The organism is Thermostichus sp. OS-CIW-29 (assembly GCF_054058195.1).
This window is the reverse complement of sequence record NZ_JBSSAB010000026.1, coordinates 1-49,134: the sequence shown is the minus strand read 5'-3', so window position 1 is coordinate 49,134 and position 49,134 is coordinate 1. Positions and strand designations below refer to the sequence as shown.

At 58.9% G+C, this 49,134-nt stretch carries 49 protein-coding genes, 1 tRNA gene, 2 pseudogenes and 1 riboswitch; of the genes and pseudogenes, 27 read left to right on the top strand and 25 right to left on the bottom strand.

Features of this window, described 5'->3' with window-relative positions; translation table 11 throughout:
* Positions 1–292: 292 nt before the first annotated feature.
* The 3 genes and pseudogenes from ACVWZJ_RS10020 to ACVWZJ_RS10010 form a co-directional block, all read right to left on the bottom strand.
* Positions 293–458 (bottom strand): annotated as a pseudogene (locus ACVWZJ_RS10020) (RNA-guided endonuclease InsQ/TnpB family protein); the annotation flags it as partial.
* A gap of 94 nt (positions 459–552) precedes the next feature.
* Positions 553–1,374 carry an amino acid ABC transporter permease gene (locus ACVWZJ_RS10015; RefSeq protein ID WP_148202748.1) on the bottom strand — a complete coding sequence of 274 codons (822 nt, stop codon included), beginning with the start codon at positions 1,372–1,374 and terminating at the stop codon, positions 553–555.
* Positions 1,371–2,234 carry an ABC transporter substrate-binding protein gene (locus ACVWZJ_RS10010; RefSeq protein WP_011433705.1) on the bottom strand — a complete coding sequence of 288 codons (864 nt, stop codon included), beginning with the start codon at positions 2,232–2,234 and terminating at the stop codon, positions 1,371–1,373. The genes ACVWZJ_RS10015 and ACVWZJ_RS10010 overlap by 4 nt, the downstream gene beginning before the upstream one ends.
* A 428-nt stretch (positions 2,235–2,662) precedes the next feature.
* Between ACVWZJ_RS10010 and ACVWZJ_RS10005 the strand changes: the two genes are divergently transcribed.
* The 3 genes from ACVWZJ_RS10005 (at position 2,663) to ACVWZJ_RS09995 (ending at position 5,047) form a co-directional block, all read left to right on the top strand.
* Positions 2,663–3,610, top strand: a complete 948-nt coding sequence (locus ACVWZJ_RS10005; protein WP_011433704.1) for a nucleotidyltransferase family protein — start codon at positions 2,663–2,665, stop codon at positions 3,608–3,610.
* Between the two features lie 49 nt (positions 3,611–3,659).
* Entirely contained in the window at positions 3,660–4,370 is a 711-nt protein-coding gene (locus ACVWZJ_RS10000; RefSeq protein ID WP_041436656.1) for a class I SAM-dependent methyltransferase, read from the top strand.
* Between the two features lie 134 nt (positions 4,371–4,504).
* A complete protein-coding gene (locus tag ACVWZJ_RS09995) occupies positions 4,505–5,047 on the top strand; it encodes an NYN domain-containing protein (protein ID WP_011433702.1) in 543 nt (180 codons plus the stop codon).
* On the opposite strand, the gene ACVWZJ_RS09990 is transcribed toward ACVWZJ_RS09995, so the two are convergent.
* The 3 genes from ACVWZJ_RS09990 to ACVWZJ_RS09980 form a co-directional block, all read right to left on the bottom strand.
* The gene (locus ACVWZJ_RS09990; protein WP_238376759.1) at positions 5,044–5,271 is read right to left on the bottom strand and encodes a hypothetical protein; all 228 of its coding nucleotides are present in this window, start codon (positions 5,269–5,271) and stop codon (positions 5,044–5,046) included. The genes ACVWZJ_RS09995 and ACVWZJ_RS09990 overlap by 4 nt on opposite strands.
* Before the next feature lie 299 nt (positions 5,272–5,570).
* The gene (locus ACVWZJ_RS09985) at positions 5,571–5,972 is read right to left on the bottom strand and encodes a YraN family protein (protein ID WP_011433700.1); all 402 of its coding nucleotides are present in this window, start codon (positions 5,970–5,972) and stop codon (positions 5,571–5,573) included.
* 23 nt (positions 5,973–5,995) lie between these two features.
* On the bottom strand, positions 5,996–6,118 hold the full coding sequence (locus ACVWZJ_RS09980; protein WP_011429573.1) for a hypothetical protein: 123 nt from the start codon (positions 6,116–6,118) through the stop codon (positions 5,996–5,998).
* Between the two features lie 391 nt (positions 6,119–6,509).
* Here ACVWZJ_RS09980 and ACVWZJ_RS09975 point away from each other — a divergent pair, with 391 nt between their 5' ends.
* Positions 6,510–7,133 (top strand): TMEM165/GDT1 family protein, encoded by a 624-nt coding sequence (locus ACVWZJ_RS09975; RefSeq protein ID WP_011433699.1) that lies wholly within the window; start codon positions 6,510–6,512, stop codon positions 7,131–7,133.
* Positions 7,134–7,221: 88 nt separating this feature from the next.
* Entirely contained in the window at positions 7,222–8,415 is a 1,194-nt protein-coding gene (locus ACVWZJ_RS09970) for an RNA-guided endonuclease InsQ/TnpB family protein (RefSeq protein ID WP_011433698.1), read from the top strand.
* A gap of 18 nt (positions 8,416–8,433) precedes the next feature.
* Here ACVWZJ_RS09970 and ACVWZJ_RS09965 read toward each other — a convergent pair whose 3' ends face one another.
* From ACVWZJ_RS09965 to mgtE, 3 genes are all read right to left on the bottom strand, one after another.
* On the bottom strand, positions 8,434–9,135 hold the full coding sequence (locus ACVWZJ_RS09965; RefSeq protein WP_011433697.1) for an MgtC/SapB family protein: 702 nt from the start codon (positions 9,133–9,135) through the stop codon (positions 8,434–8,436).
* A 27-nt stretch (positions 9,136–9,162) separates the two neighbouring features.
* Entirely contained in the window at positions 9,163–9,366 is a 204-nt protein-coding gene (locus ACVWZJ_RS09960; protein ID WP_238376758.1) for a DUF7219 family protein, read from the bottom strand.
* A gap of 192 nt (positions 9,367–9,558) precedes the next feature.
* On the bottom strand, positions 9,559–10,938 hold the full coding sequence (mgtE, locus tag ACVWZJ_RS09955) for a magnesium transporter (protein ID WP_457395948.1): 1,380 nt from the start codon (positions 10,936–10,938) through the stop codon (positions 9,559–9,561).
* Between the two features lie 923 nt (positions 10,939–11,861).
* On the opposite strand from mgtE, the gene wecB reads away from it, so the two are divergent.
* The 4 genes from wecB (at position 11,862) to ACVWZJ_RS09935 (ending at position 16,709) form a co-directional block, all read left to right on the top strand.
* Entirely contained in the window at positions 11,862–12,998 is a 1,137-nt protein-coding gene (wecB, locus tag ACVWZJ_RS09950; RefSeq protein WP_011433693.1) for a non-hydrolyzing UDP-N-acetylglucosamine 2-epimerase, read from the top strand.
* Positions 12,999–13,176: 178 nt separating this feature from the next.
* Entirely contained in the window at positions 13,177–13,752 is a 576-nt protein-coding gene (locus ACVWZJ_RS09945) for an ureidoglycolate lyase (RefSeq protein WP_041437468.1), read from the top strand.
* Between the two features lie 794 nt (positions 13,753–14,546).
* Positions 14,547–15,662, top strand: a complete 1,116-nt coding sequence (gene ftsZ, locus ACVWZJ_RS09940; protein WP_011433691.1) for a cell division protein FtsZ — start codon at positions 14,547–14,549, stop codon at positions 15,660–15,662.
* Between the two features lie 69 nt (positions 15,663–15,731).
* A complete protein-coding gene (locus tag ACVWZJ_RS09935; RefSeq protein WP_011433690.1) occupies positions 15,732–16,709 on the top strand; it encodes a D-alanine--D-alanine ligase family protein in 978 nt (325 codons plus the stop codon).
* Between the two features lie 42 nt (positions 16,710–16,751).
* On the opposite strand, the gene ACVWZJ_RS09930 is transcribed toward ACVWZJ_RS09935, so the two are convergent.
* Positions 16,752–17,249 (bottom strand): hypothetical protein, encoded by a 498-nt coding sequence (locus ACVWZJ_RS09930; protein ID WP_457395947.1) that lies wholly within the window; start codon positions 17,247–17,249, stop codon positions 16,752–16,754.
* Positions 17,250–17,404: 155 nt separating this feature from the next.
* Here ACVWZJ_RS09930 and bchM point away from each other — a divergent pair, with 155 nt between their 5' ends.
* Entirely contained in the window at positions 17,405–18,070 is a 666-nt protein-coding gene (bchM, locus tag ACVWZJ_RS09925) for a magnesium protoporphyrin IX methyltransferase (protein ID WP_011433688.1), read from the top strand.
* A 140-nt stretch (positions 18,071–18,210) separates the two neighbouring features.
* Here the strand turns inward: bchM and ACVWZJ_RS09920 are convergent, their stop codons facing one another.
* The 4 genes from ACVWZJ_RS09920 to ACVWZJ_RS09905 all read right to left on the bottom strand — a co-directional run bounded on the left by ACVWZJ_RS09920 (position 18,211) and on the right by ACVWZJ_RS09905 (position 21,684).
* Positions 18,211–18,939: a HEAT repeat domain-containing protein gene (locus ACVWZJ_RS09920; protein WP_457395946.1), complete on the bottom strand. Its 729-nt coding sequence runs from the start codon at positions 18,937–18,939 to the stop codon at positions 18,211–18,213.
* Between the two features lie 106 nt (positions 18,940–19,045).
* Positions 19,046–19,816, bottom strand: coding sequence for a peptidylprolyl isomerase (locus tag ACVWZJ_RS09915; protein ID WP_011433685.1), 771 nt, complete (start codon positions 19,814–19,816; stop codon positions 19,046–19,048).
* A gap of 76 nt (positions 19,817–19,892) precedes the next feature.
* Positions 19,893–20,648 (bottom strand): hypothetical protein, encoded by a 756-nt coding sequence (locus tag ACVWZJ_RS09910; RefSeq protein WP_011433684.1) that lies wholly within the window; start codon positions 20,646–20,648, stop codon positions 19,893–19,895.
* 82 nt (positions 20,649–20,730) lie between these two features.
* The gene (locus tag ACVWZJ_RS09905; RefSeq protein ID WP_238376757.1) at positions 20,731–21,684 is read right to left on the bottom strand and encodes a DUF1517 domain-containing protein; all 954 of its coding nucleotides are present in this window, start codon (positions 21,682–21,684) and stop codon (positions 20,731–20,733) included.
* A 201-nt stretch (positions 21,685–21,885) separates the two neighbouring features.
* Here ACVWZJ_RS09905 and ACVWZJ_RS09900 point away from each other — a divergent pair, with 201 nt between their 5' ends.
* The 3 genes from ACVWZJ_RS09900 to nusB all read left to right on the top strand — a co-directional run bounded on the left by ACVWZJ_RS09900 (position 21,886) and on the right by nusB (position 25,912).
* A complete protein-coding gene (locus tag ACVWZJ_RS09900; RefSeq protein WP_011433682.1) occupies positions 21,886–22,746 on the top strand; it encodes a Cof-type HAD-IIB family hydrolase in 861 nt (286 codons plus the stop codon).
* An 11-nt stretch (positions 22,747–22,757) separates the two neighbouring features.
* Positions 22,758–24,917 (top strand): ATP-dependent helicase, encoded by a 2,160-nt coding sequence (locus ACVWZJ_RS09895; protein ID WP_011433681.1) that lies wholly within the window; start codon positions 22,758–22,760, stop codon positions 24,915–24,917.
* 119 nt (positions 24,918–25,036) lie between these two features.
* Complete coding sequence (nusB, locus tag ACVWZJ_RS09890; protein ID WP_011433680.1) at positions 25,037–25,912, top strand: transcription antitermination factor NusB; 876 nt, start codon at positions 25,037–25,039, stop codon at positions 25,910–25,912.
* Positions 25,913–25,917: 5 nt separating this feature from the next.
* On the opposite strand, the gene ACVWZJ_RS09885 is transcribed toward nusB, so the two are convergent.
* The gene (locus ACVWZJ_RS09885; protein WP_011433679.1) at positions 25,918–26,361 is read right to left on the bottom strand and encodes a DUF29 domain-containing protein; all 444 of its coding nucleotides are present in this window, start codon (positions 26,359–26,361) and stop codon (positions 25,918–25,920) included.
* A gap of 89 nt (positions 26,362–26,450) precedes the next feature.
* A tRNA-Gly gene (locus tag ACVWZJ_RS09880) sits at positions 26,451–26,522 on the bottom strand.
* A 233-nt stretch (positions 26,523–26,755) separates the two neighbouring features.
* Between ACVWZJ_RS09880 and ssuE the strand changes: the two genes are divergently transcribed.
* The 6 genes from ssuE (at position 26,756) to ACVWZJ_RS09850 (ending at position 32,038) form a co-directional block, all read left to right on the top strand.
* Positions 26,756–27,283 carry an NADPH-dependent FMN reductase gene (gene ssuE, locus ACVWZJ_RS09875; RefSeq protein WP_011433678.1) on the top strand — a complete coding sequence of 176 codons (528 nt, stop codon included), beginning with the start codon at positions 26,756–26,758 and terminating at the stop codon, positions 27,281–27,283.
* Positions 27,284–27,515: 232 nt separating this feature from the next.
* Positions 27,516–27,597, top strand: a riboswitch (Glutamine riboswitch).
* A gap of 79 nt (positions 27,598–27,676) precedes the next feature.
* Positions 27,677–27,850 carry a DUF4278 domain-containing protein gene (locus ACVWZJ_RS09870; RefSeq protein WP_083757650.1) on the top strand — a complete coding sequence of 58 codons (174 nt, stop codon included), beginning with the start codon at positions 27,677–27,679 and terminating at the stop codon, positions 27,848–27,850.
* A 799-nt stretch (positions 27,851–28,649) separates the two neighbouring features.
* Complete coding sequence (gene secG, locus ACVWZJ_RS09865; RefSeq protein ID WP_011433676.1) at positions 28,650–28,889, top strand: preprotein translocase subunit SecG; 240 nt, start codon at positions 28,650–28,652, stop codon at positions 28,887–28,889.
* Between the two features lie 12 nt (positions 28,890–28,901).
* A complete protein-coding gene (locus ACVWZJ_RS09860) occupies positions 28,902–29,555 on the top strand; it encodes a YqiA/YcfP family alpha/beta fold hydrolase (RefSeq protein WP_011433675.1) in 654 nt (217 codons plus the stop codon).
* Between the two features lie 67 nt (positions 29,556–29,622).
* Positions 29,623–30,357: an HAD family hydrolase gene (locus ACVWZJ_RS09855; protein ID WP_238376756.1), complete on the top strand. Its 735-nt coding sequence runs from the start codon at positions 29,623–29,625 to the stop codon at positions 30,355–30,357.
* Between the two features lie 37 nt (positions 30,358–30,394).
* Positions 30,395–32,038, top strand: coding sequence for a gamma-glutamyltransferase family protein (locus tag ACVWZJ_RS09850; protein WP_011433673.1), 1,644 nt, complete (start codon positions 30,395–30,397; stop codon positions 32,036–32,038).
* 5 nt (positions 32,039–32,043) lie between these two features.
* On the opposite strand, the gene fabG is transcribed toward ACVWZJ_RS09850, so the two are convergent.
* Entirely contained in the window at positions 32,044–32,805 is a 762-nt protein-coding gene (gene fabG, locus ACVWZJ_RS09845; protein ID WP_011433672.1) for a 3-oxoacyl-[acyl-carrier-protein] reductase, read from the bottom strand.
* A gap of 310 nt (positions 32,806–33,115) precedes the next feature.
* Here fabG and ACVWZJ_RS09840 point away from each other — a divergent pair.
* Both ACVWZJ_RS09840 and ACVWZJ_RS09835 read left to right on the top strand, forming a co-directional pair.
* Positions 33,116–33,299, top strand: a pseudogene (locus ACVWZJ_RS09840) (hypothetical protein); the annotation flags it as partial.
* A gap of 51 nt (positions 33,300–33,350) precedes the next feature.
* Positions 33,351–33,845 carry a DUF3531 family protein gene (locus ACVWZJ_RS09835; protein ID WP_414331319.1) on the top strand — a complete coding sequence of 165 codons (495 nt, stop codon included), beginning with the start codon at positions 33,351–33,353 and terminating at the stop codon, positions 33,843–33,845.
* Between the two features lie 12 nt (positions 33,846–33,857).
* Here ACVWZJ_RS09835 and ACVWZJ_RS09830 read toward each other — a convergent pair whose 3' ends face one another.
* Together ACVWZJ_RS09830 and lptC are read right to left on the bottom strand one after the other, a co-directional pair.
* Positions 33,858–35,633, bottom strand: coding sequence for a sulfatase (locus ACVWZJ_RS09830; RefSeq protein ID WP_457395945.1), 1,776 nt, complete (start codon positions 35,631–35,633; stop codon positions 33,858–33,860).
* A gap of 83 nt (positions 35,634–35,716) precedes the next feature.
* On the bottom strand, positions 35,717–36,682 hold the full coding sequence (gene lptC, locus ACVWZJ_RS09825) for an LPS export ABC transporter periplasmic protein LptC (RefSeq protein ID WP_457395944.1): 966 nt from the start codon (positions 36,680–36,682) through the stop codon (positions 35,717–35,719).
* A 152-nt stretch (positions 36,683–36,834) separates the two neighbouring features.
* Here lptC and ACVWZJ_RS09820 point away from each other — a divergent pair, with 152 nt between their 5' ends.
* Genes ACVWZJ_RS09820 through ACVWZJ_RS09810 form a run of 3 tightly spaced genes read left to right on the top strand, consistent with a single transcriptional unit; the run spans position 36,835 to position 40,896 of the window.
* Positions 36,835–37,704, top strand: coding sequence for a branched-chain amino acid ABC transporter permease (locus ACVWZJ_RS09820; RefSeq protein ID WP_011433668.1), 870 nt, complete (start codon positions 36,835–36,837; stop codon positions 37,702–37,704).
* Positions 37,704–38,663: a branched-chain amino acid ABC transporter permease gene (locus ACVWZJ_RS09815; RefSeq protein WP_011433667.1), complete on the top strand. Its 960-nt coding sequence runs from the start codon at positions 37,704–37,706 to the stop codon at positions 38,661–38,663. The genes ACVWZJ_RS09820 and ACVWZJ_RS09815 overlap by 1 nt, the downstream gene beginning before the upstream one ends.
* Before the next feature lie 58 nt (positions 38,664–38,721).
* On the top strand, positions 38,722–40,896 hold the full coding sequence (locus ACVWZJ_RS09810) for an RNA degradosome polyphosphate kinase (protein WP_457395950.1): 2,175 nt from the start codon (positions 38,722–38,724) through the stop codon (positions 40,894–40,896).
* Between the two features lie 311 nt (positions 40,897–41,207).
* Here the strand turns inward: ACVWZJ_RS09810 and ACVWZJ_RS09805 are convergent, their stop codons facing one another.
* Complete coding sequence (locus ACVWZJ_RS09805; protein ID WP_041437454.1) at positions 41,208–41,762, bottom strand: DoxX family protein; 555 nt, start codon at positions 41,760–41,762, stop codon at positions 41,208–41,210.
* Between the two features lie 298 nt (positions 41,763–42,060).
* Here ACVWZJ_RS09805 and ACVWZJ_RS09800 point away from each other — a divergent pair, with 298 nt between their 5' ends.
* The 3 genes from ACVWZJ_RS09800 to ACVWZJ_RS09790 all read left to right on the top strand — a co-directional run bounded on the left by ACVWZJ_RS09800 (position 42,061) and on the right by ACVWZJ_RS09790 (position 44,927).
* Positions 42,061–43,179 carry an ABC transporter ATP-binding protein gene (locus tag ACVWZJ_RS09800; protein ID WP_457395943.1) on the top strand — a complete coding sequence of 373 codons (1,119 nt, stop codon included), beginning with the start codon at positions 42,061–42,063 and terminating at the stop codon, positions 43,177–43,179.
* Between the two features lie 155 nt (positions 43,180–43,334).
* Complete coding sequence (locus ACVWZJ_RS09795; protein WP_457395949.1) at positions 43,335–44,378, top strand: GntR family transcriptional regulator; 1,044 nt, start codon at positions 43,335–43,337, stop codon at positions 44,376–44,378.
* A 114-nt stretch (positions 44,379–44,492) separates the two neighbouring features.
* Positions 44,493–44,927 (top strand): hypothetical protein, encoded by a 435-nt coding sequence (locus tag ACVWZJ_RS09790; RefSeq protein WP_457395942.1) that lies wholly within the window; start codon positions 44,493–44,495, stop codon positions 44,925–44,927.
* Here ACVWZJ_RS09790 and ribB read toward each other — a convergent pair.
* The 5 genes from ribB to ACVWZJ_RS09765 all read right to left on the bottom strand — a co-directional run bounded on the left by ribB (position 44,916) and on the right by ACVWZJ_RS09765 (position 48,926).
* Positions 44,916–46,169 (bottom strand): 3,4-dihydroxy-2-butanone-4-phosphate synthase, encoded by a 1,254-nt coding sequence (gene ribB / locus ACVWZJ_RS09785; protein WP_457384803.1) that lies wholly within the window; start codon positions 46,167–46,169, stop codon positions 44,916–44,918. The genes ACVWZJ_RS09790 and ribB overlap by 12 nt on opposite strands.
* A 110-nt stretch (positions 46,170–46,279) precedes the next feature.
* Entirely contained in the window at positions 46,280–47,449 is a 1,170-nt protein-coding gene (moeB, locus tag ACVWZJ_RS09780) for a molybdopterin-synthase adenylyltransferase MoeB (protein WP_457395941.1), read from the bottom strand.
* Between the two features lie 2 nt (positions 47,450–47,451).
* Entirely contained in the window at positions 47,452–47,733 is a 282-nt protein-coding gene (locus ACVWZJ_RS09775; protein WP_457395940.1) for a MoaD/ThiS family protein, read from the bottom strand.
* Positions 47,734–47,979: 246 nt separating this feature from the next.
* Complete coding sequence (locus ACVWZJ_RS09770; protein WP_414407330.1) at positions 47,980–48,468, bottom strand: M67 family metallopeptidase; 489 nt, start codon at positions 48,466–48,468, stop codon at positions 47,980–47,982.
* A gap of 161 nt (positions 48,469–48,629) precedes the next feature.
* Complete coding sequence (locus ACVWZJ_RS09765) at positions 48,630–48,926, bottom strand: DUF6464 family protein (protein WP_011433656.1); 297 nt, start codon at positions 48,924–48,926, stop codon at positions 48,630–48,632.
* Between the last annotated feature and the right edge of the window lie 208 nt (positions 48,927–49,134).

Sequence of the window (49,134 nt, the reverse complement as noted above, 5' to 3'; positions counted from 1 at the left end):
CAGGACTTGGGTCATGGTTCTATCATAACTTCCGCATTCCTCCCGACACTGACCCTACGGGTACAGTGCGGGGCTCCTGCGATTTCTAGCTGACGAACAGCTTTAAGTTGCATCGCTTCCTAACTTCCCTCTTCCCCTGGGAGTGGTCGCGGAAGCAGCGCGGAACGCTTGGGGAGTGTCCCAATCCAGTTTGGAATGGCTATGGCTTGCATGGCGAAGCCATACACTGTTGCCCAGGGCTGCAGCGATTGCATCCTGCTCGTTGCCAAACAGAATGGCAGTATCCCGCAAAGCTCTGATCTCTGACGCTGCGAAACTTCGGGTCTTTGCTCTCTCGAAAGGCCAACCCTGCCTCTTGAATGGCGTTCCGCTTGAGGTGGCAGGGATCCTCTCTCACCCACTGCGGCAGGTCAGTGCAGGATGATGTCCCCCAGCTTTCTGGCTGTTTTTGGAGCCCCCTGCTATCGCGAACGGCACAGCCGGTCTTTGTGGGCAACCACAAACGTATGCAAGCAGACACCAAAGTAATGGCCGGATTAGAGTCAGGCTCCTCTAGCGGGCCAGGTACCGTTCCAAGCGTCCCTGGAAAAATGACAAGATTAACGTCAGCAGCCAGTACCACAGCGCTGCCACCACCAAAGCCTCAAAAAAATGTTGGCGCGGCAAACCCGCCTGTCGAGCCCGGCCCATCAACTCCTGCAAAGCAATGGCGCTGGCCAGGGCAGTGTCTTTCTGCATGGCGATGAATTGGTTGCCAATGTCGGGTAGGACAATTCGGAAAGCTTGCGGCAAAATGATGCACCACAGGGTTTGCCAGGGCTTAAGCCCCAGGGCATAGGCAGCTTCCCGCTGCCCAATGGGAATGGCTTGGATCCCGGCCCGGAAGATCTCGCTCATGTAGGCGCCATAGTTCAGGCTCAAGGCCAGCACTGCCGAAGTGAACGAGCCGAACACCAGACCCAGTTGCGGCAAAGCCTGGTAGATGAACAAAAACTGCAGAAATAGAGGTGTGCCCCGCATCAACGAGACATACAGAGCGGAGAGGCTGCTCAGAGGGGCAATCTGGGAGAGGCCCGCCAGTGCCGACAAAAAGGCCAAGGTGGTGGCACAGAGGATGGAGACCAAGGACAGTTGAAAAGTAGTGCCCACCCCTTGCGAGATGAACCACCACCACTCGCGCACAAAGTTGCCGTTGAGACGCAAGGTACGGATGGGGATCCCGGCCAACTCCAACTGTACCCCGCTGAAGGTGAACAGCAACAACAGCAGCCACAAAACCAACCACAACCCCTGGGCCACCGGGAACGGGATCCCTTTTCGAATCCGGGGCGGTGGGTAAATGGGCTGCTCCAGTGGGATAGAGTCTTTGCTCACTCAGCTTTTTTCGTCAGATCAATGCCGTAATACCGCTTCGAGAGGGCTGTTAGCGTGCCGTCGGCGTGCATGGATTCTAAAATTTCGTTAATTTTGGCTTGCAAGCTCTCGGAAGGGGCAGGGCTGGAGCGATCCAAGGCCACAGCCAAGGCTTCATAGTAGACCGGATCCCCCAGAGTTTTCAGGGGCAGTCCTTCCCGAATGGCGTTTTCAGCCGTCGGCAAAGCTGTCAAGACTGCATCCAGGCGGGTGCCATCCCCCAGTGCCAAATCCTGCAGAGCCAGGCTATCGGTGTCGTAGATGCGAATGTCCACCCGCGGGGCCGGAACTTGGATGGTCTCTCCTTCCAGGGTGAGGTTGCCCTCCAGGTAGGCTTGATAGGTGGTGGCGGTGCCCACCCCAACTCGCTTTCCTTCCAAGGCGGCGATATCTGTCAAGGTCGAGGCTTGGTGGACCACGAAGCTGGCGGGGGTGTAGTAGTAGGGAATGGTAAACAGCAGAGCTTTCTGGCGCTCGGCAGTCACGGTCATCGACCCGACATTGACATCCCAGCGGCCATTCCAAGATCCGGCGGTGATGACATCGAAGTTGATATCCAGAAACTCAGCCTCTACCCCCAAGCGCTTGGCGATCTCGCGCGCCACATCCACGTCAAATCCTTCCCAACTGCCGTCAGGGTTGCGGTAGCTCTGAGGCCGGTAATTGGAGTCGGTGGAAATCCGGAGCACCCCCCGCTCTTGAACTTGAGCCAACAAATCGCTACCTTGGGCCAGCAGGGATCCCTGGTGTGCACTTAAAGCCCAGCATCCGGCCAGGGTCAAGCAAAGGGCTTGTAGGGATCGGCGTCGAGAAACAGACATCGGCAAAACCTCAGATGAAGGTGAAGGGCAAACCCATTGGAATCCATCCAAGCTATCCAAGGCTGTCACAATTCCCGTTGCAAGGTAGTATCACCTGACACTGCCGCTTTGGGTGGCTATTCCCGACTGGGGCGAGCGGGTCGCAATTCTCCAAACATGCTCTAAAAAAGGCAAATCAACTGTCTCAGGATTGAGCTTATGAATCCCAATTGAGATTGAAATATCTCCTCCAGAAAGGCATCCCCTGAGACTTGAGATCAAGACTCGTGCTGTATTGCCCGGGGGGGCAATCCGTATCCCTCTGTGGGCAACGGAGAATCGACGTTCTGGGTAGCAGAAAACATTTGGCTCGACCCAATGGATCCCCCTTAGCAATTGGGCGGAGAGGATGTCAATATCTTTGGAAGAGAACGGGGTTGAGGGTGGTTATGCAAGCGGTGATCTTGGCGGGTGGGAAAGGAACTCGTTTACGGCCCTTTACCTTTTTGCAGCCTAAGCCTTTGTTGCCCCTCCTGGATGTGCCCTTTTTGGAGTGGCTGATCGGGCGCTGCCGCCGAGCCGGCCTGACGGATATTTTGCTCAGCGTGGGTTATCTGGGCCAACAAATTGAGGCTGCTCTGGGAGATGGCGCTGCTTTGGGGGTGAAGCTCCGCTACATTCCCGAAGAGACGCCTTTGGATACGGCAGGAGCCTTGGTGCTGGCTCAGCCCTATTTCACCGGGGATCCCTTGGTGGTCTTCAATGCCGACATCCTCACGGATCTGGATTTGCAGGCGTTGATGCAATGTCATGTGCAGAGCAAGGCCATTGCCACCCTCACCCTCGCCCGCGTGGAAGATATCACCGCCTATGGCCTGGTGGAAGTTGGGGAAGGGGGCCAGATCCAATCTTTTCGGGAAAAACCCACCCCTGCAGAAGCCCTCACCCTCACCACCGACACGATCAACGCCGGCACCTATGTCTTGGATCCAGCCATTTTTAAAGACTACCCCAGTGGGGATCCCCTCAGCTTCGAGCGGCGTGTCTTCCCCGATTTGCTCAGGCAAGGGCACCGGCTGCAAGCTTATCTCCACACAGGCTACTGGCGGGATCTGGGCACGCCGGCCAGCTACTACCACGGCCAACTGGACATTCTCCTGGGTCGAATGACGGATTTTCCCCTGGAAGATGTGCAGCAACAGGCGCCGGGGATATGGGTGCACAAAACGGCTGAGATCCATCCCAGCGCTCAACTGCACGCCCCCTGCTACATCGGCGCCCACACCCGTTTGGGATCCCAAGCTCAGATTCCGGCAGGCACCATCCTCGGCAGCCACAGCTGGGTAAATGGATCCCTGCAGCCGGGAGCCTACGGGCCGAGAGTCCTGGTAGTGTAGGTTAAGTGCAAGTTAAGTTCACAACCATCTACGACAAAGCCATCAACAGATGGAGTTACCACAAACTGGGGAACGCTGGGATCCCTACCTTGCCTCTGTGGCTGCTCGCTTTAATCGGGAGCTGGAAATTCAACTGGGTCAGCCAGCTTGGCAACTTCCCCCAGACCTGGAGCAACTGCCTTTTTGGCAAGCCCAGCAGCGGGATCACCTGCAAGAGCGCCTCGGGATCCCCTTTTGGCAACTGCGTGCCCCCAAAAAACGGGAAGCCTGTTTGGATTTGGGCTGTGGGGTAAGCTTCCTGACCTATCCCTGGAACGATTGGCAAGCCTACTTTTACGGCCATGAGCTGAGCGGTGAGATTGTGCGCTTTATTCGCTCGCGGGCACCCCAGCTTAACTCCAAGCTGTTCAAGTCAATGCAACAGGGATCCGCCCACCATTTGGAAAACTACGAGTCGGAGCAATTTGATCTGGCCATTGCCACCGGATTTTTGTACTACTACCCGATTGAGTACTTCGACGCGGTTTGGGCAGAGTTGATGCGAGTGTTGCGACCGGCTGCACCTGTGATTATTGAAGTGGTCAATCCCGACTCGGTGTGGGCGGAACAATGGGGCCTCATCGAGCTATTCAAAGGCACCGAACCGATTTTCACCCCCCTAACGGAGTGGGAGCGGCGCATCGCAGCCTTGGGGGGCAAAATTCAGAAACAGGCCAGTGGCGAACTGTTCACCACCTATTGGATTCAGCGCAGACCGTGATCTGCTCACAACCGGGAAAGTATCGGAGCATTCGGAGTAGTGGGGTAACCTTTAAGGCTGGGTACTAAGATTAAAAATAAGATAAAGATTAAGATTAAGAAGTGTGATCCCGGACAGGGGATCCACCGTCATCCATGCAAGCTTCCTCTTCCACCTTCCTCTTGGTTGATGGCTACAACATCATCGGAGCTTGGCCCACCCTGAACCAGTTGGCGCGTCGCTCCCTGATGGAATTGGCCCGTCTGCGCTTGGTGGAATCTTTGGCCAACTATGTGGCCTTCCGGGGCTACCAGGCGACCGTGGTGTACGATGCCTACGCCCAACCCACTCCAGCCCGGCAAGAGCGCTCCCCTTCGGGTATCGAGATCCTGTATACCTCCTATGGCGAGACCGCCGACAGTTGCATTGAACGGCTGTGTGCTCAGCTGCAGAAGGATGGGTGTCGGGTAAGGGTGGCTACCTCCGATCGTGTCCAGCAATTGGTGATCGGTGGCTACAACGCCGAATGGGTCTCGGCAGAACAACTGTGGGATGAAGTGCAGCAGGCCCAGCAGCAGATCCGGCACCTCCAGCCAAAACGGCTATCGAGCAAGCGGGGCATTGATGCCTACTTGGATGCAGAAACCCTCTCACGCCTAAACCGCTGGCGGCTGTCCGGCCAAGATCCCATGCGCTAAATGCCATCGTAGGGAACGGTGGGAGCTCCATACCAAAGATGCTCTTCATCTGGCGAGGCAGTGGGCAACTGCTCCTGTGAAGGATCCGCCGGAGCCAGCTCCTGCTCATCTACCAACACCAGCACCCGCACAACTCGATTTTTGGGCAATTGTTCCTGCGCCCGCATGGGCAAAATCAGTTGACCTTGGCTGTCGGTACGGGCCCAGAACTCATGTGCTTTCATGCTGTTTCCCAAAATCATGAGCCAATGAAGGGATCCCCAGGCCGGATCTTAGTGAGGATGATGAATGACCCCAGAAAGCTCCATCTGTTCTTCGTATTCAGATGAGTCGGAGAGGCTGGCCCAGCTTTATAGTTATTTTGATTCAAACTAGGACACTCTAGGACACTGCGTCAGGGTTGTGGAGCAATAGCGTTGCGGAGCAATAATGCGCGGGGCTAGAGGGCTTGTCTCAGCAGCCCAGGCATCTCACCTAACCTGAAACGGCCATAAGCTCCCACAGCATCTCGGATAAGCTTGCCTCAACAAATCTCAAAAGCTGCTGGCAGGTAGTCAACCAAAGCGTAGCTTACCCCTTCCCTGGAGGCCCGACGTTCTATCAGCGCAACATCAAAACGGCAGGACAACTCGGAGAGGTGGGGATGCTGGCTCAAGAAGGCTTGGGCAGCCCGGATCAAGCGTCGCTGCTTGGGGATCCCAACCGCCAAAAGCCCGCCTCGATCCCAGCTACCGGGGCTACGGGTTTTCACCTCTACGAAAATCAGCACATCAGCTTTGTGGGCAACCAGATCCAGCTCGCCCCAAGGGCAGCGCCACCGCTGGGCCAGGATCTGCCAGCCCTGCTGACAGAGATATTGCCGCACCCAGCCCTCGCCGACGTTGCCTGTATTCTGGAGGGAAGCCCTTCTGGGCAAGGGATCCATAAAAAAATCACCAGCGCCCGGCTCTAATGAGCAGAGCCATTGCCGTGATACTTGTCGGTGTCGTAAAAGCCGTTGCGGGTGCCGAAGTAGAAACTTGCCAGAGAGAGGACAAGAGCAACCCCCACCAAGACTAACTTTGCATCCACGTGGTTTTCCCCTGATTTTCTCCTCAACCGTGATCATAATAGCCTGCCGCTCCTTCACAATCCTCTGGTAAGCGATGCGCGGCACTGATATCGGCCAAGGCACAGCAAGTCTTGGGGGATCCCATCGGAAATGAACTACTCCCACTGGGAGCTCAGCATGCTACCATTCAGACGGAAAGGGAGTAGTCAGGCGGCTTACCGCCCTCTGCATCGACATACTGGCTAAAAACAGCCCGGTGCAAGAGACAAAGCAAGCCCGGCAGGCTGCTTTGGTGACGAGACTTTCACTGAGTTCACGCGGAGGTGAGCTTGGTGAGTCCGTCTGACTTTCCCAGCCTTCACCTCTAGGTGTGAACCGATTCCACACACAAGAGAGGTTGGAGGCTAGAAAATGTGGGCCGGTTTTTTATCGAGTTTGCTGCTGGTGACGGTAGCGGAATTTGGGGACAAAACCTTTTTTACCCCCTTGATTTTGGCGATGCGCCACCCACGCCGCTGGGTTTTTCTGGGGACATGGCTGGCTTTAGCGATGATGAACCTGCTAGCGGTAGGAACCGGGCAAGTGCTTTTTAAGCTACTGCCACCCTTGGGCGTGCGGGTGCTATCGGCTGGGGTTTTCGCCGTTTTTGGCTTGAGAATGCTCTGGCAAGCGTGCAGAATGCCACCTCAACAGGCATTACCAGAAGAAGAGGAAGCCCTCAGACAAGTGATGCAGGCAGAAGCAAAAGGAGTTGGCCGCGGGGGGGTTAGGGCCATCGTCTGGGAAGCCTTTAGTTTGATCGCCCTAGCCGAGTTCGGGGATAAAACCCAGATTGCTACCGTTTCCCTAGCCGCCACCCATCCGGGATTCAGTGTCTGGGCGGGGGCAACCCTGGGTCATGGTCTGATGGTGGGGCTGGCGGTGGTGGGAGGTCGTTTTTTAGCAGCTCACATCTCTGAACGCGCCGTGCATTGGGTGGGGGGCGGCTTATTTCTGGTGTTTGCGTTGCTGACCGGTTGGGAGTTGGCAGGATGAGGGATCAGCTAGAAATCGCAGGAGCCCCGCACTGTACCCGTAGGGTCAGTGCCGGGAGGAATGCGCTTTGATGAAGTACAATGGACCTATGAGCCAAGTCCTGACCATATCCTGTAAGCTCAAGGTGTTCCCGTCACAAGCCGCCAAATTGGACGCGACGATGGATGTCTTTGTGCAGGCATTGAACTGGGTCAACCAGAACACGCCGGAGAAGATCGTCAACGCGGTCAAACTGCAATCCCTTTGCTACTACGAGATTCGAGCCCGGTTCGGCTTGTCCAGTAACTTGGCTCAACAGGTGTGCAGACGGGTGGCGGGCGCTCGCAAAGTGGCGAGACAGCGCAACCGTCCAGTTAAAGAGTTCAAGCGTAGGTTCGTTACCTACGATGCACGTATCTTCTCATTTCGCGAGAAAGACTGGACGGTGTCGCTGACCACGGTGAAAGGGCGAGAGCGCTTTGAACTAGCCATTGGCAACTACCAGCGTGGGATGCTGGCTGGTTCCAACCCAAAATCTGCCACCCTGGTCAAGCGGAAAGACGGCTCCTACTACATCCAGATTTGCGTAGAGAAAAACCCGCCCAAGCAACAAGATACCGACAGGGTGATCGGGGTGGACTTGGGCAGGACGGATATCGCCCATACGTCAGAGGGGGACAACTGGAATGGACAGCAGTTGAACCGAATCCGAGACCACTACTCCAAGCTGAGGGCGGCACTCCAACGCAAAGCCAGTAAGGGCACCCGCAGTTCGCGGCGCAGATGCCGTCAACTGTTGCAACGGCTGTCTGGCAAGGAGAGACGCTTTCAGGCGTGGGTCAATCATCGCATCTCCAAAGCTATTGTCTCTAGGGCAAAGGCGACAAATAGCGCTCTTGCTCTGGAAGACTTGACAGGGATTCGGGAAAGGGTCAATCAACAGCCACGCAGCAAGACAGAGCGTAGGCGGGCAAATAGTTGGGCGTTTTATCAACTCCGTCAATTTTTGGAGTACAAGGCTCTGCGTGCGGGGGTTGCTCTGATTCTTGTTCCGCCTGCCTACACGTCGCAGACCTGCCACCGGTGTTTGCACATTCATCCCGACCCTGCGCAATCCTATCGCAGTGGAAAGAAGTTTAAGTGTGGACACTGTGGATGGGAAGGGGATGCGGATTTGAATGGTGCAAACGTAATTGCGCTCTTGGGGGCTGCCGTAAACCAGCCTGGAGGTCCGGGCCTGTTTTGTTCTCTGGTAGGGCAGAGCAGGCTCAGGGCTACTGAAAGCCCGCTCCGTACCGCTTAGCGGTCGGAGTCGGGTAGTTTACCCAAATTCCTGTTCGATGATCCGCCATCGGGCAGTGATCACGCCTGGCTCTAGGCTGAGGCGGCTGACGACAAGTTCCAGGGCTTGGTCGTCGCGGGTCTGGGTGACTAGCTCTGCTTCGACTTTGACCAGATTGGGCTTGTCCTCCAGGTCTTCGCTGTAGAGGGCACGCAGTTTGAGATGGGTGGGAGCTATACCCTGCAGGAGCAAGGCGCGGATGTGGGCCTCTGCTTGGCTTTTGCAGATGAACGAACACTCATAGACCAGTTCCAGTTCTGTGCCTTTCAAAGGCTGCTGGTTGATGCGGTAGCCCAGTGGACGCAGCACAACGTTGGAGATCAACACAGCTGCGGCCCCAATGGCAGCTTGGGGAATGTACCCCGATCCGGCAAAGGCTCCCACCGCGGCTGCACACCAGATGGTGGCGGCAGTGTTCAGGCCACGGACGCTGGCTCCTTCCTTAAGAATCACGCCCCCGGCCAAAAAGCCAATCCCCGATACCACTTGGGCCGCAATACGGGTCGGGCTGCTTTCATCAGGGGTGAGAACCGAGAGCATGACAAACAAAGCTGCACCCGTGGCCACCAGGGTATTGGTGCGCAAGCCGGCCATGCGCTGCCGCCACTGTCGCTCCAGGCCAATGAGGGATCCCAGGACAAAGGCAACGGCCAAACGCAAGGTGAAGTCAATCCAGGTCATGCTCCGGTTCTCGTGAAAGGATAAAGTTTAGCCATCCTCATCTGGGATCCCAAGGGCAGTGGCTTCCTGTTGCAAGGTTTGCCAGAGGGCTTCCAGTTGAGCAAAGGCGGATTCTGGGGCCAGCTTACCACCTGTTTCTAAAGCACAGGTTATGCCCACCCGATAGGCATACTGCTGCAGCCGTGACCGAAATTGAGCAGCAGCCAAGGGAGATAGAACTTTCAAGGTCATGGCACACCTCCTAAATGTTTGCTGTAACCCTTCGTTGGTCAAAGGACACCTCGTAAAAGTGCTCTGCGCCGCCGTCGCGATGGCCTTGTGGCGAGACTCTGAAAGGCTGATTTCTCAAGAAGGGCTGGATTATTCGTTCCTGGAACGCGCTTTGCCGGTGAGGTGCCCCCTGGATCCAGCGCCGGCGCAGCCCTAGAGCTCCACTTCAACCCCGACTAGCCAAGCCACCAGGGTGAAATACACCCAGAGGCCGGTGAAGTCTTTAATGGTGGTGATAAAAGGATCCGCTCCCGGAGCGTGGTCAAAGCCCAGCTTTAACATCACCCAGGGCAAAATGGCGCCCAAGATAGCCCCCAAAGTGAGGACAATGGCCAGAGCCAAGCCCACCGCTAGACCCAATTGTGGGATCCCATTCGGTGCCCCCTGCCAGAAGTAGGCAATCACCCCAGCCGTGGCCCCCAGGATCGCACCGATAATGCCACCAATGCTGGCTTCCCGCAGCAAATAGGGGAGAAACTGCCGCACGTTGATGTGGCCCCAAGCCAAGCCACGGGCAAAGATGGTCGTAGATTGGGTGCCGACATTACCGCCCATATCCATGACCAAGGGGATGAAAATAGCCGCTGCCGTCACTGCTTGCAACACTTCCTCAAAGGTTTGGATCACTCCCCCCACCACCATGCCGCCAATCAAGGTGATGATTAAAAACGTGATGCGCAGGCGGACGGCATACCAACGGGAGCCTTTAACCAGGCGCTCGCTCCAAACCTTGTCTCGGCTGAGCAAGTTGCCCACCCCTGCTTGGGCCAGAGCAGCATCCGTAGCCTCTTCTTCCACCAAATTGATCACATCTTCAAAAGTGATGTCACCCACCAAGCGCCCTTCCGTATCCACCACCGGAATAGCCGGCAAGCCCGAATCCTTGAGCAAACGAGCTGCCTGGAGATCCCGGTCGGTAACCCGAGCAAAAGTATCCGATCCCTCAATCAGCTCCCGAATGGGCAAATTCGGATCTGCTTTCACGAGGCGCACGGTGCGAACCAAACCTTTGTAGAACCGCTGATCGTCCACCACAAAAATCACATCCAGCTCATCGTCTCCCAGTTGAGAGTCCCGCACGCTGGCCAGAGCAGCCCCGACGGTGATGGTATCTCGTACCGACAAGTAGCGCAGGTTCATCAGCCGACCGGCACTGCGCTCTGGATAACCCAGCAAGATATTCACTGCTTCCCGAGCTTCTGGGCTGAGGTTGGCAATGAGGCGCTTGGTTACTTTGGCCGGCAACTCCTCAAACAGACGTACCCGCTCATCAGGTGGCAGAGCTTCTATGAGCTGGATCACTTCTGGGCTTTCCATGCTGCGAATGAGATCGGCCTGCTCTTCGGGCCGCAGATACTCAAACACTGCAATGGCTCTGTCTTTTTCCAGCAAGCGAAAAGCCAGTACCCGCTGCCGAGGTGAAATCTCCATCAACTGCTGCACCAGCTCGGCAATGGGAGCGCGGTTGGCCTCTCGCTTGGCGGCTTCCAAGGAAGCAGGGGTTAGGAGATCGCGAAGAACGTTGTGCCGCATGATAAACCTCCGAACGTTGGGGTCAGCCGGGATGAAGAGAACCAGGAGGTCAACAGCCAACCGGTGCTCCGAGGCTCACAGGGAAGCCCTGAAACCCTTGGATGGCCGCGCAGCAAGCCGTAGGTCTAGCGCCAGGCCTCCAAGCCCAGCTTGGATCGCAAGCGCCCAAGCCGATAAGAGGGACTCCAAGGGATCCCCAGGCCTGCGGAAACCCCAAAACCCACAACGGGAAAGTCAATGGGAATCCCCTCGGAATTACTCCTGATCTCCCCTTTTCTGAACAGGGCTGCACAAACCCATTGCTCAGGTAAGGCTCTGCTCAGCTCATCTGTTCGTCGCCGACTGAGAGAGCCACCCAAGTCAAAAGCTAGCCGGGAAAACTCTCCCACCCCTTCGCGTTGGCGAAACGGGATCCTCTCAAGCGACGACAGAAGCTGTCAGCGGGGAAAAGGAGGACACCAGTAAGAGCCCAATCTTCAAGAACGTGCTCCTCGAAGACCATCCACTGGTGGCTGGCGCTACAACTACCGGAAGCGTCCATGCTGCTGAACGTTTTCCTCCAAAAAGGTTAACCGAAACAACCCGGACAGCCAGAAGAGGATCTCTTCAGCTCCCTTTAGGCTAGTTGCAGGAGTGGGATCCCGTCAACCCTTTTTCTCCAGCTCATCCGGTGAACAATTGGTGGGGCAGCTGGAGGGGTAAGATCGGGGTGAGCAGCAATAGCCCCCTTGTGGTTCCTCTCGTCTCGACATTGCCCTCAGCCTGACTCAGCAGAGTCTACATCTCGGTGGCTTGCGACCTTGAGCAACCCACGCCCTTCGCCGCCTCTGTTTTGTTAGTGGTTTTTGTTAGTGGTTTGTTGGTGGCCTTGCTTCAATGAGCTGCGCTTCCCATCTTCTACAGGTGCCGATGTCCTTGAGCTTATGGCCTCTCTTCCCCTCGTTGCCGTGATCTTGGGCACACGGCCCGAAGCCATTAAGCTGGCCCCGGTGATCCAAGCTCTGCGTGCCAGTCCCCATCTGCGCACCGAGCTGATCTTGACCGGACAACACCGGGAAATGGTGGATCAGGTGATGCGGCTATTCGGTCTGCAAGCGGATCGGGATCTGGCGATCATGCGCCCCCGCCAAAGCTTGACGGACATCACCGAAGCCACCTTGCGGGGCCTGGAACTCTACTTTCAAGAGCAACATCCTCAACTGGTTTTGGTGCAGGGAGATACCACCACCGCCTTCGCTGCCGCCTTGGCAGCTTTTTACCACCGGATCCCGGTTGGGCATGTGGAAGCCGGACTGCGCACCGATGATCTCTACAATCCTTTCCCCGAAGAGGCCAATCGCCGCCTGATCTCCCAGTTGGCCAGCCTGCACTTTGCCCCTACCCCCCAAGCCGTTGACAACCTGAAGCGAAGCCACGTGGTGGGATCCATCCATTGCACCGGCAACACTGTCATCGACGCCCTACTGCAGGTGGCCTCCCAAGGGATCCCCTGCCCCATTCCCGGGCTGGACTGGCAGCGCTACCGTGTCCTGCTGGTTACCTTGCACCGACGCGAAAATTGGGGGGATCCCCTAACCGCCATCGGCAAGGCTCTGCTGCAGATCTTGGCCGAGTTTCCCGATACCGCCCTTCTTTTGCCCCTCCATCCCAACCCCTTGGTGCGGGATCCCCTGCAAGCCCTGTTGGGATCCCATGAGCGGGCTTTTCTCACTGAGCCTCTGGACTATCCCCTCTGGGTGAGCGCCATGCAGCGCTGTACCCTCATCCTCAGCGACTCCGGCGGCATTCAAGAAGAGGCCCCTGCCCTGGGCAAACCGGTGCTGGTGCTGCGGCAGACCACCGAACGTCCTGAAGCGATTGCTGCCGGCACCGCCCGCCTGGTAGGCACACACCCCGAAAAGATCCTGAAGGCAGCCCGAGAATTGCTCACAGACCCACAAGCCTATGCCCGCATGGCCCAAGCCCAAAACCCCTTTGGCGATGGCACTGCCGCCCGGCAAATTCGCCACATCATCGAGCGGTGGTTTAACCCGCAAAGCCCTCGAGAAGAACAAAGTTAAGAATTAAAAGTTAAGAATTAAATAAGAATCAAAGATGTATAGGCCGTTACCGGGAAAACCGTTTCTTTACCTATTGCTCTCAATAAGACAATTAATCTCAATAAGACAATTAATTAAGATAGAAAGCCTGACTCCAATCCAATTGACCCCAGTCCAATCAAGAGCGAGGATGCAAACCATGAGCACGACTGCAACTGCCACCACCGTTGTCCGGGTGCCGATTGTGGATGCCACCCCAGAAAATGTGCAACCCTTCGGCCAACTTATAGGGGACGATGTGGCCAATCCTGGGCTGGGGATCCCCTTTTATCAGGGGCGTGTCCTGGAAGGACAGAACATCGACTTTCAATACACCGGCAGAGCCGTTATCCGTACGGCTAAGATCCTGCCCGGATATCCACCTGTGCTCTGGCTGGAGCGCCACATGCGTATGACCCAGTTGTTTGTCGGCCTGGGGCAAGAGCCGTTCATCATGGTGATGGCTCCTCCCAACCATCCCAAAGCAGCTCCCGATCTCGACAAAGTACAAGCCCTGCGATTCCCTGCCGGGCATGGGCTGCTGCTGCACCTCGGCACGTGGCACGATTTCCCCATTGCCTGCGAGCGCCCCGTTGTGGTGCTAACCGCCAACTCCGAAGAAGTGGTGGAAGCCCTGGCCAGCATGGAAGATGCCCACGAAATGAATCAGGGAGATGTATTCAAAATTTCCCTCCCCCAACGGCTAAAAGCGGAGATCCACCTAGAGCTGGTGTAAACTACCCGACATCAACCGCTAGGCGGTACGGAGCGGGCTTTTAGTAGCCCTGCAGTTGGCAAGCCAACCACGAGCCTCTGGGGTGGTTTACAGCACCCCCAATCGACCGTTACCAGTGCCTTAAACAACCGTTTCTGGTGTCCGCAGCATTATTATAGCATTCCTCCCGACATCGACCCTACGGGTACAGTGCGGGGCTCCTGCAATTTCTAGCTGAATGCAAGTCCGGATCCCTGAATCTCTACAGGATGCCAAAGCCTCAGTTCTACAAAGTGGCGCTCTATCAGCCTTTGGCTGGATAGGGAACTCTTCGCCTTAACTGGGCCTTAACTAGGGCCAGACTCTTGTACCGAAACCTCCCTTTGGACCCTTCTTCCCCTGCAAGGGTCTAAGTATTCGAGAACACCTATTCTTACACACAAAAGCTTCGAGACAAGTTCAGAGAGAAATGCCTCTAGGCAAGAAAGGCTACCTGAGATTCTGCCAACAGGCGTCTTTAGGAGGGCCGTATTCAGCGGGAAGATTCACAAACGTCGGCAGCGTTGGCATCTGGAGGGAGTTGCTCTATATTAAATCAGCTAGCATATTCGATATTTGCCAGAATTTAAGTTATTGTGAGAGCTGACATGCCATCCAATTGGTCAGACATCCATCCTCTCAATCCTGGGCAAGGGTTGGGTTCAGCCCAGTCTGCGCCTTCCCATTGGAATGAGCGCCACAGGGGAGAAGGCTCTCATGCCGAGTATGAGAGGAACGGATCTCAGACCAGAGCGGCGGATCGTCCAGAGGACTTCATGCCGAGCAATGCCGCAAAGATTAAGGTTGTAGGCGTGGGGGGTGGGGGTGGCAACGCGGTCAGTCGGATGGCGGCCAGTAACCTCGTGGGCGTCGAGTTTTGGAGCGTCAATACCGATGCGCAGGCCCTTGCCCAGTCCTCGACGGTGAACCGCTTGCAAATTGGGCAGAAGCTGACTCGAGGCTTGGGTGCAGGTGGTAACCCGGCCATTGGCCAGAAAGCTGCAGAGGAATCCAGCGAAGAAATATCGGCAGCCATCAAAGGGGCAGATCTGGTCTTCATTGCCGCCGGCATGGGGGGAGGCACGGGCACGGGTGGAGCACCCGTCATCGCCCAAATTGCCAAAGCCAGTGGTGCCCTGACGGTGGGAGTGGTGACACGGCCTTTTTCCTTTGAGGGCAAACGCCGCAGCAAGCAGGCCGAGGAAGGGATCCAAGCGCTGCGGGAGGCAGTTGATACCCTGATTGTAATTCCCAATGACAAGTTGCTTTCGGTGATCTCCGAGCAAACCCCTGTCCAAGAGGCTTTTCGCGTTGCTGATGATGTGCTGCGGCAGGGGGTGCAGGGCATCTCGGATATCATTCTCATTCCCGGCATGATCAACGTGGATTTTGCCGATGTGCGCAGCGTGATGGCCGATGCCGGCTCTGCCTTGATGGGGATTGGCATGGGATCCGGCAAGTCCCGCGCCCGCGAAGCCGCCATTACCGCTGTATCTTCGCCGCTTTTGGAAACCTCCATCGAAGGGGCTAAAGGTGTCCTCTTCAACATTACCGGTGGGCCGGATTTGTCCTTGCATGAGGTCACGGTGGCTGCCGAGATCATCGCCGAGGCAGTGGATCCCGAGGCCAACATCATCTTCGGCACCGTCCAAGACGAGCGCATGCAGGGGGAAGTGCGCATCACGGTCATCGCCACCGGTTTCCAAGAGAAAGCCCGTCCAGCCGCCATCCCTGCTGCAACCAAAGTTTCTGCCTCCAACAGGTCGGGGGTTCCCAAGCCCACTCCCACGGGCTCTGGGCTGCCGCCTCGACAGCCTCCGGAGCCTGAGCCGCCGATGTCTGGAGGCTTAGATATTCCCGAGTTCTTGCGCCGCCGACGGCCCCCTTCGTAGGGTAGGGTGAAGGTATGCTGGTATCTTGGTGCCGGTTGTTGAGGGTGGGGAGTGCTTTGGGGTTAGGCCATGAACATTGTTGTCTTGGCGGGGGGGCGTTCGGCAGAACGTCAAGTCTCTTGGGTAACGGGTAAAGCCTGCAAACGGGCTTTGGAGGACCTGGGCCATCGGGTCAAGGTAATCGACCCAGATGAGGATCTGCCTCTGCGCCTTTGGCAGGAACGGCAAGCCGGCTGCGACTTCGTTTGGATTGCCTTGCATGGCCCTGGTGGCGAGGATGGGGTGGTACAGGGAATGCTGGACTGGCTGGGCCTGCCCTACCAGGGATCCGGGCCGCTGGCCAGTGCTCTGGCCATGGATAAGCTGGTCTCCAAGCAGATCTTTCGCGCCGCGGGGATCCCTACCCCCGATTGGCAGGTTTGGGATGACCAAAACCCCCTCACTTGGGCCGACTGTGCGGCAGAGTTGGGATCCCCACTGGTGATTAAGCCCAGCAACAACGGCTCGACGGTGGGCATCAGCATTGTCCGGGATGAGAGGTCATTTGCTCAGGGGCTGGAGTTGGCCCGCTCGGTCTCGTCGCGGATTTTTCTGGAGCGCTATGTTCCCGGAAAGGAGATCACCCTCTCGATCTTGTCCGGCCAAGTTCTTCCGGCCATTGAGATCATCCCCGCCCAAGGCGACTTCTACGACTACGAAGCCAAGTACGCACCCGGTGGCTCGCGGCATTTGATCCCCTGTTCCCTCAGCCCGGCAGGGTTGGCCCGCTGTGAGGCGGCAGGTCTGAAGGCCTACCAGGCGTTGGGGTGCGAAGGCTTGGCGCGGGTGGATCTGCGGGTGGATCCCGAGGAAAATCCTTGGGTGTTGGAGGTGAATACACTGCCCGGCATGACCCCCACTTCCCTCTGTCCCGATGCGGCGGCAGCTCTGGGGTGGACGTTCACCGAGTTGGTGGAGCGAATGCTGCAGGATGCCTTGCAAAAAGCCCAATTGACCGGATCCCGGCATCCTCAAAGTTCATCGGCGACTCTCGGCAACGCTCCCTAAGGCTTTTCCCAAGACAAGAACAAGAACCTTTACCCAGCTCTTTCAGAGAAGGGCAACCAGCAAAAGAATCACCCCAATTCCAACAATCAGTACAGCTCCCCCCAGCCACACCCAGGAGATGCGGGATCCGCGGCCTTTGTCGGTTTTCCTGACAGGATTCTCCGGCGCAGGTTCAGGCTTTGAGTTGACCGAATCCGGGGCAACAACTGTTAGATCCTGCAACAAGAAGTCGCCTTTTTTTTCCAACAGAACTGTGGTTTCTTCTGAGGCCAGCAGCGGGTTCAACAAGGGGGCCGTTTGCTCCCACTCGTATTCAGAATGTCCCGACTCACGCCCGTACACCGTGACCTGCTCTAAGCCGGGCAAGCCCAACGCCCTGAGCTCCACCCGCACCCGCTCCGTGAGATGGGGGTAGTCCACTCGAGCCAGGGGGGGCCGATTCAGGAGAACGTGTAGATGACCTTGGCGGCGTTTGACCGCAATTCTGAGCGGGGCAGCCAACCGAGCCTGCAACGCTTGGGCAATCTCAGCTTCGGTCATGGGGCAACATCCAAGGCATGCGGGTTAATTCTAATACAATCCTAGGGCAACGATGCAGAGGGTTACGGGGCCTCGGGGTAGAATGGGATGCGCGTTGGCGAAGAAAAGCAGAGCGTTCATCTTTTTCTCTCGCCGGATCCCTAGCCGGAAGTTCTATGCAAGAGAAAACCATTGTCCGCGATTACTTCAACTCCGTTGGCTTCGAGCGCTGGCGGCGCATTTATGGTGAAGAAGAAGTCAATTTCGTCCAAAAAGACATCCGCCTTGGCCATGCTCGCACAGTAGAGACGGTGTTGCAGTGGTTGGGGGATCCCTCGGGTTTACGCATTTGTGATGCCGGATGCGGGGTGGGCAGCCTCAGCTTGCCCTTGGCCACCAGAGGGGCGCAGGTGTTCGCCAGCGACATCTCGGAACAAATGGTGAACGAAGCACGCCGCCGCCAGCAAATGGAGTTGGGATCCACAGACAACCCACACTTTTGGGTCTCGGATCTGGAGGAATTGACGGGGGAATACGATGTCGTCATCTGCCTCGATGTGATGATCCACTACCCTGAAGCCGAGGCCCTGCGCATGCTAAAACACCTGACCTGCCTGGCCCAGTCCCGCCTGATCTTCAGTTTCGCTCCCAAAACCCCCTGGCTGACGCTGCTGAAGAAAGTGGGAGAGTTCTTCCCCGGCCCCAGCAAAACCACCCGCGCCTATCAACACCGAGAGGCGACCTTGGTGAGCCAATTAACCGAATGGGGCTGGAAAGTGCAGCAGCGACAAACCATTCGCAGCCGCTTCTACTTTGCTTGGCTCCTCGATCTGGTTCGGTGACACTCGATCTGGTTCGTTAAACGGGAATGAAACATTTTCGTCTAGCTCCCCTCTCCCTCTGGCAGCGAGGCTGGGAGTAGGGGCAGCAGCGTGGAATGCTTGGGGAGTGTCTCAATCTAGTTTAAAAATGACTATAACGATCAGCTGAGGTTATCCAGTTGCTCCAGCAAATCGGGATCTGCCAGCTTTTGTAGGGCAAGCCGCGCGTCATCCCGAACCCCCCAATCGGGATCGTGGCGGGCGCTGGTCAGCAACTGCCTTGTTAGCATTGCGTAAACGGCGGGATCCTCGAGAGCCAGTTTCACCTGTTGCCCCAGGATCCCTAAGCTCCAGGCACAGTTGCCGCGTACCGCCGCGATTGGATCTTGAGCCAAGCCCCGGCAGAGAGCTGCGACCACCTCATCCAATGCCGGGCCGGGCAACGCCTGCGCCTGAGCCAATTGTCCGAGGGCACTGGCAGCCCACAATCGCACTGCCGCGATATCCCCGGCCAACACTTCCAGCAACACCGGGTAGGCGCGCGGATCCTTGGCATTGCCCAACGCCCACACCAAGCCTTTGCGCACATAGCCGTTCCAATCCCAGCGCAAGCCCTCGATCAGCACCTCCACCTCAGTGGGATCCGGATTCCGACCTAGGGCATAGGCCGCTCCCACCCGCACCAACGGGCAGGGATCCCGGACTAGGGCCAGCAGGGGTTTAACGGCGCGGGGTTCTTCGATCTCACAGAAGGCGCGGGCCGCCTGCATCCGCAAATAGGGATCCGGATCCTGCAACTGCTGCAGCATCAGCTCCACATCCACCTCCGGCGGTGAGTGAGGTGGCAGCTCGTCTAGGGGCTCAAGGGGGGAAAAAGCGTCTTCTTGCATGAAAGGGTGCCCAGGTGTTGGCGGAGGGGACGGGGGCAAAACTTGCCCTTCCCCAAGGCAAAAGCCAGAGCCACAACAACCAAACCAGCAGCAGAGTTGCTGCCCATCATAAACTGCCGGGATCCTCCATCTGATCTGCTCTTTCCGGTTGGGATCCCGGCACCCTAAGCAAGTCCGCTCCTTCCAACACCCGCGCCGAGCGGATCACATCTCCCACCTGGATGCGCTCCACCCACTCCATCCCCTCGGTGACGTAGCCGAACACGGCATAGCGCCCGTCCAAAATCGGCAGAGCAGAGAGGGTGATGTAAAACTGGGAAGAGGCTGAGTCAAGTGGGCTAGAACGGGCCATGGCCACCGCCCCCAAACGATGGGGCAAGAGCAACTTACTCAGAGCAGCGGGATCCTGGATCAAGGTGTTGTAGCGGGGGTAGGGTTCCCCACGCAGCTGAATTTCCAGGGGGATGGTGCGCAGGCGGTTGCTCCCCGGCTCTGTTGCACCCCCTGTACCGTCACCACGGGGATCCCCACCCTGCACCACAAAAGGCTGCGGATCCTTTTCCACCCGATGGAAGGTGAGGCCATTGTAAAAGCCCCGCTGAACCAAATCCACGAACTGGCCGCCGGTCAGGGGTGCCGCTTCCCCGTGGATCGCCAAGATCACCTTGCCTACCCCCTCAGCAGTTTGCACCTCCATCTCCACCACTGCCTTCCCTTGCAGTTGCGGGCGGCTAGCATAGGCCGCCGGGATCCCAGAGGGGGATTCTGAGAGGGGGGGTGTACTGCGACAAGCCAACAGCCCGAGACAGAGGTATCCCAGAACTAAGCCCACTCCCACTCTGCAGCGGCTCATTCGCCCCAGCTTGGCGAATTTCATCTGCCCCTTCTCCTTCAATCGAATCTCCCACCCTCCAGGCGCTGCTCAACCCAGCAGGGATCCCTATCCAGGTGATTCAGATCCGCTGCGACAGCCCCAACTGCAAGGTAACGCTTTGAGCGCCATTGCTCACCCTCACGCCGTAGGGGCTGATTGCGGTAACCCGCCACTCTGCTTTTACCGCATGGCCAACAGCCACCTGCCGCACCACGTTGTCGATCAAAATCAGAGCCTTGGGGGCACCTGGATCGTGGATCAATCCCACCAGCTTCATCTGCGGCAGAGGCTGGGGTGGGATCCGCGCTGGCACCGGAGGCGCAGGTACCCTGGGGGGAGAGGGAAGACCAGCCCCTCTTGAAGCAAGAGGAGCGGCAACAGTCGGCGGTTTTGCCGGTTCGACCAAGACAGCCTTTGCAGAATCCTCAGGTGGAGCTTTGGGGTTTTCATCCACATCAGCAGCAGTGGGAAGCAAGGGCTCCTGGTGAGCATCGGAATGGGAAGAATTGGGTGCCTCAGCCAAGGGATCCCGAGTGGCCTGCGAAAAAACCACCGCCCGCGGGCGCAGGGTCATCCAAAAAGCCAGCCCTGCCACCAAGGTAGCGGCCAAAGCCATACCCAGCAGTAATCCTCCGGCAGCAGAGAAGCGCCGGGAAGGCAGTGGGGGCCGTGTGCCGAGGTAAGGATATTCGCCGGCTTCTGACAGCCCCTCTTCCAAGCTGTTCTCCAAATCCTCGAACAGCTCATCCAACAGAGAATCTGCCTGCTTGACTTGGCCAGACCATGCCCAAGGGGAACGACGGCCTCTGCCCGCTGAAGCATCTAACCCGGACATACAACCTCCCTAGCCTGAGCGGCGGGGATCCCGAGGAGTTGAGACACTCAGCCAACAGTTGCCGTCTATCGCCCAAAGGCTCTCAAAGGAGCCGCATTTCCGGGTACTCGGTCAACAGCGCCTCTGCCGACAGGGTGTCTCCCTCCAACTGCGGCGTCCACAGCACTTCGATGGCCACAATCCGATCTGCCGGAATCGAAGCCAGCTGCAACAGGCACTGCCGCAGATCCGCCATGGAGTTAACTACAGGTAGTGTACCCAAGTTACCACGATACGCAACCAGTAGAGTTACCAGCAGGTACTCGCCAACATCTGGGATCCCAGCAGCAGATCGCTGCAGCGCCGCTTGGGAGACTTGTTGGATCTGGTTGTTGCGGTTGCTGAGGCTTTCGACGCTGAACTTGCTCCGTTCTTGTAAAGAGGCTTGATAGAACAGGGATTCGGCGCGGGAGAGGGGCAGCTTCTCCGCTTGGGCATGGCCATAGGCCCAGTAGTCGCTGTAGCGCATCAAGCCAAGGGTGACCTCTTGCAACAGTTGGCTCAGCCCTTCTGGCGACTGAGTATCCGCCTCCAGAGCCAGGGCGTTCATGTCTTTTTGCAGTTGCCGGGCGCTGGCCAGCAGTCCCACTTTTACCTGCGCAACAGTTACCTGGGGATCGCGAACCCCAATGCTATCGTCCCCTTCTTCGGATCTGATCCCCGAGCGCAGCGTCTGCACCAAAAAGCTACCTGCCCCAACCAAGAGCAGCAGCGTCAGCAGGCCGCCACCCCCCCCTCCCCAGAAAAAGGGCACCAGCAGCGGAAAACCAAAGCCGCCTCCATAGCTGGGGTAGACAGGAGCTGAGTAGTGCGGGCCAATCGAGCGGGGGGCAGAGAACGTCGGAGACCGGAAAGATCCGCCGCCAATGCGACCGCCACTGCGTGCCCAAACAGCGCCTATGGGAGCCAGGGCCAAGGTCAAGGCCAGGGCAATGGCCAGCAGAGGCCGGCAGACGCGACCGATTCGTTTCAGCATGATCACAATGTTTTCGTCCATCACGGGGCTAGTCTTTCTTAATTCTACGCTTTCTCGTTGGCAGGAATAGGGGCGGAAACCGATCCCCCACCCGGCCATCTCACTTGTTCAATTCTTCTGTGTTGATTCTTTGTGTACTGAGCCGGCCAATGACCGTCAACCAATCGAGGCAGAGCCATGCTACGGTCTGGAAGGTTGCCAGGAGGAGGGCAAACAACAGCAATGCAAACTCAGGCTAACGTCCAAGCCGAGGAAAGAGAGCGGGCATCTTCTCCACCCCGTGCCCAGATTCGGCTGTTGGTGGTGGATATCGATGGCACGATTGCCGGGCCTTCCAACCAGGTTTCAGAGCCGGTTCGGGAGGCCATTCAGAAGGCCAAAGCAGCAGGGGTGCGAGTAGCCATCGCTACGGGTCGCATGCATCGTTCTGCCGAGCGGTTCCACTACGCGATTGGGGCCGATATGCCCCTATGCAGCTACCAGGGGGCTTTAATTCGGGATCCCGATAGCCAAAAGACCCTAAAGCACTGGAGCCTGGACTGGCCGCTGGCCGAGGAGTTGTTGCAAGCGTTGCAGGATCAGCCGGTGGGGGTTCACCTCTACATCGATGACCAGCTCTACTTACGGGAGCTGAGCCCTCTCAGTCAGGCCTATGCTGAGCGCTCTCAGGTGCCGTTCCAGATGTTCTCTTCCGCCCAATACGGACGAAGCCCCACCAAGATCCTGGCTGTTTCTGAGGATACCGAGTTCCTGCAGGAATTGCAGGGATCCCTGCGGCGGCGGTATTCCCCTGAGCAGCTCTATCTCACCCGTTCGGAGCCGATTTTTCTCGAGGCTACCCATCCGGCGGTGAACAAGGGCAATGCCGTTCGTTTTTTGGCGGAGGAAATGCTGGGGTTGTCGGCGGAGCAGGTGATGGCCATTGGCGATGGCGACAACGACATTGAGATGATTCAATACGCCGGGATCGGGGTGGCGATGGGAAATGCCTCGCCAGCTCTCTTGCCCCATGCCGATTGGATTGCCCCTCCTGTGGCAGAAGACGGGGTGGCGGCAGCCATCGAGACCTTCATCCTCAGCTAGGCAGGGATCCCATGCTGGGTCTGGCTTCTTCTCCCTTTCCTGAGGTCACCCTGCGTCCGGCGCAGCAACAGGCGTTGGCCTACCAATCGGGGCCGCTGGGGATCGCCGCCGTTCCGGGGAGCGGCAAGACCTTTATTCTGGAGCTGTTGATCGCCGATTTAATTCTCAATCGAGGGATCCCACCGGAGCGCATCGGGGTGTTCACCTACATGCGTTCGGCGCGGGGCAACTTGATCAGCCGCATCAATCAACGTTTGCAACGGGCGGGGTATCCGGATCGCTTTACCCAGGCCTTTACCCTGCATTCTTTGTCGTTGCGGGTGTTGCGGGAGGCCCCCAGCCGTTGGGAGGAGCTGTCTATTTTGGAGGGATACGAACAGGAGCGGTTGCTCAGCCGCCTGTGCCGCGCTTGGCTCGTCCGCCATACTCAGCTCTGGGAGCCGCTGATCCCCGGCGACAACAACCCGCAAAAGATCGCCCAAAACCGAGCCCAGTTCCGGCGCAGTTTCCAGCAGATGGTGCAGGTGGTCATCAGCAGGGCCAAGAATCTGCGCCTGGGGCCAGAAGTGATCCCCAGCGAGGGCTATCTGGGCTGGGCTGCTCCCATCTACGCCGGTTATCAAGCGGAATTGCGTCGCCTGGGCAAGTTAGACTACGACGACCTGGGCTGGCAAGCAGTGGATTTGATCGAGGGCAGTCCAGAGCTGCGGGAGCAGGTGCAGAACTGGTACGACTACCTGTTCGAGGATGAGGCCCAAGACAGTTCCCCCCTGCAGGAAGAGCTGCTGCGGCTGCTCAGCCAACGCACCGGCAACCTGGTGCGGGTGGGGGATCCCAACCAGAGCATCATGGGCACCTTTACCAGCGCCGAGCCGCGGCTGTTTCGCGCCTTTTGCCAGGCCAGTCCTCAGGTGGTGCTTTTGGATGAATCCAGCCGCAGTGCCCCCCAGATCATCGCTTTGGCCAACCGCCTGGTGGAGTGGGTGAATCAGCAGCACCCCATCCCGGCTTTGCGCACCGCTCTGGCCCCCCAGCCCATTCAACTGGCCACCTCCGGTGGCCAAAACCCCCCGGCCAGCGAGGGTGGTGTGGACTTTCTGCGGGTCGTCGGATCCCCGGAAGAGGAGCTGCAACAGGTGGCGCGGCAGGCCATTGCAGCCGCCCAAGCTTTTCCCGGCCAAACGGTGGCCATTCTGGTCACCACCAACGAGCTGGGGGGCAAAGCCCTCAGCTATCTCCAGGAAATGGGAGCGGAGCGGGTGATCGATCTGTTGCGGGGCAGTCCCAGTCAGCGGCGGGTGTTGTTGCAGCTCAAGGGAATCATCGACTGGTTTGCCCAGCCCACTGCCCCCACTCGCTTGGCTGCTGCTGTGGATTGCTTGGCGGATTGGGCGGGGATCCCACGTGCTGAACTGGGGCCGATGTTGACCTGGATCCGCGCCTCTCTGCCGGAGCGGCTGCTATTTCCCAACTTTGGTGAGGCTCCCGCTCTGCCCGATGGCCCGCCTTGGCAGAACTTGGGCAGGCTGCTGCGCACCCTTGCCGGTTGGCTCCGGGCCGGGCGCTCCCCTTGGCCGGAGGTGCTGAATGTGATCGTTCAAAGCCTCTACCGCAAGCCGGAAGAGCTGTTTGTGGGTCGCTATGTAATCGATCAGCTGGAGCAGGTGCTGGGATCCCTGCCCGAAACCGATTGGCAGGAGATCGCCCAAGAATTTCAAGTGATTCTGGATCACCGCCTCAACAACTTGCCTTCGGAGATCTTCGCCTTCGACCCCGAGCCGGGCAGCATCACTGTCACGACTCTGCATCGGGCCAAGGGGCTGGAATGGGATCAGGTGTTCATCCCCCAGGTGTCGGCCTACGAGTTTCCCACCCAGTACGGGGAGCGAACCCTGGGGCTGAAGTTTTTGGATGAAGTGGATATGCAGGCAGAGGCCCTGGCTCAGTTGCGACAGCTCAGCCCCAAAGGCGGCTGGGAGCTGCAGGCCGACTCTGCCACCAAGCAAGCCTTTTTGGATTTGGCAGCAGAGCGATTGCGGCTGCTGTATGTGGGCATCACCCGCAGCAAACGACGGCTCACCCTCTCGGTATCCAGCCAATCTCGCTTTGGCACAGAGCAGAGTTCATCTTTGGTGTTTCGGGTGTTAAGTCGCAGTTTTAGGGCCGGTTGACCGGGTGAGTCTCTCGTTCTTCATGGATTGGCAACCTGCTAGCATGGCTAAGCCCGATAGCGCTTGCGCGCCGCCTTGCGGCAATGGGGCAGTCTTTCAGAAGCTATGGATATTCTGCAATGCAACCTCGGCGTATTGCCCGCGAACTGGCCCTGCTGGGGGTCAATCAACTGCCAGCCACGGCGGCCAAACTGAGCGAAAAACAACTGGAGGACTTGCTGCTGGCAGCCATCCGCGCCCTGAGTGAAGAGACCCATGAAACCCTCTCCACAGCGGCGGCGGAAATCCAGCGCAGCGACCGTTTGTTGCACGAGAGCGATCCTCTATTGTTGGCCGATTCGGATCCCAAGGAAGAGGGTGGATCCCGCTCCGTCACCCTCCGCCTTCATCAAGCCCAACGGCACCTGCAGCGCCTGGAAATTACTCTAAAGGAGGCGAAGGTTCCTAACCCCAATGCCCTACGGGGGGAAGTGCTGGAGCTAATCCAGCAGGTGCAAGTGGCTCTCAGCAACGCCGGCCAAGCCCTAGAACACCTGGAACAGCGGCTGCACAGCGTCCGCCACATCTTGGATGAGGTTGTCCAGTTGTCCCAAAGAGCAGTCAACCGGGTGGGCGTTGCCCTGTCCATGCCGGAACTGTTGTACATTGCCCAATCCCAAGAAGTGCGTGCCTACGCTTTGCAACTGTTAACTGCCCTGCGAACCCACAAGGAGGCGATTGATGCTCGTTTGCAAAAGGCTTTGGTGGGTTGGCAATTGCAGCGGGTTGGTCGGATCGAGCGAGATATCCTGCGCCTGGCGGTGGTGGAGATGGAAATACTGGCCAGCAGCCCCGTGAAGGTTGCCATCAACGAAGCTGTAGAATTGGCCAAAAAATACGGGGATCCTGAAGCCGCCGCTTTCGTCAACGGAGTGCTGCGACGGGTAGTGGACAGCCAGATGGAGACCCACCGGGGTCGGGATCCCTCCCTCCCTGGTTCTGGTTCCGGGGGCTGAGCAGATCACTGGGGATCTTCCTTGCCAGGATAAAAGTCGGGATCCATCACCTGCTCAAATGTGTAGGGACACTGGGCAGGCAGATCTGCTTCAGACAATGGCGTTTCTCTCACCACCAACAGGATCCCGTCCTGGTGAGCCTCTTGCAGGGCTGCCGAAAGATCGGGCTTGAGGCTGGGACTGTCTCTGAGCAATCGCTGGATCTGGCGGCGTTGTTCAGTAATCGTTGCCCGCCAACTTTTGCCTCGCAGGTGGGGTTGCAATTGCCACTTCAGCAAATGCCCTACCAGGATCCCCAGCCGGTGCAGCAATTCCCGGCGTTCTTGCCTGCCCAAAGCCTCGATTTCCTCCACCAAGTTGGCGATATCCAGTTGATCCCACTGCCCCGATTTCAGCAGTGCGGCTTGCTTTTGCGTCCAGGCATAGAAGTCGTACTCGTAAAGTTGCATGCTTCCTTACCCTGAGCCCATCGATTTCCCGGACTAGGCCAAATCCGGGAATGCTTGTGGGAAGCGGGTTTTGCGGGTTGGCTGGGAGAAGCGGGCGATGAGACTCGAACTCACGACATCCAGCTTGGGAAGCTAGCGTTCTACCACTGAACTACGCCCGCGTAAATCAATCTCAAGTTTAGCAAGCTGAAACCCTTGCTGAATCTAACCTATCACGTTCCCGACCCCTTGAGTAGGTGGGGAGTCGGGGGGCATATTTTGCCCGCAATTTGACCAGCAGGGAATGACGTCGAGAGACAAAGCTATCGTGCATGCTGGGGCAGGGCGAGAGTGGGTTAATCATCTTTCACATGGGATCCCTGGTACAACTGAGGCAGTATTCTGTCTGCGGCCTATGTCCAGCATCCTCCTGCTCTCCGGTAGTCCCAGCACTCCTTCTCGCTCAGAAGCCGTTTTACATCACGCTGCCGGGATCCTGTCCGATCTGGGATTGACCACTCAGTTTGTTTCGGTGCGGGATTTGCCCCCAGAGGATCTGGCACTGGCCAAGTTCGATAGCCCTCAACTCAAGGCAATTCAGCAAAAGGTGGCCCAAGCTACCGGGATCGTCATCTCTGCTCCCGTTTACAAAGCCTCCTATCCAGGTGTGTTGAAGGCACTGCTGGATTTGCTGGATCAAGACGCCTTTACCGGTAAAGTGATTCTCCCCATTGCCACCGGGGGAACCCTGGCCCATCTGCTGTCCATCGACTTTGCGATGAAACCTGTGCTGGCGGTGATGGGGGCAACCCACATCCTGAGAGGGGTTTATATCCTGAGTTCTCAAATTCAGTTGGACGCTGCCGGAACACTACAGCTAGAGGCCGACATCGAGGAACGTCTGCGAGCAGGGCTGCAGGCACTTGTGCAGGCGGTGAAATAGAAGAAATCAGAATTTTGCGGAGACTGGCCGAATACGGGATTGGTGCCCTGGGCCCGGAACCGGTTGCGGCAATCTATTCCGAAAAGTGCATAGGTGATTGCCCAGTCAGGCCCGAGAAGCCGCGGAAGAGCCGACGGCAAGGGATCCCTTTTGCGGGTATGGCCGGATTAAATTTCTATAAATCCCCCAAAAAACCTGCAAAACCGTAAGTTATGATACAGACATAGGATAAATCGTTCACCTCTGCAGTTGGCTCACCAGTGGCCTGGAGCTGTGCAGAGACGGAAGTAGGGGTCTTCCCGAAGGAACGCGCCTCAACTGAATCGCGCCACTCTCTCCGTGGCTTACGGTTCAACAACAACAAACTCAACCCTTCGTTGATGGAGGCGACTTATGAAACTCTCTTTCCGTGGCAACACCTTTGACTACGTTCCCGCGCATACTCAGCTCAGCGATGAGGAGTTGCAAGCTCAGTATCGCGGTCAAACCTTCTGTGTGCACCACACCAGCAAGAAAGCGATGCCTCACCCTCATCAGCCCCTGACCTACCGGGGTGTAAGCTACTGAGGTGAATACTGTTTGCCCTTGTAGGTGAGGTGGGGATCCTCTGGAAATCTCCATAAGGGCTGGATAAAGACCGGGCGGCCCCGTTTGGGGTCGCCTTTTGGGGCAAAACAACTGGAGCAAAACAACACCTCCAGAAGAGATGGCTTAGCCCAGCCAGTTCAGATTCTCAAGCAAGATCGATATCCATCGATATCTTCTCGATATCTTCGTCCGCCAGCTTCTCTCCCCGTCTAGTGACCTGAAGGATTGCGTCGAGGCTGCCTGGGGACAGGTTCTATGTCTTCTGGAGTGGGTTTGCTGGAAGGGTGAGGTGGACCTTGCCAAGGTTGACCTCAAAGGGAGGAGCCAAATCGGTCGCAAGTGCTGGGGGACAGTCAGCAACAGCTGGGCTGTCGGGGGGCCTCAGTGCCCTGAATGCCGGTACCGGGTGCATCGGGACCCAGCCTCAGCCTTGGGAACTGTGCTGGGTGGATTAGAGGTTGTTTTGCGAGCTGGCAGTAGCCAGGGAGGCTGGGGAAGGGAAGCCACCTGTCCAGTCGTTTTGTCGGGGGTTGTAGACCCAGGCAAGTGGCAGGGGGCAGGAATGCCCAGCCGCGAGGTAAGGACTCCGTCCTGCTGACGGGAAGGGAAGCCTGTGCTCTGTCCGCAGGACGAGCGCCGGGAGGATGCCACAGAAGATGGGTGGGTCTTCACCTGCCAACTTGATTCTGAAATGGGAGCGATGCCGAGACAGGGTGCGCTAAGATGCGGTTCCAAGCGATAATGGCCTTAGCAACTTGCCCTACAGGGATCCGCTGCGATGGAAGCGTTTTTCGAGTTTCTCTGGTCGGCTTCGGCCATCTTGCTGGTGATCTTGGTGCTGCTGCACAGCCCTAAGGGGGATGGGTTGGCGGGCATTGGCGGGCAGGCCCAGCTGTTCTCCAGCTCCAAGAGTGCTGAGCAAAACCTCAACCGCATCACCTGGACGGTAGCGACCCTTTTCCTCTCCATCAGCGTGGTGTTGGGGGCGGGCTGGCTCTCGGCAGCCACAGGGCCATAGGGATCCCTTTCCGTGTTGGCGATTTACCTGCATGGATTCGGCTCTGGGCCGCAGTCGGCCAAGGCAACTTTCTTTCGGCAGCGGCTGCAGCAGGTGGGGATCCCTGTTCAGGTGCCCGATCTGAACCAGGACAATTTTGCCCAGCTCACCTTGACCCGCCAGATCCAGCAGGTTTCCAGCCAGCTTGCCGAGATGAACTACCCCCCTGTCACCCTCATCGGCTCTAGCCTGGGGGGGCTGGTGGCTGCCTGGGTTGCCGAACAACAACCCTGTGTGCAGCGCTTGGTGCTCTTGGCGCCGGCTTTTGGCTTTTTAGGCCATTGGCTGCCGCGGCTGGGGGCAGAGGCGGTGGAGACTTGGCGGCGAACCGGACAACTCATGGTGTTTCACTACGGAGAAGGCCGCCCTCTCCCTTTGGAGTACGGCTTTGTCGCCGATGCCCAGCGCTACCCGGATGGGGGGTTACGACGGCCTGTGCCCACCCTAATTGTGCACGGGATCCAAGACGACACCATCCCCATTCAAGCCAGTCGAGACTATGTGGCCCGTCGCCCCTGGGCCCAACTGGTGGCGGTGGAGAGCGACCACGCCCTGACCGATGTGTTGGATCCCATTTGGCAGATCACCAGCCGCTTCTGCGGGTGGGGGATGGAGACGGGGCAGTAGGGTTGTTAAAGGGGATCCCTGTCCCGTGCTTGCCCATTCGCGAAAGCGTCGCGTAGCGATAATGTCTATGCAATCCAAAGTGCTGTGCCTACAACAGGGGAAGGCTGACGTGACTGCCGGCTTGCTCTTCGATATGGACGGGGTGATTGTGGATTCGGAACCAATCCATGCCCGCGCCGGGGCCATTGCCCTGCAACGCTGCCACCTATCCCTGGATTTGGCCCCCATCTCCCTGCAGTTCAAGGGGCGCACCGACCGCGACATGTTCGAGTACCTTGTCCAACACCAGACGGACACCCCACCTGCAGAACGGCCCCTGCTGGTGCAGCGCTTGATCGAGGAAAAGGCCAAGGCTTTTGGCGAGCTGCTGGCAGAGGTACCCCTGGTGCCGGGGGTGCTGGAGTTTTTGGCGGCCAGCCGCCAGCGCTTTTCTGCCCTGGCCGTCACCACTTCGGCCATCCGCCGGGATCAAGCGCAGATTTTCCAGCGCTTCGACCTGCACCGCTGGTTTGACGCGGTGATTACCGCCGAAGACATTCAGCGGGCCAAGCCCGACCCAGAGCCTTACCTGAAAACGGCTGCCGCTGTGGGGTTGGATCCGGCGTTGTGTTGGGTGATTGAAGATTCTACCCATGGGATCCGCGCCGCTAAGGGGGCTGGCTGTTTTGCGGTGGGCCTCACCACGGCTTTCACCGCCGAGGAACTGCGCCACGCCGGGGCAGATGTGGTGGTGGACAGCTTTGCGGAGTTGGCCACACTCCTGTTCGCGAGAGCGTCGCGTAGCGATAACCTGCCTGTGTAGGGAGCCCAGCCCATTCGCGAGAGCGTCGCGTAGCGATATGCCAGCACCCACTTTTTTGCGGCAGGCCCTGGATCGCTATCCGTTTGCTTCGCGGCGACGGGTGGTGATGGGCAGACAGGGATCCGTGGCCACCAGCCAACCTTTGGCGGCAATGGCGGGCATGGAGATGTTCTGGGCGGGCGGCAATGCTGTGGATGCAGCCGTGGCAATGGCGGTGGCTTTGACGGTGGTGGAGCCAACCTCCAATGGCATTGGCGGCGATGCCTTTGCTCTGGTGTGGGAGGGGGGGGAGGAGGGTCAGCTGTACGGGTTGAATGCTTCCGGTCGCAGCCCAGCCGCCCTGACGCCGGAGCGGTACCGGGACCATGGGCGGATCCCCCCCTACGATTGGTTAGCGGTGACGGTGCCGGGGGCAGTTTCCGCTTGGCAGACCTTGCACCGGCGCTGGGGAAAGCTGCCGTTCGAGCGTCTGTTTGTGCCTGCCCTTCGTCTGGCGCAAGAGGGATTTCCGGTCTCTCCCCGGGTGGCCCAACTGTGGCAGGCGGCGGAGTCCATCTATTTGCCCCTGCCGGATCCGCGCCACGAGGCCTTCAAGGCCGTTTTCTTTCCCCAAGGGCGTGCCCCACGGGCTGGAGAGCGCTGGAGCAGCCCCCTGCATGCTCAAACCCTAGAAGAGATTGCCCGTAGCGGTGGGGAGAGTTTTTACCGGGGGGAGCTGGCGGAGAAGTTGCTGGCTTTCTCGGAGGCCACGGGCGGCTTCCTGTCCCCCGCCGACTTGGCTGAGCACCGGGCCGATTGGGTGGAACCCATCCATACGGATTACCGCGGCTACACCGTCTGGGAGATCCCCCCCAACGGGCAGGGCATTGCCGCTTTGATGGCGCTCAACCTTTTGGAGGGTTTTGAGCTGGGTCGGATCTCCTACGATGCCGGCGAGCGCTATCACCTGCAGATTGAGGCAATGAAGCTGGCCTTTGCCGATGTGAGCCGACAGGTGGCGGATCCGGAGTATGTGCGGGTCAGTCCTGCCCAGATGCTGGATAAGGCTTATGCACAGCGGCGGCGGCAGTTGATCGGGAGGGAGGCGATCCCCCTGGCCCAGCCAGGGCTGCCGGAGGGGGGAACGGTTTACCTGGCTGCAGCTGATGGTGAGTTGATGGTGTCTTTGATTCAGTCGAATTTCGATGGCTTCGGCAGTGGTCTGCTGGTTCCGGGCACGGGCATTGCTCTCCACAACCGCGGCACGGGTTTCACCCTGGAGCCCGGCCATCCCAACCAGGTGGGCCCCCGCAAGCGCCCCTACCACACGATTATCCCCGCCTTTCTATCTAAAGAAGGGATCCCCCTCGGCCCTTTTGGTGTCATGGGGGGGGCAATGCAGCCCCAAGGCCATGTGCAGGTGGTGGTGAATTTGGTGGATTACGGCCTGAACCCCCAGGCGGCTCTGGATGCGCCCCGCTGGCGAGTGCTGTGGGATCAGGGGATCCCGCAGGTGGCGCTGGAGAGCACGGTGCCGCCCCAGGTGGTGCGCGAACTCTCCGCCCGCGGCCATGCAGTGCAGGTGGTGGACGCAGAAGAGGATTGCGGTCTTTTTGGCCGGGGACAGATCCTCTTGCGGGATGGGGATCACTTCATTGCGGCTTCCGAACCCCGTGCCGATGGCCTAGCCCTGGCGTGGTAGAGTGCCTAGCTCATCACCATGCCACCATCGATGGCAAAAACCTGTCCCGTGATGTAGGCCGCCGCCGGATCTGCCGCCAAAAAACGCACCAGCCCCGCCACTTCTGCCGGGGATCCCAGTCGCCCCAGGGGGATCTGCGCCAAAATCGGGCCGGGGTCCAGTTTTTCGGTCATTTGGGTGGTGATGAACCCCGGTGCCACGGCGTTGACGGTGATGTTGCGGCTGGCCAGCTCGCGAGCTGCTGTCTTGGTGAGGCCCACCACCCCTGCTTTGGCGGCGCTGTAGTTGGCCTGGCCGGCATTGCCCACCAAGCCCACCACCGAGGTGATGTTGATGATGCGCCCCTGGCGCTGCTTCACCATGATCTTGGCGGCTGCCTTCAGGCAGAGAAAGACCCCCGTCAGGTTGAGATCCAGCACCGCCTGCCAATCTTCTGGCTTCATGCGCAGCAGCAGGGTGTCGCGGGCCATGCCGGCATTGTTCACCAGCACATCCACCCGACCCCACCGCTCCATCACCTGGGCAAACAGGCTCTCCACCGCCTCTGGGCAAGACACATCGGCGGCCACAGGGATCCCTTCTCCCCCCAGGGCCGCGATCTCCTCCACCAGGGACTCGGCTTCGGCAGCGGAGCGGGCGTAGTTGATCGCCACTTTTGCTCCAATGGCCCCCAGGTGCAGGGCAATCGCCCGGCCAATGCCCCGGCTGGCTCCGGTGACCACAGCCACCCGGTCTTGGAGGGAAGGCAAAGGGAGAAGCTCAGACATAAGCGGCAGGTTCCTCGTGATTCGGACAGCGTGATTAGGACAGCCGCAACAGTATAGGATGCTTTGGGGCCGTCTAGCTGCCACGGACTTCCCGGCAACCGCCTGCGCCATGTCCGTCCTAACCGCCGATGGCCTCGGCAGGAGGGATCCCACGGCTCTGTGCAGTCACCCTGCCCGCAAGATGTGTTGACGGACGGATTCCCAGACCAACGGGCGAGCAGAGCCGGACTATGATCAAAGGCTAGGCTGCAGCAGAGCATGACTCTAGTCAATAATAAGCTCAACTATACTGAAAATAATGTATAATATGTTCAGTACGGATTACTACCAGTTGATCTTTCTGTTTACTTTCGAGTCTGCCAACATGGTAGCCAAAGCAAAGCAGAAAATTGGTAGTAAGACGACACGGAAACTGGGCTTTGGGTATTCTACTCAAAGCTTTGCGGGATACCGCCATTCTGTTTGGAAACAAACAGAATGCTATCGCTGCATAGTTGAACAGTGATGTTCAGCAGTGTTCAGCGTAAATGTATCAGGAACTGTCCATGCAAGTGGAGTTTCGCGAGTGCGATCCGGGAAATCTGTGGATCTGGTTTGAGTTTGCCGAGCCGCCGGTCGAAGCTGAGCTGGAGTACCTCAACGAGGTGCTGGAGTCGTGGTACGTGTTGGGCAAGCTGGGCGGATTTAACGCCGAGCGTCTGGTGGCCCAAGAGGCCGAGGTGGATCTGAGCTATCTGGAGTATCCCAACGAATCGGAGCCCTTGCCTTCCCTAATGCACAACATGGGATCCCTGGAAGAGAAGGACAACTGGGCCCGCTGCTGGTTTGATCTGGGCACCGCCGATGCGATGGCGCTGGATGTGTTGATCAACGCCCTGCGCACCCTCAGCCTGGAATACATCGGCCTCAGCCGCGTGATTATCGGCGGGCAAAATGAGGATTGGCCAACGGCGGATCCGGAGGAGATGGATGACATGGATGACTACGATCTAAACGGCTATGTGCGGGATCACAGGGAGGAGGAAGGAGGGCTGGAATAGCGGGATCCCTGCCTACTCCAAGTAGCCCAGCTCTTGCATCTGCCGCACCAAGTCGGCATCGCTTTCCACATTCACCTTGCGAGGAGCCGTGCTGGGCTGTCGGGATTCTGCCCAGCTCACCCACGTTCTCAGCCCCTGCTGCAGGCGAGCCAGCCAAGCCTGGGGGGAAAGGGATCCCCAGCCGGCTTCCCCCGCCGACCCGTCGTGACAGCGTTGCGGATCAGCATCAGGGAGAGAGGAGACAGGATCCCCGTCGCCGACCCAGAGCAGATCCCGCAGCTCCGCCGGATCCTGCTCCAAGTTGTAGAGGCTGGGGCGATCCCCCGTTTGGATGAGCTTGGTCATCCCCTCATAGAGGGCACGGCGGATGTCGTAACAGGCACGCGCCCGCAGCAGGCTGTCGTTGCGGTTTTCCATAGCCCGAATGAGAAGGTGGGGCGGGAAGGCTTCGCTGAGCACTGTTCCCTGCTCGGGATCTTCCCCTGCCAAGGTGCGGGCCAAGCTGAGGCGGGCGACCTCGCGGCGGAGCTTGAGGCTGACACAGGGGGCACCGTTGGGGGAAAGGTTGGGGCTAAAGCCGGCAGCTTCCAGGAGGGTATGGAAGAGGCGGCGGGTGGAAACGGGGGTGGCAATGCGTTTTCCTGCCGGGAAGTGGCCGGGATAGCGCAGGATGAGGGGCACGCGGATCAGCTCTTCGTAGACCACAAAGGCGTGGCCGACGAAGTCGTGTTCTCCCAGGCCTTCGCCGTGATCGGCGACGATGGCCACCAGCGTATTCTGCTCCAGGCCGGTGTGGCGCAGGGTGTCGAAGACGGATCCCAGTAGGTGATCTTGGTAGGCCACCTCAGCATCGTAGATATCCCGCAGCACCTGCGCTTGCAGTGGAGAAAGGGGCTGCGGCAGGGGCGCCATCCAGCGGTAGGGCTGGGCGTTGTATTGGCGCAAAAAGTCGCGGGCCTCGCGGTTGCTTTTGAAATAGGGGGCGTATTTCTGCACAAAGGGCTCCGGCGGCCAGTAGGGCAGGTGGGGCTCCATCAGGTTGACAAAGCAAAAGAAGGGCCGTGCTCCGGGATCCGACCGGCGGCGGGCCATCTGGTGCAAGTAGCGATTTAAGTCCGCAATCGAGGCGGCGGTGTTGCCCTTGAAGTTCACCAAGCGGGTCCAGAGGGAGGCAAACCAGGGGTGCAGCGCCAGCTGGAAGAGGGTGTCGGAGCGGGCAAAGGCGTTTTGCACCGGGTAGGAGAGCCGCCGCCAAAATTGGGTGTAGGCGGCCAGCCAGCGGTTTAGGGGGGCAGGCAAGGGGTTGCCCTCGGGGGGGCGGGTGGGCAGAGCGCCGCCGTAGTTGTAAAAGGTTTCAAAGCCGCGCCGCAAGCCGTTTTTCAGGATCCCCACCAGAGGGTTGTTGCAAAAGCCCACAGTGGTATAGCCGCTCAGCTGCAACAGCTCTGCCAGGGTGGGCAGGGCGGGGCTCAGCTCCAGATCTGCTTGGACAGTCTGGTGGGTGCTGGGATATTCCCCCGTAAACAGGGAAGCGTGGGAGGGGATGGTCCATTGGGCAGGGGCGATGGCCCGCTCGAAGAGGGTGGATTCGGCAGCCAGCCGATCCAGGTTGGGGCTGGTGGGCACTTGGCGGGCACGCTCCGCTTCTGACCAATAGCAGGAGAGACGATCCGCCCGCTGGGTATCCAGCACGATCAGCAGGATGTTGGGGCGTTCTACGGCAGCAGCGCCGGCCCTGGCGGGGGAATGTCCTGTTTGCGCCACTCGGACGGAGTCCTCAAAGCTCACCACAACTCACCCGATACTTTTCCTTAAAGGTATCCCTATCCTGCCATGCTCTCGGCCAGCTTTCTGCTTCCCCCACCGCCTCCTCAGGGCAAAGTGAGCTGGGTTTGGCTGTTGCCTTGGATCCGAGCAGTGTTGGCCTGCCAATCCAGGATCCCTTGGTTGCCTCTGACAGTCAAAGCCTGGCCGGGCTGGCGGTAGCGCACGTTGCCCTGGGCCTGCAGCTGGGTGGAGCCGATGCGCCAGCGGATCTCCTGGGCCTGCAGCTCTTGCCCTGTCTGCTCGGCTTTGGCTTGCCCGTTGCCCAATATGCGCAACTCGGTTAGAGGCAGGGGAGCCCGCAACTGCTCGCCCCTGAGGCGCAAAGCTTGTAAGGGAGCGTAAACCTCTACAGACCCTACTGCCTGCACTTCCCCGACGCCAAATTGCCACAGAAAACGGCTGGCAGCCAGCTCCAGATCCGGATCCCGGTACTCTGCCCGCACCGGCTGAGTGGGATCCCAGTTCTCCAGCTGCATCTGGGCTTGGCCAAAGTCGACGAGCAGCCGCTCCCCCTGCAGGGATCCCTGGCCCTCCAACAGCTCCACTTTCACCTGGCCCTCAGCTTGGAGGAGGCGCTGTTCCGGCAGCCATTCCACCCGCTGGGCCTCCAGACGCAGGTTGTCTCGCTCCGATTCCACCTCGACTTGACCCCTCAATTCCAGACGTCGTTCGCCGGGGTAGGCAGAGCCTTGCTCGGCGCGGGTGCGGATGGCGCGGTTGTCTTCGTCGAAAAATTCTCCCTCAACGGCCTGCAAATGGGCGGATCCCAACTGCACAGGAGTGGCGCTGCCTTCGGAGGGGGGCTCGTATTCGGCCAGGCGAGCCTGTAAGCGCCAAAGAATGCCGCCGTCGGGCCTGGCTTGGGTGAGGGTGATGTCTTCGTAGATCAACTGGGGGGTGGAGATGGGCTCGGAAGGCGCATCGGGATCCCACTCCGGCCCGCCACAGCCCGCGCTCAGCAGGGCCAAAACGGCCAGGAAACGGAGGACAGACAAAGACCTGGACTGCATGGATCTTCCTTGGGGGCTTTCTCCCCTACCCTAGCTTTCTTAGGACTCCGTCCCGCTGGCGCGATCAGCCGTATCCTTCCGCTGCGCTGAGCCGGATCCCGCTCTCGGCAAACCCGTGGCATTATCAGGGCAAAGTGTTTTTGGGGGCAAGCGTGACCCAACTGTTGCAACTTTTCATTTACGGCCTTGTCTTGGGCAGCATCTACGCCCTGGGAGCAATTGGGGTGTCGCTGACCTTTGGCATTTTGCGCTTTGCCAACTTTGCCCACGGGGATCTGATGACCCTGGGGGCCTACTTCGGCCTGACATTTGTTGGGTTGGGTTGGCCAATTGGGGTCAGCCTGCTCCCGGCAGCCTTGGCCACGGTACTTTGTGCAGTTGGGATCGACCAGCTCATCTATCGCCGCCTGCGCCGGGAGGCACCAGTGATCTTGCTCATTTCTTCTTTTGGCACCGCCCTGATTCTGCGCAGCCTGGTGCAGATCATCTGGGGGCCCAACAATCAGGTGTACCGCAGCGGGATCCAGTTGCCGTGGCGGCTTGGGGAGCTGCGCATTAAGCCCGATTGGGCGGTAATCCTGGCGGGAACAGCCCTGTTGGTGGTGGCCCTGCATCTCTTCTTACAACGCACGCGGGTGGGCAAAGCGATGCGGGCCATGGCCGACAATTTTGAGCTGGCCAAGATTACCGGCATTGATACGGAGCGAATCGTTCTCTGGACTTGGGCCATTGGCGCAGCCTTGGCCTGTGCAGCAGGTGTGTTCCTGGGTATGGATACCCGGCTGCACCCCACCATGGGCTGGCGGCTATTGCTGCCCATTTTTGCAGCGGCCATTCTCGGCGGCATCGGTCGCCCTTACGGGGCTATTGCCGGAGGAGTGGTGATCGGCCTGGCGGAAGAATTCTCGACCTTGGTGATCAACCCGGCCTATAAAACCGGGGTGGCCTTCGCCATTTTGGTACTGCTGCTGATCTTCCGACCCACGGGATTACTGGGATCCCCGGGTGGGGGGGATGTCTGATGTTGAGCTACGGCATTTTCTTTTTGATTTTGGTGGGGATCTACGGCGTGCTGGTGCTGGGCCTCAATATCCAGTGGGGCTACGCCGGCATGTTCAACATCGGGGTGGGGGCTTTTTTTGCCGTGGGAGCCTATGCCAGCGCCATTGTCACCACACCCCCAAGCGCCGAGCATTTGGGCGGCTTCAATCTGCCCTTTTGGGTGGGTTTTGCCATAGCTGTGGCCGTCGCCGGGGCGATTGCCTTTTTGATCGGCTTGATTACCCTGAAGCTGCGTTCCGACTACTTGGCCATCGCCACCATCGGCATTGCTGAGATCATCAGCCAAATCCTGAGAAATGAGGGCTGGCTGACCAATGGCGTACGGGGAATTACCCGCATTCCGCGACCCTTTCGCGGCTGGATCCCAGGTCAGGATACCCTTCTCTACTTGGGCTTGGTGCTGGTCATTTTGGCGGTGGTCTATTGGGCTGCGGAGCGGGCCTATCGCTCCCCCTGGGGGCGGGTGCTGCGGGCCATTCGCGAGGATGAACCGGCAACCCTGGCTGCCGGCAAAGATGTGCTCCAGTTTCGCCTGCAAGCGTTTGTGCTGGGATCCATGCTCATGGGGTTGGCGGGGGCCCTCTACGCCCATTTTGTCAATTTCATCAGCCCAGAAGCCTTTCAACCGGAGTTTGCCACCTTCATCGTTTGGGTAATGCTGATCGCGGGGGGCAGTGGCAACAATCGCGGCGCCTTGCTGGGAGCGCTGGTAATTTGGGGGGTGTGGTCGGGCAGCGAGTGGCTCACCAACCGTTTGCCGCCCCAGTGGGCCACCCGGGCTGGCCCTTTGCGCATTTTGTTGATCGGGATCCTGCTCCAGGTGATTCTTCTGACGCGCTCTCAAGGATTGTTGCCTGAACGTCCGCCCAAGCCCGTCTTGGGCACTTCTCCTTCGCCTAAGCAGAACCCCGCAGGATAGGATTGGGTCGGCTCCAGCCGTTGTTGACGTGTTTGAGATAACCCAGCCCTCTGCCGCCATGACTCCGCGCCCCAAGGAAACCGACCCTTCCTGGCCACCTTGCAACCCCGACACGACGGGCTGCCCCCCTGATGCCGGACAACCAGGGATCCGGACTACACCCATCCAAGAGGGCTATGCTCTGCCGGAGCAGTATTTCAACCGGGAGCTGAGCTGGATTGAATTCAATGCCCGGGTTTTGCACGAGGCCCTGGATGAGCGCACACCTCTGCTGGAGCGGCTGAAGTTTCTGGCCATCTTTGAGAGCAACCTGGACGAATTTTTCATGGTGCGGGTGGCGGTGATCCGTCGTCAGTTGGAAACGGGCGTGTTGGTGCTAACCCCGGATGGCCTTACACCGCAGCAGCAGTTGCAGCAGATCTCGAGCCACCTGCGCCCCCTGATTCGAAAATTGCACACTTGCTTCCGGCAGGAACTGGTGCCCAAGCTGGCGGAACAGGGCATTCACATCCGCGATTTTTCCGAGCTGGCCGAGTCGGAACGGCAGGAGCTGCGGGACTACTTTGAGAGGCGTTTGTTTCCAGTGCTCACCCCCTTGGCGGTGGATCCAGGCCATCCCTTTCCCTACATCTCCAACCTCAGCCTCAGCTTGGCGGTGGTGGTGCGGGATCCAGAGACTGGCAAGGAGCATTTTGCTCGCGTGAAGGTGCCCAACACCTTGCCCCGCTTTGTGCCGCTGCGGGATGGGGTAAGCTTTGTGCCGCTGGATCAGGTGATTGCCCACCATCTGGAAGCGCTGTTTGTCGGCATGCAGGTGCTGGAGTACTACCCCTTCCGCATCACCCGGGATGCCGATCTGGAAATCCAAGAGGACGAGGCCGACGATCTGCTGGCTGCCATTCAAGAAGAGCTGCGCAAGCGCCGCTTCGGCTCAGTGGTGCGCATGGAGATTGCCAGCCAAACTCCGGCAGCCATCCGACAACGGCTCAGCGAAGAGATGCGCCTCAACAGTGACTCGGTGTACGAAGTGGATGGCCTCTTGAGTATGGGGGGGGTGATGGCGTTTCTCAGCCTGGATCGGCCCGATTTGAAGGATCCCCCTTGGGGGCCGGTCACCCCGCCCCGCCTGCGCACTGCCTCGGTCAGCGATGAGCCGGTGGATATCTTTGCCGTCATCCGGGAAGGGGATCTGTTGGTGCATCACCCCTACGATTCTTTTGCCGCCAGCGTGGAACGGTTTTTGGAGGAGGCCGCCAACGATCCGCAGGTGCTCACCATTAAGCAAACCCTCTACCGCACCTCCGGCGACTCGACGGTGGTGAAATCCCTCATTCAGGCCGCCGAAAACGGCAAGCAGGTGGCCGCTCTGGTGGAGCTCAAAGCCCGTTTCGACGAAGAAAACAACATCCTCTGGGCCAAAAAGCTGGAGAAAGCCGGGGTCCACGTGGCCTACGGCCTGCCGGGGCTGAAAATCCACTGCAAACTGGCTTTGGTGGTGCGGGAAGAGGAGGGATCCCTGCGCCGCTACGTCCACATCGGTACCGGCAACTACAACCCCAAAACCGCCCGTATCTATACCGACCTAGGGCTGTTCACTTGCGATGAGACCCTCTGCAACGACGTTACGGAGTTGTTTAACCTGCTGACGGGCTACTCGCGGCAACGGCAATTCCGCAAGCTCTTGGTGGCCCCCAGAACCCTGCGCCAGGGCATGGAAGCCCTGATCCGCCGCGAGATGCGCCATGCCCAAGCGGGGGGCCAGGGGCGTATCATCGTCAAGATCAACTCTCTCACCGACCCGGAAATGATCCGGCTGCTCTACGAGGCCAGCCAAGCCGGGGTGGAGATCGATCTCATCGTGCGGGGCATGTGCTGCCTCAAGCCCGGGATCCCAGGCCTGAGCGAACGCATCCGCGTGATCAGCATCATCGGGCGCTTCCTGGAGCACTCCCGCATCTTCTACTTCTACAATGGCGGCCAGGAAGAGTACTTCATCGGCAGTGCCGACTACATGACCCGCAACCTGGATCGGCGCGTTGAGGTGGTTACCCCTGTGGAGGATCCCGCGTTGCAGCGGGAGCTCAAGGCGATCTTGGACATCTGCCTGACGGACAACCGGCAAGCCTGGGAGTTGCGCCCTGATGGCACCTACGTGCAGCGGCAACCCAAGCCAGGAGAGCCTGTGCGCTCCACCCACCAACGCCTGATGGAGCGGGCCGCCAGCCGCGTTTAGCAGGATGACTCTCACTGGTGACATACTCCCATCACTGACCCTACAGGTACAGCGTGGGCTTCGCGCTTCATCGGGGAGCTACTGCAAGAACCCTCCACGCGCAGACACGGGATGTCCCACCGCGTAGCTGTACCAGATTCCGGCAACGCCGTTTTGTACAGCCATGTTGATTATGGCACAGGATATATACGCCTTTCATCCCGACCCTCCTGCTGTTGCAGAGAGTGCGGGGCTTCCCGGCGGTTTAGCTAACCTCTCTCTCAGAGGGAGAGAGGAGCAGCCTCGCCGCTATCGGGAATGGCCACCAAAGCTCAGGATCCGGTGGTCTTGGCGGCCTCGGCCTCTTCCTCGCCCAGCGCAATTACCCGTTCCGTGGCCTGCAACGAAGACTGCAAGCTCTCCAACTTTTCCCGGCTGGCGCGGTTCAGCCACGACTCGATTGCATTCACCAAGAGCTGATCCACAGAGAACCAGCCCCCCCCATTCACCGCAAAGGCCAGGAAGATCGCTGCGTAGATGGCGGATAGCTCCAAGTAGGGAACGCTGAAGCCGGCCACCTTAATGTGATGGAACATGGCCACCGCCATCGTGGCGAACAAGCCCAGTGCTGCCCCTCGGGTCAACAAACCCAACGCCACCATCGGAGCTGCGATCAGCTCGGTATAGGCAGCCACATAAGCGAAGAAGATCGGGAAGGGCAACCCGATCACTTCTACATAAGCCGTCGCAAATCCTTCGATATCTGCCAGTTTGTCAAGGCCGTTGTGAATCATGAATAGCCCTGCCACCACCCGCAAAACGGTCCACGCCACTTGAGACCAGCGCGGAGTTACGCTGTCGTGACGCAAAGCTGAGGCGAGTAGCACGGGAAACTGCTGAGAGGGTGCCATAGGATAAAACCTGCGATGCAAAGATGAGCAAAGATTCTAACTCATTGTAACGATTCTAAATTTCTGTAACAAGATGGGGTTCAGATCCCCAGTGGTCAAGGGATCCCATGCAAAAACAGGGATCCCATGCAAAAACAAGGCCTCCGGCCCGCTTTCGCGACCGGTCGGGTGGGTTTCCGGCGAGCTTTCACCCTCGCACACTATCTCTGCTCTTGGCCTGGGACTTTTCCGGCCTTGCTGAGACCTGTCAACCTCTGTAAATGGATCCCTCATAATGGGTTCATTTGCTGCCTGTGTCGATATGGTTGCCGAATCTGTCCTCGCCTCTGATGTCAGCTCCGCCAAATCCCAAGCCGGGAGAGAGGAGGGATCCCCGCCTGCCATTCGTTTGCGGAGGGTCAGCCGCAACTTTTCCGGGATCCAAGCGGTGGACGGGGTGGATTTGGAGGTGCAGCAGGGGGAGTTTTTTACGTTGTTGGGGCCGTCGGGTTCGGGCAAAACCACCTGTTTGCGGATGATCGCGGGCTTTGAGCGTCCGGATGAGGGGCAGATCGAATTGAACGGCCAGAATGTTTTGGGTCTGCCGCCCTACCGACGGCCTGTGAACACGGTGTTTCAGGACTATGCTCTCTTCCCCCACATGACGGTGGCGGAGAACGTTGGCTACAGCTTGATGATCCGCGGCATACCGCCGAAGGAGCGCCAAAAGCGAGTGCAAGAGGCGCTGGAGCTGGTACAACTGCCCGATCTGGGATCCCGTAAACCCAGCCAACTTTCAGGGGGGCAACGGCAACGGGTGGCCTTGGCGCGGGCTTTGGTTGGCCGACCGCAGGTGCTCTTGCTGGATGAACCTTTGGGGGCGCTGGATTTGAAGTTGCGCCAACAGATGCAGTTTGAACTCAAGGCCCTACAACACCGCCTTGGTCTCACCTTTTTGTACGTCACCCACGACCAAGAAGAGGCCCTGACCATGAGCGATCGTATTGCCGTGTTCAATCGCGGGCGCATCGAACAGGTGGGATCCCCGGCAGAGCTCTACGAGCGACCTGCCACCCGGTTTGTAGCCGGTTTTATCGGCCAAACCAACTTGATCGAGGGATCCCTGGCGGAACGATGCGTGGGAGAAGCGGCCCTGTTTGCTTTGCGCCCGGAGCACATTCGGATTGACTTATCTGAAGAAGGGATCCCCGATGGCCACTGCCGCTTGCGGGGACGGATTTGCGACACTGCTTATCTAGGGGCTTTCATTCGCTATCAGGTATGGGTGTCGGGCTGTGAGGTGAAACTTTTGGCTGTGCAACCCAACCCCGGCCTGAATTTGCAGCAGTTGCCGGAAGGGACGGAGGTGACTTTAAGTTGGGATCCCAGCCGGATGCACCGCATCCCCGAATAGGGCTCTCAATCCCGATCTCCTCTGGAGCTTGTCTATCCGGCGTCGGCGCTATCTTGCAGGCAGTTGACACTCCCGCCGACTGAAGTCGAGGGATTCTTACGTAGCCCAGAAACGGGCTCGCAACGGCGTTGTCAAAGGGAGAAAAACGGGCCATGATGCGCATTTCCATCCAGCCGGGGAGTGGGATCCCTGGCTCCGTGCAGCTCTTTAATTTGCTCTGCTTCGCCATTGCCTGTGGGCAGTTTCCTCCCGGCTGCCGCCTGCCCAGCACCCGTCAATTGGCCATGCAAACGGGCCTGCACCGCAATACCATCCACAAGGTTTACCACCAACTCGAGGCTATGGGCCTGGTGGAAACCCGCGCTGGATCTGGCATTTACGTGAGCCGCTCCGCCCGCCAGGTGGTTAACTACTCTCGCGGCCTGGGGGAAAACCTGGATCGATCCCGACAGGTCCTGGAGCAGGTGCGCCAGGGCATCGACCAGCTGCTGCAGCAGGGGTTTTCTTTGGAGCAGGTGCGGGATCTGCTGCTAGCGGAGATCGATTGGCGATTGCGCTGCAGTGCCCAAGTGCTGGTGTGTGTGCCCAACCGGGATTTGGGTACAGGACAACTGATGGCCCAGCAAATCCAGCAGACTTTGGGCATCCGGGTCCAGTTGGTGCCCCTGGAGGAGCTGGCCACCGTTCTGGATCAGATCCATTCCGGCACTGTGGTGACGCTCCGCTATTTTCTCAGCGCCGTCGAAGCCATTGCCCAACCCCGGGGGGCCCGTGTTCTGACAGTGGAGGTGTCCGACTACGCCCGTGAAATTGCCCTGATCCGCCAATTGCCTTCCCACGCCTGTCTGGGGCTGGTGAGCATCAGCACTGCCCTGCTGGAGGTTGCCGAGGTGATCGTCCACAGTTTGCGGGGAGACCTGCTGGTGCTGACGGCAGTGATCTCGGATACGGAACGGGTGGGATCCCTAATCCGCCGCGCCCATACGCTGATTTGCGATGAGGCCAGCTACCCCACCCTGCGGGTCTTGGTGCGCCAAGCCCGAGCCGATCTAATCCGCACACCCAACCTAGTCTGCGCCACCCCCCACATCGGAGAAGCAGCCATGGCCGAGCTGCGACGGGAACTGGGTGGGATCCCTGGAGCCGGAGGGGATAGAGAGGCGGGCGGCAGCGGTTTGCAGAGTAAAGAAACGCATTAAGCCTTGTTGCAGGTGAGCCATTTTGCGGATGACAGGCTGCCCGATATCGTGTTTAAGTGGAAATACGGTAAAAGCTCTCTCATTTTGATTCATCGCTGATCAGTCTTTACACGTATGGTGATCCTCGACTACGCCTCCGCCGATCATGACCATGTGGCGGTTACACGGGAAGGTTTCTGGGAGGCCATCCGCTTCCAAGACCATTTTTACGTCTTCAACCGGGGCTTTTCTCAGCTGCAAGAGGCCATCGCCAGTTGCCGCTACGACATGGATCACGGATCCCTGATCAGCCTGGTGGTGGTGCGCCCTCAGGGCTATGAAGTGTGGTCGCAGGTGGGATCCGACATTCCCGTCTTGCCGAAGCAACTGTTGAGCCCGACAGCCAGGGACTCCCTCCTACCGGCGCGTTCGGTTCCATCTTTGCCCAAACGTCCTTTCTGGTCTTTTTGGGGTTGGGGATCCAAGGCTTATGTGGTGGATGGCGAGCCGGCTGCACCCCAGTCTTTGTTCCACCATAGCCCTCGGCCCTACAACGCGCTACAGGCTTGAGCCGGAATCGGTTGCGCCAGCGTCGTGCAGCAACAGTTTCAGGGAACAGGACGGCTCCACGTGCAAATTGAGATCCGGCTCTTCCACCAGCAAGGGCACGCGCTCGGCCACTTCCAGGCCAAATCCTTTCAAGCCGCTGATGTGGCGAGAGGTATTGCTGATCAGGCGCATTTTGCGCACCCCCACATCCCGTAGGATCTGGGCGCCGATGCCGTAATCGCGCAAGTCCATCGCCACCGGTGGCGCGGTTTCAGAAAGTCCCAGATCTTGCCGGGCGTAGGACTTGATTTGCTCGATGAGACTCAGCTCCTGCTCTTGCCGGCGCAGGTACACCAGCACCCCCTTGCCTTGGTGGTCGATCATCTTCAGGGCCGCTGTCAATTGGCGGCGACAATCGCAGCGCAGGGATCCCAGCGCATCCCCTAGGGGACACTCCACATGGACGCGCACCAGGACGGGCTCAGCGGCAAATTGGGCCGGATCCCCTTTCACCAGGGCCAGGTGCTCGACTTGGTTGAGGCTATCGCGGTAGCCGTAAACCCGAAACTGGCCAAACTCCGTTGGCAGGGTGGCGGCAGCCTCTCGGTGAACCAGTTGTTCGGTGCGCAAGCGGTACTCGATGAGGTGGGCGATGGTGATGATCTTCAAATCGTGCTGACGGGCATATTCGATCAACTGGGGCAGGCGGGCCATGGAGCCGTCTGGGTTTTGGATCTCGCAGATGACCCCCGCCGGATACAGCCCGGCCAACATCGCCAGATCCACCGCTGCTTCCGTATGGCCAGCCCGTTTGAGTACTCCGCCCTCCCGTGCCCGCAGCGGAAAGACATGCCCAGGCCGGCGCAGATCTTCCGGTCGCGTGTGCGGGTGAATGGCCGCCTGAATGGTGCGAGAGCGATCGGCGGCGGAAATGCCGGTGGAAACTCCAGCCTCTGGCCCAGCATCAATGCTGACGGTGAAGGCAGTTTGGTTGCTGTCGGTGTTCTGCCCCACCATCAGGGGGATCTTCAGCTCATCGAGGCGGGATCCCTGCATGGCCAGGCAGATAAGGCCCCGCCCGTAGGTGGCCATGAAGTTGATGGCCTGCGGAGTGGCAAACTGGGCAGCACAGACCAGATCCCCTTCGTTTTCTCGGTTTTCGTCATCGACCACGATGACCATGCGACCACACTTGAGGTCTTCGAGGGCTTCGGGGATGGAGTGGAAGATCGTCTCTGTCTCGGCCTGCGGGATGGCGCTCATGGAAAAGGGGACGCAAAAAGGGAAAACCTGGCACAGCCGGCTCTGGGCACCGGATCTGCCGGATCTATGCTAGAGCAAACCGGGCAACAGCTAAGGATCCCAAGGCAGAGTCAGTACTTGGGAATCGAGGGATCGTAAGCCTCTGCCCAGGCGAGGATCCCCCCGCGCAGCTTTTTTCCTTGGATCCCAGCAGCTTGTAGGATCTTCAGGGCTTTGGCCGAGCGTGCCCCACTCTTGCAGTGGACGATCAGCTCTGAGCCGTTAAGGAGGCGACGCACCTGCTCCACCCCGTCGCCGTTTTCAATTTGGGGCAGGGGGATCAGGTGAGCACCAGGGATCCGGCCTATCTCCCACTCATTTGGGTTGCGCACATCGACCAACACAAAGTCTTGGTGAGCATCCATCCGCGCTTTCAGCTCGGCCACAGTGATCTCGGGGATCTCTGTCTGGCCAGCTTGTTCTGTGGCTTGGGCTGGCGGGATCCCGCAGAACTGTTCGTAGTCGATTAGCTCAGTGATGGGCGGAGTAGCCGGGTTTTTGCGCAGCTTCAGCTCCCGGAAGCTCATGTTCAGGGCATCGTAAAGCAGCAGCCGCCCGCTCAGGGTTGTGCCCACGCCCAGCAGGATCTTCACGGTTTCGGTAGCTTGAATAACACCGATGATGCCGGGGAGGATCCCCAACACTCCCCCTTCGGCGCAGGAGGGCACCAGTCCTGGTGGGGGCGGCTCGGGGTAGAGATCCCGGTAGTTGGGCCCATCTTCGTAGTTGAAGACCGTCGCTTGTCCCTCGAAGCGGAAGATCGAGCCGTAGACATTGGGCTTGCCCGTCAACACACAGGCATCGTTCACCAGGTAGCGGGTGGGGAAGTTATCGGTGCCATCCACGATCACGTCGTAGTTGGCAAACAGCTCCAGAGCGTTGTGAGACTTCAGGGCAGTCTCATACACATCCACCTGACAGTAGGGGTTGATTTCCAAGATGCGGTTCTTGGCCGATTCCACCTTCGGCTTGCCCACCCAGGAGGTGCTGTGGATCACCTGCCGCTGCAGGTTGGACACATCCACCACATCAAAATCGACGATGCCAATCCGCCCCACGCCGGCTGCCGCCAAGTACAGCAACAGGGGCGAGCCAAGCCCGCCGGTGCCAATGCACAGCACCTTTCCGGCTTTCAGCCGCTTCTGTCCTTCTAGGCCCACCTCGGGCAGGATCAAATGCCGAGAAAACCGCTCCATCTCCTCGCGGGAGAGGCTGACTTGGCTGGTGTCCAGGTTCAACATGCTCACAACCCTCCGGCAATAGCAGGAACGATGCTGATAACGGCTTGCTCTCCCACGGGGGTGCTGTTGCCTTGGGGCAACGTGCGCACATCCTCGTCGTTGAGGTAGACATTGACAAAATTGCGCAGCTTCCCATCCTCGGTGTAGAGGTGGCGCTTCAGCTCGCCATAGCGGGCGATGAGGTTGCCCATCACTTCGCCAACATTGCTGCCCTCGATCTCGACAGCTTCCAGGTTGTCGGTGTAGGGGCGCAGGGGAGAGGGGATCAGAACTTTGGTTGCCATGGGAGTTCGGGGAGAGATCTTGGGTATCTACTGGAGACTTTTGAGGATCCAGAGGATCTGGGCTGACCTATCCGTTTGTCGATCTTGTTGGGGCTGTCTACTGACTTTGAGGATTCAGCTATGTTACAGACAAGGTTCAGCACTAGACTACCGCTTTTTCCGGTGGCGCCCATCCCAGCTTTCAAGGATCCCAACTGAACTTAGCCGTGAACTTCAGCCTCAAACAGCGGCAAAGCCCAAACGACTCTAGCTTGCCAAAGCCGGGAGCGAGGGGATCCAGATGTCTTCCAGCATCTGCATCGGCTCCCGTTGGGGCTGCTCCTGCTCATCCAAAACCCAGCTCACCACCTCTTCTGCCTTGCCCTCGCGCACACTGACGATCACACAGGAAAAGCCCCAAGGAAAAGCATGCTGCCGATCAAACTCGGAGGGAATGGCCGCATGGTTGGGATGGGAATGATAGGTGCCCAGGATCCCCAGCCCTTTGCGCACCGCGTGGTCGTTGGCCCGCTTGAAATCCGCCGGATCGATCAAGAAGCGGCGGCGGCTGGATTCTCCGTCTGCCAGAGGGTTTTCCGCTTGATCCCAGGTGTTGGTCACCGACCAAAGCTCGTGGATAATCTTGTCGGATCCCCGGATTTCCCCAATTAAAATGCCGCAGCTCTCGTGGGGAAAGGCTTGTTCGCCGTGCTGACGGATGCTGTGAAGGTGGTCTGCCGAGAGGTAGAGGGCCATGAATCTCGCCTTTGCCGATGGAGTTACCGTTCTTTTATTCTGGCACAAGTTGGCCGGGGATCCCTCAACTTAGCTACAGCGGATGCCATTGGGGCGCAACGGGCAGGCCGTTCCGCAGAGGCCGCCGCTGCTGAAAATGTTCGGCCACCAGTGTGGCGCGGTCAGACCCGTCCATCGAGTGAACCCAGAGGTGGCTCTGGCTTTGGAGGGGTGACGGGGGCATAGTGGGGGCAACCCTGGCACGGCCCTTGGGGATGGACGGCACAGCGCAACCAAGCCGAGTGGGCACTGAAAACACAAGAGGGATCCCCCAGGGGTGGGCCAAATTCGCCGGCCCGTTGACGGCGCAGCAGCACCACTTGCCGTCGCCAATCTTGCAAAAATCGGCTGTAGGCGCGTTCCCGCCAGCGACGCTTGGCCGCATGTTCTAGGACACGGACGGTAAGGTTATCCAACATGGAACGATCACCCAAGGAAGAGGCCAACAGGCTGGAAGTTGCGTTGGATGGCTGAGAACCTCAGGATGGCACACACTGGCGAGAAGAACCCAAGAATTGCAAACTCTCCTTGAGTTCAGCTTACTAGCGCAGGAGCCCCGCACTGTACCCGTAGGGTCAGTGTCGGGAGGAATGCGCTTTGATGAAGTACAATGAACTTATGAGCCAA

Excerpts from the sequence above, each read along its gene's own strand:
- ACVWZJ_RS09990 (WP_238376759.1), bottom strand. The coding sequence starts at position 5,271 with ATGAAAGCACATGAGTTCTGGGCCCGTACCGACAGCCAAGGTCAACTG.
- lptC (WP_457395944.1), bottom strand. The coding sequence starts at position 36,682 with ATGCAGTCCAGGTCTTTGTCTGTCCTCCGTTTCCTGGCCGTTTTGGCC.
- ACVWZJ_RS09985 (WP_011433700.1), bottom strand. The coding sequence starts at position 5,972 with ATGGATCCCTTGCCCAGAAGGGCTTCCCTCCAGAATACAGGCAACGTC.
- ACVWZJ_RS09900 (WP_011433682.1), top strand. The coding sequence starts at position 21,886 with ATGCAAACTCAGGCTAACGTCCAAGCCGAGGAAAGAGAGCGGGCATCT.
- ACVWZJ_RS09895 (WP_011433681.1), top strand. The coding sequence starts at position 22,758 with ATGCTGGGTCTGGCTTCTTCTCCCTTTCCTGAGGTCACCCTGCGTCCG.
- ACVWZJ_RS09795 (WP_457395949.1), top strand. The coding sequence starts at position 43,335 with ATGCGCATTTCCATCCAGCCGGGGAGTGGGATCCCTGGCTCCGTGCAG.
- ACVWZJ_RS09970 (WP_011433698.1), top strand. The coding sequence starts at position 7,222 with ATGAGCCAAGTCCTGACCATATCCTGTAAGCTCAAGGTGTTCCCGTCA.
- ACVWZJ_RS09930 (WP_457395947.1), bottom strand. The coding sequence starts at position 17,249 with ATGACCGAAGCTGAGATTGCCCAAGCGTTGCAGGCTCGGTTGGCTGCC.
- ACVWZJ_RS09800 (WP_457395943.1), top strand. The coding sequence starts at position 42,061 with ATGGGTTCATTTGCTGCCTGTGTCGATATGGTTGCCGAATCTGTCCTC.
- ACVWZJ_RS10005 (WP_011433704.1), top strand. The coding sequence starts at position 2,663 with ATGCAAGCGGTGATCTTGGCGGGTGGGAAAGGAACTCGTTTACGGCCC.
- ACVWZJ_RS09910 (WP_011433684.1), bottom strand. The coding sequence starts at position 20,648 with ATGTCCGGGTTAGATGCTTCAGCGGGCAGAGGCCGTCGTTCCCCTTGG.
- ssuE (WP_011433678.1), top strand. The coding sequence starts at position 26,756 with ATGTCCAGCATCCTCCTGCTCTCCGGTAGTCCCAGCACTCCTTCTCGC.
- ACVWZJ_RS09960 (WP_238376758.1), bottom strand. The coding sequence starts at position 9,366 with ATGACCTTGAAAGTTCTATCTCCCTTGGCTGCTGCTCAATTTCGGTCA.
- moeB (WP_457395941.1), bottom strand. The coding sequence starts at position 47,449 with ATGTTGAACCTGGACACCAGCCAAGTCAGCCTCTCCCGCGAGGAGATG.
- ftsZ (WP_011433691.1), top strand. The coding sequence starts at position 14,547 with ATGCCGAGCAATGCCGCAAAGATTAAGGTTGTAGGCGTGGGGGGTGGG.
- ACVWZJ_RS09765 (WP_011433656.1), bottom strand. The coding sequence starts at position 48,926 with ATGTTGGATAACCTTACCGTCCGTGTCCTAGAACATGCGGCCAAGCGT.
- ACVWZJ_RS09810 (WP_457395950.1), top strand. The coding sequence starts at position 38,722 with ATGACTCCGCGCCCCAAGGAAACCGACCCTTCCTGGCCACCTTGCAAC.
- ACVWZJ_RS09850 (WP_011433673.1), top strand. The coding sequence starts at position 30,395 with ATGCCAGCACCCACTTTTTTGCGGCAGGCCCTGGATCGCTATCCGTTT.
- ACVWZJ_RS09790 (WP_457395942.1), top strand. The coding sequence starts at position 44,493 with ATGGTGATCCTCGACTACGCCTCCGCCGATCATGACCATGTGGCGGTT.
- wecB (WP_011433693.1), top strand. The coding sequence starts at position 11,862 with ATGGCCTCTCTTCCCCTCGTTGCCGTGATCTTGGGCACACGGCCCGAA.
- ACVWZJ_RS09870 (WP_083757650.1), top strand. The coding sequence starts at position 27,677 with ATGAAACTCTCTTTCCGTGGCAACACCTTTGACTACGTTCCCGCGCAT.
- ACVWZJ_RS09920 (WP_457395946.1), bottom strand. The coding sequence starts at position 18,939 with ATGCAAGAAGACGCTTTTTCCCCCCTTGAGCCCCTAGACGAGCTGCCA.
- ACVWZJ_RS09945 (WP_041437468.1), top strand. The coding sequence starts at position 13,177 with ATGAGCACGACTGCAACTGCCACCACCGTTGTCCGGGTGCCGATTGTG.
- ACVWZJ_RS09775 (WP_457395940.1), bottom strand. The coding sequence starts at position 47,733 with ATGGCAACCAAAGTTCTGATCCCCTCTCCCCTGCGCCCCTACACCGAC.
- ACVWZJ_RS09935 (WP_011433690.1), top strand. The coding sequence starts at position 15,732 with ATGAACATTGTTGTCTTGGCGGGGGGGCGTTCGGCAGAACGTCAAGTC.
- ACVWZJ_RS09770 (WP_414407330.1), bottom strand. The coding sequence starts at position 48,468 with ATGGCCCTCTACCTCTCGGCAGACCACCTTCACAGCATCCGTCAGCAC.
- ACVWZJ_RS09885 (WP_011433679.1), bottom strand. The coding sequence starts at position 26,361 with ATGCAACTTTACGAGTACGACTTCTATGCCTGGACGCAAAAGCAAGCC.
- secG (WP_011433676.1), top strand. The coding sequence starts at position 28,650 with ATGGAAGCGTTTTTCGAGTTTCTCTGGTCGGCTTCGGCCATCTTGCTG.
- nusB (WP_011433680.1), top strand. The coding sequence starts at position 25,037 with ATGCAACCTCGGCGTATTGCCCGCGAACTGGCCCTGCTGGGGGTCAAT.
- ribB (WP_457384803.1), bottom strand. The coding sequence starts at position 46,169 with ATGAGCGCCATCCCGCAGGCCGAGACAGAGACGATCTTCCACTCCATC.
- fabG (WP_011433672.1), bottom strand. The coding sequence starts at position 32,805 with ATGTCTGAGCTTCTCCCTTTGCCTTCCCTCCAAGACCGGGTGGCTGTG.
- ACVWZJ_RS09995 (WP_011433702.1), top strand. The coding sequence starts at position 4,505 with ATGCAAGCTTCCTCTTCCACCTTCCTCTTGGTTGATGGCTACAACATC.
- ACVWZJ_RS09915 (WP_011433685.1), bottom strand. The coding sequence starts at position 19,816 with ATGAAATTCGCCAAGCTGGGGCGAATGAGCCGCTGCAGAGTGGGAGTG.
- ACVWZJ_RS09855 (WP_238376756.1), top strand. The coding sequence starts at position 29,623 with ATGCAATCCAAAGTGCTGTGCCTACAACAGGGGAAGGCTGACGTGACT.
- ACVWZJ_RS09975 (WP_011433699.1), top strand. The coding sequence starts at position 6,510 with ATGTGGGCCGGTTTTTTATCGAGTTTGCTGCTGGTGACGGTAGCGGAA.
- mgtE (WP_457395948.1), bottom strand. The coding sequence starts at position 10,938 with ATGCGGCACAACGTTCTTCGCGATCTCCTAACCCCTGCTTCCTTGGAA.
- ACVWZJ_RS10010 (WP_011433705.1), bottom strand. The coding sequence starts at position 2,234 with ATGTCTGTTTCTCGACGCCGATCCCTACAAGCCCTTTGCTTGACCCTG.
- ACVWZJ_RS10000 (WP_041436656.1), top strand. The coding sequence starts at position 3,660 with ATGGAGTTACCACAAACTGGGGAACGCTGGGATCCCTACCTTGCCTCT.
- bchM (WP_011433688.1), top strand. The coding sequence starts at position 17,405 with ATGCAAGAGAAAACCATTGTCCGCGATTACTTCAACTCCGTTGGCTTC.
- ACVWZJ_RS09835 (WP_414331319.1), top strand. The coding sequence starts at position 33,351 with ATGCAAGTGGAGTTTCGCGAGTGCGATCCGGGAAATCTGTGGATCTGG.
- ACVWZJ_RS09905 (WP_238376757.1), bottom strand. The coding sequence starts at position 21,684 with ATGGACGAAAACATTGTGATCATGCTGAAACGAATCGGTCGCGTCTGC.
- ACVWZJ_RS09965 (WP_011433697.1), bottom strand. The coding sequence starts at position 9,135 with ATGACCTGGATTGACTTCACCTTGCGTTTGGCCGTTGCCTTTGTCCTG.
- ACVWZJ_RS09815 (WP_011433667.1), top strand. The coding sequence starts at position 37,704 with ATGTTGAGCTACGGCATTTTCTTTTTGATTTTGGTGGGGATCTACGGC.